54 protein-coding genes and 4 tRNA genes (1 of these 58 running past the window's edge) are annotated in these 56891 nt (G+C 70.1%); 11 read left to right on the top strand and 47 right to left on the bottom strand.

Annotation, left to right across the window (positions count from 1 at the left end; genetic code table 11):
- On the top strand, positions 1-2803 hold the 3' portion of the coding sequence (locus AB0H93_RS22270) for a CHAT domain-containing protein (RefSeq protein WP_358574935.1). The gene continues 335 nt to the left of window position 1, outside the view; 2803 of the gene's 3138 nt are visible here — the last part of the coding sequence; its start codon lies off the left edge, out of view; it ends in the stop codon at positions 2801-2803.
- 168 nt (positions 2804-2971) lie between these two features.
- Here the strand turns inward: AB0H93_RS22270 and AB0H93_RS22265 are convergent, their stop codons facing one another.
- Entirely contained in the window at positions 2972-4978 is a 2007-nt protein-coding gene (locus AB0H93_RS22265) for a sigma-70 family RNA polymerase sigma factor (protein WP_358574934.1), read from the bottom strand.
- Positions 4938-5267 (bottom strand): YciI family protein, encoded by a 330-nt coding sequence (locus AB0H93_RS22260; RefSeq protein WP_358574933.1) that lies wholly within the window; start codon positions 5265-5267, stop codon positions 4938-4940. Before AB0H93_RS22260 ends, AB0H93_RS22265 begins: the two co-directional genes overlap by 41 nt.
- A 144-nt stretch (positions 5268-5411) precedes the next feature.
- Here AB0H93_RS22260 and AB0H93_RS22255 point away from each other — a divergent pair, with 144 nt between their 5' ends.
- Complete coding sequence (locus AB0H93_RS22255; protein ID WP_358574932.1) at positions 5412-5780, top strand: DUF1801 domain-containing protein; 369 nt, start codon at positions 5412-5414, stop codon at positions 5778-5780.
- 92 nt (positions 5781-5872) lie between these two features.
- Here the strand turns inward: AB0H93_RS22255 and AB0H93_RS22250 are convergent, their stop codons facing one another.
- From AB0H93_RS22250 to rplJ, 13 genes are all read right to left on the bottom strand, one after another.
- Complete coding sequence (locus AB0H93_RS22250) at positions 5873-6841, bottom strand: hypothetical protein (RefSeq protein WP_358574931.1); 969 nt, start codon at positions 6839-6841, stop codon at positions 5873-5875.
- Positions 6842-6878: 37 nt separating this feature from the next.
- Positions 6879-7406, bottom strand: a complete 528-nt coding sequence (locus AB0H93_RS22245; protein ID WP_358574929.1) for a hypothetical protein — start codon at positions 7404-7406, stop codon at positions 6879-6881.
- 13 nt (positions 7407-7419) lie between these two features.
- A complete protein-coding gene (locus AB0H93_RS22240; protein ID WP_358574928.1) occupies positions 7420-8523 on the bottom strand; it encodes an MlaD family protein in 1104 nt (367 codons plus the stop codon).
- Entirely contained in the window at positions 8523-9653 is a 1131-nt protein-coding gene (locus tag AB0H93_RS22235; RefSeq protein WP_358574927.1) for an MCE family protein, read from the bottom strand. The genes AB0H93_RS22240 and AB0H93_RS22235 overlap by 1 nt, the downstream gene beginning before the upstream one ends.
- A 119-nt stretch (positions 9654-9772) precedes the next feature.
- The gene (locus AB0H93_RS22230) at positions 9773-10963 is read right to left on the bottom strand and encodes an MCE family protein (RefSeq protein WP_358574925.1); all 1191 of its coding nucleotides are present in this window, start codon (positions 10961-10963) and stop codon (positions 9773-9775) included.
- Positions 10960-11940 (bottom strand): MCE family protein, encoded by a 981-nt coding sequence (locus AB0H93_RS22225; RefSeq protein ID WP_358574924.1) that lies wholly within the window; start codon positions 11938-11940, stop codon positions 10960-10962. Before AB0H93_RS22225 ends, AB0H93_RS22230 begins: the two co-directional genes overlap by 4 nt.
- On the bottom strand, positions 11937-12962 hold the full coding sequence (locus tag AB0H93_RS22220; RefSeq protein ID WP_358574923.1) for an MCE family protein: 1026 nt from the start codon (positions 12960-12962) through the stop codon (positions 11937-11939). Before AB0H93_RS22220 ends, AB0H93_RS22225 begins: the two co-directional genes overlap by 4 nt.
- Complete coding sequence (locus AB0H93_RS22215; protein ID WP_358574921.1) at positions 12959-14308, bottom strand: MCE family protein; 1350 nt, start codon at positions 14306-14308, stop codon at positions 12959-12961. Before AB0H93_RS22215 ends, AB0H93_RS22220 begins: the two co-directional genes overlap by 4 nt.
- Positions 14305-15144 carry an ABC transporter permease gene (locus AB0H93_RS22210; RefSeq protein ID WP_132490288.1) on the bottom strand — a complete coding sequence of 280 codons (840 nt, stop codon included), beginning with the start codon at positions 15142-15144 and terminating at the stop codon, positions 14305-14307. The genes AB0H93_RS22215 and AB0H93_RS22210 overlap by 4 nt, the downstream gene beginning before the upstream one ends.
- Positions 15145-15151: 7 nt before the next feature.
- Entirely contained in the window at positions 15152-15943 is a 792-nt protein-coding gene (locus tag AB0H93_RS22205; protein ID WP_132490290.1) for an ABC transporter permease, read from the bottom strand.
- Positions 15940-17127, bottom strand: coding sequence for an ABC transporter ATP-binding protein (locus AB0H93_RS22200; RefSeq protein ID WP_358574920.1), 1188 nt, complete (start codon positions 17125-17127; stop codon positions 15940-15942). The genes AB0H93_RS22205 and AB0H93_RS22200 overlap by 4 nt, the downstream gene beginning before the upstream one ends.
- 256 nt (positions 17128-17383) lie before the next feature.
- The gene (rplL, locus tag AB0H93_RS22195; RefSeq protein ID WP_358574919.1) at positions 17384-17767 is read right to left on the bottom strand and encodes a 50S ribosomal protein L7/L12; all 384 of its coding nucleotides are present in this window, start codon (positions 17765-17767) and stop codon (positions 17384-17386) included.
- A gap of 85 nt (positions 17768-17852) precedes the next feature.
- The gene (gene rplJ / locus AB0H93_RS22190; RefSeq protein WP_132490296.1) at positions 17853-18380 is read right to left on the bottom strand and encodes a 50S ribosomal protein L10; all 528 of its coding nucleotides are present in this window, start codon (positions 18378-18380) and stop codon (positions 17853-17855) included.
- Between the two features lie 316 nt (positions 18381-18696).
- On the opposite strand from rplJ, the gene AB0H93_RS22185 reads away from it, so the two are divergent.
- Positions 18697-19536, top strand: coding sequence for a hypothetical protein (locus tag AB0H93_RS22185; protein ID WP_358575050.1), 840 nt, complete (start codon positions 18697-18699; stop codon positions 19534-19536).
- A gap of 141 nt (positions 19537-19677) precedes the next feature.
- Here the strand turns inward: AB0H93_RS22185 and rplA are convergent, their stop codons facing one another.
- The 5 genes from rplA to AB0H93_RS22160 all read right to left on the bottom strand — a co-directional run bounded on the left by rplA (position 19678) and on the right by AB0H93_RS22160 (position 22506).
- Positions 19678-20385, bottom strand: a complete 708-nt coding sequence (rplA, locus tag AB0H93_RS22180; RefSeq protein ID WP_132490298.1) for a 50S ribosomal protein L1 — start codon at positions 20383-20385, stop codon at positions 19678-19680.
- Between the two features lie 82 nt (positions 20386-20467).
- Positions 20468-20902, bottom strand: coding sequence for a 50S ribosomal protein L11 (rplK, locus tag AB0H93_RS22175; protein WP_010315507.1), 435 nt, complete (start codon positions 20900-20902; stop codon positions 20468-20470).
- Positions 20903-21058: 156 nt separating this feature from the next.
- On the bottom strand, positions 21059-21910 hold the full coding sequence (gene nusG / locus AB0H93_RS22170; RefSeq protein WP_358574918.1) for a transcription termination/antitermination protein NusG: 852 nt from the start codon (positions 21908-21910) through the stop codon (positions 21059-21061).
- Positions 21911-21992: 82 nt separating this feature from the next.
- On the bottom strand, positions 21993-22403 hold the full coding sequence (secE, locus tag AB0H93_RS22165; protein ID WP_358574917.1) for a preprotein translocase subunit SecE: 411 nt from the start codon (positions 22401-22403) through the stop codon (positions 21993-21995).
- 30 nt (positions 22404-22433) lie between these two features.
- Positions 22434-22506: transfer RNA gene (locus AB0H93_RS22160), tRNA-Trp, on the bottom strand.
- A gap of 207 nt (positions 22507-22713) precedes the next feature.
- Between AB0H93_RS22160 and AB0H93_RS22155 the strand changes: the two genes are divergently transcribed.
- Positions 22714-23943 (top strand): pyridoxal phosphate-dependent aminotransferase, encoded by a 1230-nt coding sequence (locus tag AB0H93_RS22155; protein WP_358574916.1) that lies wholly within the window; start codon positions 22714-22716, stop codon positions 23941-23943.
- 59 nt (positions 23944-24002) lie between these two features.
- On the opposite strand, the gene AB0H93_RS22150 is transcribed toward AB0H93_RS22155, so the two are convergent.
- From AB0H93_RS22150 to AB0H93_RS22120, 7 genes are all read right to left on the bottom strand, one after another.
- On the bottom strand, positions 24003-24428 hold the full coding sequence (locus AB0H93_RS22150; RefSeq protein WP_358574915.1) for a MaoC family dehydratase: 426 nt from the start codon (positions 24426-24428) through the stop codon (positions 24003-24005).
- A 136-nt stretch (positions 24429-24564) separates the two neighbouring features.
- Positions 24565-25029 carry a MaoC family dehydratase N-terminal domain-containing protein gene (locus AB0H93_RS22145; RefSeq protein ID WP_132490306.1) on the bottom strand — a complete coding sequence of 155 codons (465 nt, stop codon included), beginning with the start codon at positions 25027-25029 and terminating at the stop codon, positions 24565-24567.
- A gap of 98 nt (positions 25030-25127) precedes the next feature.
- Complete coding sequence (gene rpmG, locus AB0H93_RS22140; protein WP_010315521.1) at positions 25128-25292, bottom strand: 50S ribosomal protein L33; 165 nt, start codon at positions 25290-25292, stop codon at positions 25128-25130.
- Positions 25293-25359: 67 nt separating this feature from the next.
- Positions 25360-25435, bottom strand: a tRNA-Met gene (locus tag AB0H93_RS22135).
- A gap of 105 nt (positions 25436-25540) precedes the next feature.
- Positions 25541-25613: transfer RNA gene (locus AB0H93_RS22130), tRNA-Thr, on the bottom strand.
- Positions 25614-25746: 133 nt separating this feature from the next.
- Positions 25747-28380, bottom strand: coding sequence for an EAL domain-containing protein (locus tag AB0H93_RS22125; RefSeq protein WP_132490308.1), 2634 nt, complete (start codon positions 28378-28380; stop codon positions 25747-25749).
- Positions 28381-28693: 313 nt separating this feature from the next.
- The gene (locus AB0H93_RS22120) at positions 28694-29671 is read right to left on the bottom strand and encodes an alpha/beta fold hydrolase (RefSeq protein WP_358574913.1); all 978 of its coding nucleotides are present in this window, start codon (positions 29669-29671) and stop codon (positions 28694-28696) included.
- Positions 29672-29699: 28 nt separating this feature from the next.
- Here AB0H93_RS22120 and AB0H93_RS22115 point away from each other — a divergent pair, with 28 nt between their 5' ends.
- Complete coding sequence (locus AB0H93_RS22115; RefSeq protein WP_358574911.1) at positions 29700-30119, top strand: TIGR03668 family PPOX class F420-dependent oxidoreductase; 420 nt, start codon at positions 29700-29702, stop codon at positions 30117-30119.
- Between the two features lie 55 nt (positions 30120-30174).
- Here the strand turns inward: AB0H93_RS22115 and AB0H93_RS22110 are convergent, their stop codons facing one another.
- Positions 30175-30432 carry a hypothetical protein gene (locus AB0H93_RS22110; protein ID WP_358574910.1) on the bottom strand — a complete coding sequence of 86 codons (258 nt, stop codon included), beginning with the start codon at positions 30430-30432 and terminating at the stop codon, positions 30175-30177.
- 104 nt (positions 30433-30536) lie between these two features.
- On the opposite strand from AB0H93_RS22110, the gene AB0H93_RS22105 reads away from it, so the two are divergent.
- The 4 genes from AB0H93_RS22105 (at position 30537) to rfbA (ending at position 32583) form a co-directional block, all read left to right on the top strand.
- Positions 30537-30845: a hypothetical protein gene (locus AB0H93_RS22105; RefSeq protein ID WP_358574908.1), complete on the top strand. Its 309-nt coding sequence runs from the start codon at positions 30537-30539 to the stop codon at positions 30843-30845.
- 72 nt (positions 30846-30917) lie between these two features.
- A tRNA-Tyr gene (locus tag AB0H93_RS22100) sits at positions 30918-30999 on the top strand.
- A gap of 190 nt (positions 31000-31189) precedes the next feature.
- A complete protein-coding gene (locus AB0H93_RS22095; RefSeq protein WP_132490318.1) occupies positions 31190-31681 on the top strand; it encodes a YajQ family cyclic di-GMP-binding protein in 492 nt (163 codons plus the stop codon).
- A 20-nt stretch (positions 31682-31701) separates the two neighbouring features.
- On the top strand, positions 31702-32583 hold the full coding sequence (gene rfbA, locus AB0H93_RS22090; protein ID WP_358574907.1) for a glucose-1-phosphate thymidylyltransferase RfbA: 882 nt from the start codon (positions 31702-31704) through the stop codon (positions 32581-32583).
- Positions 32584-32769: 186 nt separating this feature from the next.
- Here the strand turns inward: rfbA and htpX are convergent, their stop codons facing one another.
- Positions 32770-33645 carry a zinc metalloprotease HtpX gene (htpX, locus tag AB0H93_RS22085; protein ID WP_358574906.1) on the bottom strand — a complete coding sequence of 292 codons (876 nt, stop codon included), beginning with the start codon at positions 33643-33645 and terminating at the stop codon, positions 32770-32772.
- Between the two features lie 254 nt (positions 33646-33899).
- Between htpX and AB0H93_RS22080 the strand changes: the two genes are divergently transcribed.
- Positions 33900-34811 carry a YceI family protein gene (locus tag AB0H93_RS22080; protein WP_358574905.1) on the top strand — a complete coding sequence of 304 codons (912 nt, stop codon included), beginning with the start codon at positions 33900-33902 and terminating at the stop codon, positions 34809-34811.
- A gap of 50 nt (positions 34812-34861) precedes the next feature.
- Here the strand turns inward: AB0H93_RS22080 and ddaH are convergent, their stop codons facing one another.
- Entirely contained in the window at positions 34862-35716 is an 855-nt protein-coding gene (gene ddaH / locus AB0H93_RS22075; RefSeq protein WP_358574904.1) for a dimethylargininase, read from the bottom strand.
- Between the two features lie 74 nt (positions 35717-35790).
- Here ddaH and AB0H93_RS22070 point away from each other — a divergent pair, with 74 nt between their 5' ends.
- Entirely contained in the window at positions 35791-36234 is a 444-nt protein-coding gene (locus AB0H93_RS22070) for an Lrp/AsnC family transcriptional regulator (RefSeq protein WP_358574903.1), read from the top strand.
- 37 nt (positions 36235-36271) lie between these two features.
- Here AB0H93_RS22070 and AB0H93_RS22065 read toward each other — a convergent pair whose 3' ends face one another.
- From AB0H93_RS22065 to AB0H93_RS21985, 17 genes are all read right to left on the bottom strand, one after another.
- The gene (locus AB0H93_RS22065) at positions 36272-37312 is read right to left on the bottom strand and encodes a hypothetical protein (protein ID WP_358574902.1); all 1041 of its coding nucleotides are present in this window, start codon (positions 37310-37312) and stop codon (positions 36272-36274) included.
- Between the two features lie 309 nt (positions 37313-37621).
- Positions 37622-38653, bottom strand: a complete 1032-nt coding sequence (locus AB0H93_RS22060) for a polyprenyl synthetase family protein (protein ID WP_358574901.1) — start codon at positions 38651-38653, stop codon at positions 37622-37624.
- 46 nt (positions 38654-38699) lie between these two features.
- Positions 38700-40271, bottom strand: coding sequence for an NADH-quinone oxidoreductase subunit NuoN (gene nuoN, locus AB0H93_RS22055; protein ID WP_358575049.1), 1572 nt, complete (start codon positions 40269-40271; stop codon positions 38700-38702).
- Positions 40272-40282: 11 nt separating this feature from the next.
- Positions 40283-41860: an NADH-quinone oxidoreductase subunit M gene (locus AB0H93_RS22050; protein ID WP_358574899.1), complete on the bottom strand. Its 1578-nt coding sequence runs from the start codon at positions 41858-41860 to the stop codon at positions 40283-40285.
- A 91-nt stretch (positions 41861-41951) separates the two neighbouring features.
- The gene (gene nuoL, locus AB0H93_RS22045; RefSeq protein WP_358575047.1) at positions 41952-43892 is read right to left on the bottom strand and encodes an NADH-quinone oxidoreductase subunit L; all 1941 of its coding nucleotides are present in this window, start codon (positions 43890-43892) and stop codon (positions 41952-41954) included.
- Positions 43893-43990: 98 nt separating this feature from the next.
- Positions 43991-44290, bottom strand: a complete 300-nt coding sequence (nuoK, locus tag AB0H93_RS22040) for an NADH-quinone oxidoreductase subunit NuoK (protein ID WP_093155324.1) — start codon at positions 44288-44290, stop codon at positions 43991-43993.
- Positions 44287-45228: an NADH-quinone oxidoreductase subunit J gene (locus AB0H93_RS22035; protein ID WP_358574898.1), complete on the bottom strand. Its 942-nt coding sequence runs from the start codon at positions 45226-45228 to the stop codon at positions 44287-44289. Before AB0H93_RS22035 ends, nuoK begins: the two co-directional genes overlap by 4 nt.
- Entirely contained in the window at positions 45225-45791 is a 567-nt protein-coding gene (gene nuoI / locus AB0H93_RS22030; RefSeq protein WP_093265735.1) for an NADH-quinone oxidoreductase subunit NuoI, read from the bottom strand. The genes AB0H93_RS22035 and nuoI overlap by 4 nt, the downstream gene beginning before the upstream one ends.
- Positions 45778-47091: an NADH-quinone oxidoreductase subunit NuoH gene (gene nuoH, locus AB0H93_RS22025; protein ID WP_358574897.1), complete on the bottom strand. Its 1314-nt coding sequence runs from the start codon at positions 47089-47091 to the stop codon at positions 45778-45780. Before nuoH ends, nuoI begins: the two co-directional genes overlap by 14 nt.
- Entirely contained in the window at positions 47088-49622 is a 2535-nt protein-coding gene (locus AB0H93_RS22020) for an NADH-quinone oxidoreductase subunit G (protein WP_358574896.1), read from the bottom strand. The genes nuoH and AB0H93_RS22020 overlap by 4 nt, the downstream gene beginning before the upstream one ends.
- Complete coding sequence (gene nuoF / locus AB0H93_RS22015; RefSeq protein WP_358574894.1) at positions 49619-50920, bottom strand: NADH-quinone oxidoreductase subunit NuoF; 1302 nt, start codon at positions 50918-50920, stop codon at positions 49619-49621. Before nuoF ends, AB0H93_RS22020 begins: the two co-directional genes overlap by 4 nt.
- An 8-nt stretch (positions 50921-50928) precedes the next feature.
- The gene (nuoE, locus tag AB0H93_RS22010; RefSeq protein WP_358574893.1) at positions 50929-51687 is read right to left on the bottom strand and encodes an NADH-quinone oxidoreductase subunit NuoE; all 759 of its coding nucleotides are present in this window, start codon (positions 51685-51687) and stop codon (positions 50929-50931) included.
- The gene (locus AB0H93_RS22005; RefSeq protein WP_358574892.1) at positions 51684-53039 is read right to left on the bottom strand and encodes an NADH-quinone oxidoreductase subunit D; all 1356 of its coding nucleotides are present in this window, start codon (positions 53037-53039) and stop codon (positions 51684-51686) included. The genes nuoE and AB0H93_RS22005 overlap by 4 nt, the downstream gene beginning before the upstream one ends.
- A 106-nt stretch (positions 53040-53145) precedes the next feature.
- Entirely contained in the window at positions 53146-53829 is a 684-nt protein-coding gene (locus AB0H93_RS22000; RefSeq protein ID WP_358575046.1) for an NADH-quinone oxidoreductase subunit C, read from the bottom strand.
- Between the two features lie 36 nt (positions 53830-53865).
- A complete protein-coding gene (locus AB0H93_RS21995) occupies positions 53866-54540 on the bottom strand; it encodes an NADH-quinone oxidoreductase subunit B family protein (RefSeq protein ID WP_358574890.1) in 675 nt (224 codons plus the stop codon).
- 70 nt (positions 54541-54610) lie between these two features.
- Positions 54611-55021 (bottom strand): NADH-quinone oxidoreductase subunit A, encoded by a 411-nt coding sequence (locus AB0H93_RS21990; protein WP_044577159.1) that lies wholly within the window; start codon positions 55019-55021, stop codon positions 54611-54613.
- Positions 55022-55134: 113 nt separating this feature from the next.
- On the bottom strand, positions 55135-56433 hold the full coding sequence (locus tag AB0H93_RS21985) for a geranylgeranyl reductase family protein (protein WP_358574888.1): 1299 nt from the start codon (positions 56431-56433) through the stop codon (positions 55135-55137).
- Positions 56434-56891: the final 458 nt, after the last annotated feature.

Below are 56891 nucleotides of genomic sequence, written 5' to 3'. Positions count from 1 at the left end.
GGGCAGCGCCGCGCAGCTGACGCACGTGCGCAGCGGCGCGCTTGCCGACCTGGAAGACGCGATCTCCTACTACCGGTCGGCGCGGGACTCGGCGCACAGCAGCGACCAGGACCGCGTCCTCTACCAGTGCAACCTCGCGCTGGCGCTCACCGATCTCGCGGGCAAGACCGACAGCGCCCCATCGGCGGCGGAGAGCGTGCAGGTCGCGCGGGAGACCGTCGAGCAGACGCCGCGCCGCGACCAGCGCCGCGCGATGGCGCTGATCCGGCTGGCCAACGCGTTGCGGCTGCACGCCCGGCTGGCCGACGCGCCGCAGTCCGACGACGAGTCGATCGACGTGTTCCGGGAGGCCGCCCGGATCTCGCCGGCCAACGACCCGGCCACCTCCGAGCTGCTGATCAACCTCGGCGCGGCGCTGCTGCGCCGGTTCGAGCGCGGCGGCTCGCCCGAGGACCTCGACGAGGGCATCAAGCACCTCGGGTCCGGCGCCGGCGCCCTCGCCGACGGCGAACCGCGGCGGGCCGCGCTGTGCCACCTGGCCAAGGCGCTGCGGCTGCGGTTCCAGCGCAACGGCGATCTGACCGATCTGAACTCGGCGATCAGCGAGCTGATCGGCGTGCTCGGGATGCTGGAAAGCGGAAATCCCTTGCTGGGCACGGCGATCTGGCACCTCGCCGCGGCGACCGTCGAGCACGTCGACGCCACCGGCGAAGCGAGCCAGCTGCGCCGCGTGCTGCGGCCGATCGCGCCTGCGGTGCGCGCGATGTCCGCCGACGACCAGAGCCGCTCCGTCGCCCTCACCGGTTACGCGACCTTGCTGCGCAGGCACTTCCTGCACGGCGGGGAGGCCAAGGTGCTGGACACCGCGGTCACCGCCGGCGAGGCCGCGGTGGAGGCGGCGAGCGCGGCGGACCGCGGCGCGATGCTGCACTCGCTGGTCACCACGTTGATCGGCCGCTTCGAGCACCACGGGGAGGTCACCGACCTGGACCGGGCGGCCGAGATCGCGCGCGAAGCCGCGAAGTTCGACGCCGCGTCGCAGCCCGCGGCGTGGGCGCAGCTCGGCATCGTCTCGGCGCACCGGTTCCGGTTGACCGCCAAGACGCGGGACATCGAGGCCGCCATCGAGCTGCTGGACCAGGCGCTCATCGCGATGCCGGCGACCGCGCCGAACCGCGCGGGCATCGCCGTCCACCTCGGTCGCGCCCTGCGCACGCTCTACCAGCGCAGCGGGCGGCGGCGGTACTACCGGTGGGCGCGCAAGGTGCTCATGGAGGCCGCCGAGCAGCCCAACGCCCCCGCCGACCAGCGGGTCCGGGCGGCGAGCCTGTCCGGTCAGATCTGCGCGCAGGCGCACCGGTGGGCGGAGGCGCTGGAGTCGTACGAGGTCGCGGTCGACCTGCTGCCGCTGGTCACGCGCGGCAAGCGAGTCGTCGCGTCGCCTGCCGCGCAGCAGCGGTGGGCGACGATCGCGGCCGATGCCGCGGCGTGCGCGTTGGAGAGCGGCGCGCCCGAGCGGGCCGTGGAACTGCTGGAGCACGGGCAGAACGCGGTCCTGGCGGACTTCCTGCCGACCGGCGGAGAGCTCGGCGCGCTGCACCGCACCCACCCGGACCTCGCGGACGAGGCGGTCCGGGTGCGGCGGCTGCTGGACCGGCCGGTGGACGAGCCGGTGCTCATCGGGTCCGACGACCGGATGCGGCTGGCGCGCACCTGGGACGAGCTGCTCGCGGAGATCCGCGAGGTGCAGCCTGGCCACCTGCTGCGCGCGCCGATCGAGCAGCTGTCGGCCGCGGTGCCGGACGGCTGCGCGGCGCTGGTCAACCTCAGCCGCTACCGGTCAGATGCGCTGGTGCTCATCGCCGGGCGAGTGCTGACCGTGCCGCTGCCGAACGCCGCGCCGGAGACCGCGGCCGACCGGGCGGGCGAGCTGCTGGCCGCCGCGCAGCAGGACGACCACGAGGCGCTGTCCGAGGCCCTCGACTGGACCTGGGACCGGATCGCGCGCCCGGTCATGGAGCGGATGGGCTACCTGCGCACGCCGGAGCCCGGCGCCCGGTGGCCGAGGATGTGGTGGAGCGCCCTCGGCGCGATGGCGTTCCTCCCGGTGCACGCGGCGACCTCGCGGACCGGTGAGTCCACATTGGACCGCGTGGTGTCGTCGTACACCCCGACGCTGGGCTGCCTGCTCCGGGCGACGCAGCGGCCGGTACCGACGGGCGGCCGGGCCCTGGTGGCGGCCGGATCGGCCGAGCAGGTCGGGCGGGAACTCCCGCCGCAGAACCAGGTCCTGGCGCAGTACTGGCCGTCGGCGGAGATCGCGGCGGTGGAGAGCACCAGCGCGACCGAGATGCTGCAGCTGCTGCCGGAACACCCGTGGTTGCACGTGTGCGAGCCGAGTTCGCAGTTCCCGGGGCAGCCCGCGGCGGCGCTGCTGCTGGACCGCGAGTCGCCGCACCGGCCGCTGGGCGTGGTCGAGCTGGGCCAGGCGCCGTTGGAGGAAGCGGAGTTCGGCTACCTCGGCCAGTGCGCGACGGCGGCCGACCCGCCGTGCGCGGCGGCGGTGTCCCTGCCCGGAGCGCTGGGCTTCGCGGGGTTCACGCACGTCATCGGCACCCTGTGGGAGATCGACCCGGAGAGCGCGGTGCAGGTGCACGCCGACGTCTACGCCGCGGTGTTCGGCGGCGAGGAGTTCGACACGGACCGCTCGTCCTACGCCCTGCACAACGCGGCCCGCCAGCTCCGGGCCCGCTATCCCGAGGAGCACTGCATCTGGGCGGCGCACGTCCACATCGGACCGTGACGCCATCCCGGGCAGAACCGGGGAACGTTCCCAATCCTCGGGGCTCGTTCCGGAATGGCACTCCCGAAGGTGCCCGGTGCCTGGCACCCGTGGCGCGCGACCCCAGGCCACGCGTGCCCGCGCACCGTTCTGGAACGCCCCCTTGGGCACGGCGGGTGGATTTCGCTTTCAGGGTCGGGGTTTCAGCCGGCGGAGGGTGCAGCCGTCGCCGGTCGGGTCCAGGGCCGCGGTGGCTCGCTTGAACAGGTACTCGGCTCGTTCGTAGGACAGGCGGCTGCGGCCCGTCTCCGGGCACAGGTCGCCGTCCCGGGGCGTCCGGGACGGCCCGGGCCTGCGATCGGTCAGGAACAGCGGGCCCCGGGTGCGGCCCGCCACCAGCTCGGGGAGCAGCGAGGCCGTGCCGGATCGCCAGCTCACCCAGGCGCCGGCCACCCGGGCGCGGCGGTCGTCCAGGTCCAGGTCCTCGACGTTCAGGGACAGGACCGCCGTCACCGCGGCCCCGGATTCGTGCAGCAGCCGCCACAAGGTGCGTTCCCGCAGCGGGATCCCGGGGCGGTTCCAGATCTCGTCGAGCTGCGCGGGGTCGATCGGCAGCGCCGGGGAGCGGGTTTCGGCGCGGCGGTCCAGGTCCGCCGCCAGATCGTCCAGGCCCGCCCAGGCGCCGAACGACCGGATCGCCGCGCGGTGCCGGTTCCACGTCTTCGCCGCCACCGAGCCCCATGCCGTCCCGAACACCCTCGCCACCTGCTCGGCGGTCAGGTCGGCCGGCGGTAACCGATCCCCCAGGGCCAGGCGGAGCCGTCGCAGGGTCTGCCCGTAGGAGCGGATCGTCGCGGCGTTCAGCTCGTCGCGCGCCAGGAATTCCTCGACCGCCTCCCCTAGCGTCGGGCCGGAATCGCCGCTGCCGGCGAGCTCTTCCGCGCGGCGGAGCAGGAAAGCGCGTTCCGCGCTGTTCTGGGTGAGCGCCGCGGCCCGCTCGAACTCCAGCTTCGCCTCTCCGCCGCGCCCGAGCCGCGCCAGGAGGTCGCCCCGGACGCTGGGCAGCAGGTGGTAGTTCTGCAGAACCGGATCGGCGCCCAGCGAATCGACCAGCGCGAGCCCGGCCTCCGGCCCGCGCGCCATGCCTACCGCCACAGCCTTGTTGAGCTGCACGATCGGCGTCGGCAACAGCCGGGACAACGCTTCGTAGAGCGCCGCGATCTGCGCCCAGTCGGTGTCCTCGGCGGTCCGCGCCCGCGCGTGGCACACGGCGATCGCGGCCTGCAGCACGTACGGCCCGGGCGTGCCGCCGATCTCCCTCGCTCGCAGCAGCGCGGCGAAACCTCGGCGGATGAGCAGCTGATCCCAGCGCCCCCGGTTCTGCTCGTGCAGCTGGACGGGCTCCCCCGACGGGCCGGTGCGCGCGGCCGATCGCGACTCCTGGATCTCCATCAGCGCGACCAGCCCGTGCACCTCGGCCTCGTGCGGCGCCAGCTCGGCGAGCAACCGCCCCAGCCGCAGGGCCTCCTGGCAGAGCCCGGGGCGCAGCAGGTCGTCGCCGGCGGTCGCCGAGTACCCCTCGTTGAAGATCAGGTAGACGACGCCGAGCACCGACGAGATGCGATCGGCCAGCTCCGGGCCGTCCGGGAGGTCGAACGGCACCTGCTCCTGGGCCAGGGTCCGCTTCGCCGCGGCGATCCGCCGGGCGATCTGCGGCTCGCTGACGAGGAACGCCCGGGCGATCTCCGCGGCCGTCAGGCCGCCGAGCAGCCGGAGCGTCAGCGCGACCCGCTCCCGCATCGGCAGCACCGGGTGGCAGGAGATGAACATCAGCCGCAGCACGTCGTCCTGTTCGAGGTCCTGCTGCTGTTCCTGCTCGTGCGCCAGCTGCTCGTGCTTCTCCTCCAGGCGGCGGGACCGCCGGATGTGGTCGATGGCGCGGCGCTTGGCGATCGCCATCAGCCAGGCGCCCGGGTTGTCCGGGATGCCCGCGGGCCATTGCTCCAGCGCGGCCACGAGCGCGTCCTGGGCCAGCTCCTCGGCCAGGCCGACGTCGTGCACCAGCCGCGTGAGCCCGGCGATGATCCGGGCCGATTCGAGCTTCCAGATCGCGTCGACGGTGCGCCGCCCCGGTCGGGGCGGCGCGGGCCGGGCGTCACGGGCCGAAGACCTGCTGGACCACGCTCTCGCCGTCACCGACGATCTTGCGGAACCGGCGGGCCAGCTCGATCGCCTCCTCCTTGGACCGGACCTCGACCAGCGCGAAGCCCGCTACCGACTCCTTCGCCTCGGCGAACGGCCCGTCCGTCACGGTGATCTCGCCGTCCGCGGAGGTCACCCGGACACCGCCGGGTTCGAGGCCGCCGGTGGCCAGCAGGATCCCGGCCGCGGTCAGCTCCTCGACGAACTTGCCCATCTCGACGTACAGGCTCTCGTCGGGAGCGGCATCGGAATCGGAGGCCTTGGTCATCATCAGGTAGCGCACGGCGCTGTCCCCTTCCTTCGCTGAGCTGTCTTCCGCATCAGCGTCGGACGAGCTTATGCGACGGGGAACGGGCGCATTCCCTGTCGCATCGCCGGTTCGACGTGTTGGCGAGAACCCGAGCACCGCAACAGGAAGGACGAAGTCATGGCCAAGTTCGCCACCGTGCAGGAGTACGTCGCCTCGCTCCCCGAAGCCCAGCGCGCGATCGCCGACGAGCTGCTCCCGCTCATCGACGAGGCGCTGCCCGGCGCGGGAGCGGTCTGGCACGGCCACCCGGTGTGGAGCCTCGGCCCGGCGCCCGGCAAGTCGCCGGTCTGCTTCATCAAGGCCTTCTCCGCCCACGTGTCCTTCGGCTTCTGGCGCGGCCAGGAGATCACCGACGCGTCCGGCCGCCTCGAACCCGGCTCACGCGCGATGGCGAGCGTCAAGCTCCGCACCCCGGCCGACATCGACGCAGAGCTGTTCACCGGCTGGCTGCGCGCGACCCGCGACCTGGAGACCGCAACCGACTGACCCCGAACCGGGGTGAGCAGGAGCCGTTCGGGAACGTGGTCCGTGCGCCGTTTTCGCGCGAGAACGGCGTCGCTGAAGGGTCGCGGCGTCGGTCAGCGCAGGGTGATCTGGGTGATCTTCCACTTGTCGCCCTGCTTCTCGGCGCTCACCGAGATCTGGGCCGGGCCGACGTTGCTCTCGCCGGTGTTGGCGCGCATCGCGTGCTGGTCGACGAACAGCAGGAGCTCGGCGCGGTCGCCCTGCAGCCTCGTCACCGCGCTGTTCTTCACCGTCGTGGTGACGATCAGCTGCTGCTGCGGGGCCTGCTCCCGGACCACCTTGAACAGGTCGTCGTACTTCTGCACCGCCGAGCCGACCAGCAGGTCCCGCGCGGCGGCCTCGGTCTTGCCCGTGTCGTTGAAGTCGTAGGAGAACACCTTCTCCACGGCATCGCTGATCTGGCCGTTGACCTCGCTGGTGGCCCCGGCCGAGACCAGCGCCTGGTTGGCCCCGGCCCCGGAGTAGCGCGCGTCGAACGCCTTGATGCCGAGGAACACCGCCGCCCCGATGAACAGGACCGCGAGGATCCAGATCGTCCATGCCAAGCCCGTCAACGACGTCTTGCCGGACGCTGCCGCGCCGGGCTGCGCCCCGGTCCACGCCTGCTGCGCGTCGTACGGGGCCGCGGCTACGCCGCTGGACCCCTCCGGCTCCGCACCAGCCGCTTCGCCGCCCTCCGCGACCGGCTTCGCCTCAACGGCTTCGCCGCGCTCCTCCGAAACGGCCTCGCCACGCTCCTCCGAGCCACGCTCCTCGGAGCTTCGCTCCGCCGCATCGGCTTCGCCGACCTCGACGGTCGGCTGCACCGAGCTGCGCTCCGGCGCGGCTTCGACGGAACCGTTGCGCGGGGTCTCGGCATCCGGCTCCCGCTTCGCGGTCCCGTTGGCAGCCTGCCGCTCCTCCGCGGTGCGCCGGGCTTCCCGGGCCTCCGCCTGGAGGGCGTCGCCGAGCAGGGTTTCGCGGTTGCGCAGGCCCGCCACCTTGGGACGGCGGGTGGGGGTCTTGCGGCGGTTGCTTGGCACTGACTGCACTCCTCGAATTGCTTGCGAGTGTCGCCGTTCAGCCGACCGGCACGGTGCCGAGCCCGCTGAGCTTCCAGGTCTCGCCTTCGCGGGTGAGCTCGGCCTGGTAGCGGTCCTGCTTGTTGGTCGGCTGCTGGCCCTCGATGGTGACCGTCACCTGCACGACGGCGATCATCCGGGCCTTGCCCGCGTTCTCGTCGAGCTCGACGATCCCGGCGTCGAGCACCCGGGCCGTGGTGCTGCTCTTGGCCTGGGTGATCTGGGTCGCGTAGTTCTGCCGGCCTTGCCGGATCTCGTCGCGCAGCGGGCCGGTCGAGTTGTCCTCCCAGCGCTTCAGGCCGCCGTCCACATCCCGGTAGTCGAGGCTGTTGAAGCTGATGATCGCGCTCGTCCCGTCGTGCAGCGCCGCGTCCCGCACCTCCGCGCGGGCGACCGAGTCGCTGTTGCCGGCCAGCGCCCAGGTGACGCCGAAGAACAGGCTGGCCACCACGCCGATCGCGAGCAGCGTCAGGCCCGTGATCAGGCCCAGGACCGGGCGCTTCCGCTCAGCGGTTCCGGTGGTCATGTCCGCCTCCTCCCTACTGTCCCGGTGCATTCTGCGCGCCGCGGACCGACGTGTCACTGCCCCGGGGCTCCGCGCAGTGCGCGTTGGGGTTCAGCGGCATCTCGCGGAAGTCGTCGCCCGCGCGGCGCTCGGTCGACTCGTAGCCCTTGGTGCAGGGCAGCGGGTCGAACACGTTGAGCACCAGGCCGAAGTGCGCGGTGCCGTCGCCGGGCACCACCGTGTTGCTGGCGGTGACGATCGCCGGGTACAGCGTCATGATCTGCTCGATGCCGTCGACGCGTTCGGCCATGACCCGCGAGGTGGTCGTCAGGTTCGCCAGCAGCGGTCCGAGCTGCTGGTTCTCCTGCAGGAGCGCGCTGACCTGGCGGGCCGCCGGCGGGGCGCGCTCGATCACCGCGCGCAGGTCGCCGTCGGAGTTCTTCACCGACTCCGACAGCAGCCGCAGGTCTTCACCGAACGACCTGATCGCCGAGCCCTGCTCGTTCTGGGTGGCCAGGACCGTCTTGCCGTCCTGGAGCAGCTGCACCGTCTGCGGCAGGTGCTCCTGCGCGGCGGCGGTGAACTCGCGGCTGGTGTCCAGGATGGTCTGCAGGTGGCCGCCGTTGTCGCGGAACGCGGTGCCGAGCTCGCTGACCACGGTGCGCAGCGACTCCTCCGGCACCGAGTTCGCGAACGCGTCCAGGTTCGTCATCAGGCTTTCCACCGGCAGCGGCGTGGTCGCGGATTCCTGCGCGATCACCGAGCCGTCCGCCAGGAACGGGCCGTCGTCGCTCTTGGGCCGCAGGTCGACGTACTGCTCGCCGACCGCGGACCGGTTGGTCACCACCGCCTGCACGTCGCGCGGGATCCGCGGCGCGCTGGACTCGATGTCCAGCGGCACCTCCACGCCGGTGCCGGTCAGCTTCAGGTCGCCGACCCGGCCGACCGGCACCCCGCGGTAGGTGACCTCGGCGTTGTTGAAGACGCCGCCGGTGTCGGCGAGTTGCAGCGTCACCACGTAGCCGCGCGGGCCGAACAGCCGGTCCAGGCCCGCGTAGCGGGCTCCGGCGTAGCTGACGCCGACCAGGGCGATCGCGACGAACGCGATGATCTGCAGGCGCACTCGACGGGTGAGCATCAGCGGCCACCTCCCAGCAACGAGCCCAGCAGGCCACCGGATTCCCGCTCCGGCTCGGCCGGCGGTTGCGCGGGCTGCTCCGGCGGCGCCTGCGACGTCAGCGGCAGCGGGATGGACTTCAGGGCGTCCGGCAGCGGGATCAGCGGCTGCCGGCTGCGACCGAGGTTCTCCAGCACGTGGGTGAGGTTCAGGTCCACGTTGGCGTAGAGGTTGGTGAAGTCGCTGTTGCCGATGCCGTCGACCGCGTTGTCCGGGAACGGGAACGAGACGAGAACCTCCAGCGACTTCGGCAGGCTGTCACCCGCCGCGGCCAGCTGGTTCAGGGCCGGCGCGAGCTGGTTGAGGTTGTGCACCAGGTCGTCGCGGGACCTGTTGACCACGTCCGTCCCGACGCCGGAGAGCTCGTCGAGCGACTGCAGCATGGTGACCAGCTGGGTGCGCTGCTCGTTGAGCACCCGAAGCCCGGGTTCCAGGTCGCGCAGCGCGGTGTCGATGCTCCCGCGCTGCTCGTTGAGCCGGGCGCTGAGCCGGTTGATGCTGTCCAGCGCCCGCGTGATGTCGTCGCGCTGCGCGTCCAGCCCGGCGACCAGTTCGTCCAAATTGGACAGCAGGCTGCGGACGTCGGACTCCCGGCCCTCCAGCGCGGCGTTGAGCTCCTTGGTGATGTTCTGCAGCTGCGCCACGCCACCGCCGTTGAGCAGCATGGACAGCGCGCCGAGCACCTCTTCCACCTCGGGGTTCCGGCCGGTGCGGTCGAGGCCGATCAGGGCGCCGTCGGCGAGGCGGCCGACGTCGGACTGCCCCTGCGGCGGGCCGGCGAGCTCGACGTACTTCTCGCCGAGCAGGCTGGACTGCCGCAGCCGGGCGGTCGCGTTGGCCGGCAGCTTGACGTCGCCGTTGACCTGCACCGTCACCTCGGCCTGCCAGGAGTCGGGGGCCAGGCCGATGGTCGACACCCGGCCGACCGGCACGTCGTTGACCCGCACCCCGGCGTTGGGCACCAGGTCCAGCACGTCGGCGAAGCGCACCTTGACCTCGTAGGGGTCGCTGCCGAGGTCGGCGCCGCCGGGCAGCGGCAGGTCGTAGACGCCCTGCGAACTGCACCCGCCGAGCACGACCAGCGCCAGCACGGCGGCCCCGACCTTCGGACCGCACCGCAACGACGACCGTGCCCGCCCCGAGCGGGTCCGCAATTTCCATTGAAATCGAAGGTTCGATTTCAATGGAAATTGCGTCAGAAACAGTCCCTTCACCGGGTGCCTCCCGCGGTTTGGGTGCCGCTCGCGTCGGAGAGCGGAAGCGGAAGCGGTGGGAGCTTGCCGTTCTGGATGGCGTTGAGGGTTTCCGCCGGGGTCGGCAGCTTCACCACGCCGTCGAGGATCGGCTGCAGCGACTTGCACGCGTCGCTGACGTCCTTCGGCAGGTCCGCCGGGCTGTGCTGCTGCAGCATCTTGCACACCGCCACCACCGGCGGCTGGTTCAGCTCGTTGAAGTTCGCGCGCACGTCCAGCGTTCCCGCCGCGCCGTTGTAGGCGTTGTTGAGGTTGCTCAGCGCCAGCGGCGCGTTGTTCAGCGATTCGCTGAGCGCTGCCTTCTGCTCCACCAGCACGTTCGCCACCGCGTTCAACTGGTCCACGTTGGACTTCACCAGGCCCCGGTTGTCCCGCACGAAGGACTCGACCTTGCCCAGCGCCACGGCCAACTCCGCCAGCGCCGCGCTCATGTCCTCGCGCTCGCCGGCCAGCAGCGAGCTGACCTGCTGCATCTGCGTGTTGAACCGGCGCACCTGGTCGTCGTTCTCGGCCAGCATCGTGGTGAACCGCTGCACGTTGTCGACGGTGGCGAACAGCTGATCGCTGTTGCCGGACAACGTGGTGCCGACCTCGCCGAGGTTGCGGATGGTCTCCGACAGCGCCTTCCCGTTGCCGTCGAGGTTCGCCGCGCTGGTGTTGAGCAGGTCGGTCAGCGCGCCGTCGGCGTTGGCGCCGTCGGGCCCCAGCGCGGTCGTGATGTCGTTGAGGCTGCGGTAGATCTGGTCCAGCTCCACCGGAGTCGCGGTGCGCTCCTTCGGGATCACCGCGCCGTCGGCCAGCTCCGGCCCACCCCGGTAGACGGGGGCGAGCTGCACGTACCGGTCGCTGACCACGCTCGGCGCGACCGCCACCGCGCCCGCGTCGGCGGGCACCTTCACGTCGCGGTCGACGCTCATCACGACGCGCACCACCTGGCCCTGCGGCACGACCTCGTCGACGGTGCCCACCGGAACCCCGAGGATCCGCACGTCACCGCCCGGGTAGATGCCCACGGCGGCGTGGAAGTACGCGGTGACCTTCCGCTCGGCGGCGCCGAAGAACAGCCACCACACCCCGACGGTCGCGGCGAGCACGACCACCACGGCGATCGACAGCATCCTGGTCGGCGACGGGCGTGCGCTGGTCATGGCTGGCAGCCCTTCTGGTTGATCGGACCGATGGCGGGCGGCAGCAGGCCGCAGATGTAGGTGTCGAACCAGCGGCCGTTGCCCAGCACGTTGGAGAAGTACCTGGTGAACGGGGCGAACATCTCGAGGCTGCGGTTCAGGTTGTCCTGGTTGCGCTGCAGCATCTTGGTGACCCGGTCCAGCTGCTGCAGCGCCGGGCCGATCTGCGCGTTGTTGTCGTCGACCAGCCCGCTGAGCTGCTGGGACAACGTGCGGGTGCCGTCCAGCAGGCCGCTGATCGAATCCCGCCGCGCCCGGATCTCCTGCAGCAGCAGGTTGCCGTCGGCCAGCAGCTTCTCGAAGTCGGCGTTGCGGTCGGCGATCGTCTTCGACACCTGCGAGGTGTTGTTCAGCAGGTGCTCCAGCTGCTCGTCGCGCGAGGAGATGGTCCGCGACAGCTGCGACAACCCGTCCAGCGCGCCGCTGACCTCGTCCGGCGTGCCCTTGAACGTGTCGGAGAGCGTGCGGAAGCTCTCCGCGAGCTGCCCGGTGTCGATCTTGTCCACAGTGGTCGAGAGGTCGCTGAAGGCCTCGATGACGTCGTAGGGCGACACGGTGCGCTGCAACGGGATCGGCTCGGACGGCGACATCTCCTCGCCGCCCTGCGGGTCCAGCGCCAGGTACTTCTGGCCGAGCAGCGTCTTGATCCGGATCGCGGCGGTGGTGTGGTCGCCCAGCCACGCGTCGCCGACCCGGAAGCTGACCAGCACGTGGTCGTCCTCGATCTCGACGTCCGAGACGGTGCCGACCTTCACCCCGGCGATGCGCACCTCGCTGTCCGGCCGCAGCCCCGCGGCCTCGGTGAACTGCGCGGTGTAGGTGGTGCCGCCGATGAACGGCAGGCGCTCGAAGTTCAGCGCGAGCAGGAACATCAGCACCAGCGCCAGGAGGCCGGCGATGCCGATCTTGAGCGGGTCACGCTGGGAGAATGCGGTCATCGCTGGCACCTCGGCTGCGTCACCGGCATCAGCGGCAGCGGCAGGTTCAGGTCGCCGACGCCCACCGTGCCGCTCATCTTGCACGAGTAGAAGTTGAACCAGGAGCCGTGGCTGGCCGTCCGGCCGATCGTTTCGAGCTTGCCGGGCATGTTCTGCAGCACCCGCTCGGTCAGCTGCTCGTGGTCGTTGAGGTTCTTCGACAGCTCACCGAGACCCGCGATGTCCTGCTGCAGCCCCGGTCGCGCCTCGGTCAGCAGGCCCGCGGTGCTGTTCGTCAGGCCGTCCATCGCGGTGATCGCGGAGCCGATCGAATCCCGGTCGGCGGACAGCCCGGACACCACCTGCTGCAGCTGGCCGATGAGCTCGGACAGCTGCTGGTCGCGGGCGTTGACGGTGTCCAGCACGCCGTTGAGGTTGTCGATGACCTGCCCGATCACCTGGTCGCGGGAGGCGATCGTGGAGGTCAGCGAGGCGGTGTGGGCCAGCAGGCTCTCCACCGTGCCGCCCTCGCCCTGCAGCACCTGGATGATCTCGTAGGACAGCTTGTTCACGTCCTCCGGGGAGAGCGCCTGGAACAGCGGCTTGAACCCGCCCAGCAGCACCGTCAGGTCCAGCGCCGGCTTGGTGCGCTCCAGCGGGATCTCGCCGCCCGGGGCCAGGACTCCGCTGGATTCGCCCGCGCCCTGCTCCAGCGCGATGTACCGCTGGCCCACCAGGTTCCGGTACTTGATGGTGGCGGTCACCGAGCTCGGCAGCCGCCGGTCCGACACGTTGAACCGCACCTCGGCGAACCGCCGGTCGACCACCTCGATGCTCTCCACCTGGCCGACCTTCACCCCGGAGATGCGCACCTCGTCGCCCTCGTTGAGGTTGGTGACGTCGGTGAACCGCGCGGTGTAGGACTCCGACGCGCGCAGGTCCCGGTTGGCGATGGTCAGCACCAGCAACCCGGTGGCCAGCACGGTGACCAGCACGAAGATCAGGAACTTCACCAGTGGCGCGACGATGCTGCGGCCGTTCACCGGTAGCTCACCTCCGCTCCGCGAAGCACGGGCCCGACCAGCAGCGAGCCCCAGTCCGGCACCTCGCTCGCCGGGCGGCCCACCGCGGGCGCCAGCAGCACCGCCACCATGTCCCGCTCGGCCGGGGAGTTCACCCAGGTCGCGGACTGCGGCGAGGTGCCGGCGGGCAGGTAGCCCTGGCCCATCGACGGCGGGTTCAGGCCGCCGTCAGCCGGCCGGGAAGCGGCCGGCGGAACCGAGCCGTCCTTGAACGGCCCGTCCGGCGGGTACTCCGGCACCGGATCCGGCAGCGGCATGAAGTTGTAGCAGCGGGGGCCGCGCTTGTCGGCGAACTCCGGCTCGTCCTGGTTCGGCCGGTACTTGCCACGGGTCGCGACGACCTCCAGGGTGATGTGCAGGCCCGGCTCGGCGGACCCCTCGCCCAGCACCTGCCGCATCCGCGGCACGAACTCCGCCATCTCCTGCAGGAAGCACGGGTACTCGGGCGCGTACTTGGCCAGCACGTCCAGCGTCGGCCGCTGCGCGTCGCCGAGCTGGATGATGTTCTGCCGGTTGTCCCGCAGGAAGCCGGTCAGATCACCGGAGCTGGTGGTCAGCTGCGAGGTGAGCGCGGTCAGGTTCTCCCGCTGCGCCACCAGTGTCCGGGCGGTGGTGCTGAAGTTGTCCAGCGCCTCCAGCACGTCCGGCGCGGCCTGCTCGTAGGTCTGCGCGACGCCGACGAGCTCCTGCAGGTTCTCCTTGAGGTCCGGCACCGACGGGTTGAGCCCGTCCAGGTAGGTGTTCAGCTGCGACAGCGTCTCGCCCAGCGGCTTGCCGCGCCCGGCCAACGCCTGGTCCAGCGCGTTCAGCGTCACGGCCAGGTCGTCCGGGTGGACCGCCTGCAGCACCGGCATCGTGTCGGACAGCACCTGCTCCAGCTCGATGCCCGCGCTGGTGCGGTCCTGCTCGATCACGTCACCGGAGGCCAGCGTCGTGGTCGACGCCTGCTCCGGCAGCTCCAGCGACACGTACCGCTCGCCGAAGAGCGTCCGCGGCAGCAGCCGCGCCGACACGTTCGACGGCAGCTGCTCGGCCCGCTCCGGGTCCAGCGCCAGCCGCAGCTCCGCACCGTCCCCTGTGGACGTCACGCTCACCACCCGGCCGACGACCATGCCGCGCACCTTCACGTCCGACTCGGGCAGCAGCTGGTTCCCGGTCGACGGCGCCTTCAGCACGACGTCCACGCTGGACGCGAAGGCCTTCTGGTAGATCGCCACGGTCAGCCCGATGAACAGCACCATGCTCATCAGCAACGCCAGGCCGAGGGTGCGGCGCCGGAGCGTCGTCAACGCGCTTCGCGTGCTCATCCCGTGATCCGAACCGTCGTCGTGGTGCCCCAGATCGCGAGGCTGAGGAAGAAGTCGAGCAGCGCGGTGGTCACGATCGCGGTCCGCACCGCGCGGCCCACCGCGATGCCGACACCGGCCGGGCCGCCGCTGGCGCGGTAGCCGTAGTAGCAGTGCGTCATGATCACCACCACGCTGAAGACGAGCACCTTCCCGAAGGACCACAACACGTCCTCGGGCGGCAGGAACAGGTTGAAGTAGTGGTCGTAGGTGCCCGCGGACTGGCCGTAGATGTAGATCGTGACCGCGCGGGCGGCGATGTACGACGTCAGCAGGCCCAGCACGTACAGCGGGATCACCGCGATGAACCCGGCGATCACGCGGGTCGTCACCAGGTACGGCAGGCTCGGCACGCCCATGACTTCCAGCGCGTCGATCTCGTCGGAGATCCGCATCGCGCCCAGCTGCGCGGTGAAGCCGGAGCCGACCGTCGCCGACAGCGCGAGCCCGGCGACCAGCGGCGCGATCTCGCGGGTGTTGAAGTACGCGGAGACGAAGCCGGCGAACGCCGAGGTGCCGAGCTGGTCCAGCGCCGCGAAGCCCTGCAGGCCGACCACGGTGCCGGTGAACAGCGTCAGGCCGATCATCACGCCGACCGTGCCGCCGATCACCGCCAACGCGCCGCTGCCGAAGCTGACCTCGGCCAGCAGCCGCAGCGTCTCCTTCGCGTAGCGGGCGATCGCCCGCGGAATCCACGCCAGCGAGCGCAGGTAGAACGACATCTGGTCGCCCAGGTCGTCCAGCATCACCAGCGGCCGCCGGGCCGCGCGCTTCGCGCGCTGCGAGATGGTCACCATGTCCCCGTCACATTCCCTTTGGCGGGACCAGTTGCAGGTAGAGCGTCGTCAGGACGAAGTTCACGGCGAACAGGAGCAGGAAGGTGATCACCACCGACTGGTTCACCGCGTCCCCGACGCCCTTCGGTCCCGGCGGCGGGTGCAGGCCGCGGTAGGCGGCCACCACGCCGGCCAGGAACCCGAAGATCACCGCCTTCAGCTCGCCGATCCACAGGTCGGACAGCTGCGCCAGCGCGTTGAAGCTCGCCATGTACGCGCCGGGCGTGCCGCCCTGCATGATCACGTTGAACGTGTAGCCGCCGAGCACGCCGACCACGCTGACCATGCCGTTGAGCAGCAGCGCCACCAGCATCGCGGCCAGCACCCGCGGCACCACCAGCCGCTGGATCGGCGAGATCCCCAGGACCTCCATCGCGTCGATCTCGTCGCGGATCTTCCGGGAGCCGAGGTCCGCGCAGATCGCCGAACCGCCGGCCCCCGCGATCAGCAGCGCGGTCACGATCGGGCTGGCCTGCTGGATGATCGCCAGCACGCTCGCCGCGCCGGTGAACGACTGGGCGCCGATCTGCCTGGTCAGCGAGCCGAGCTGGAGCGCGATCACCGCGCCGAACGGGATCGACACCAGCGCGGTCGGCAGGATCGTCACGCTGGCGATGAACCAGCACTGCTGGATGAACTCTCGGATCTGGAACGGGCGGCTGGGCATCGCCCGCACCACGTCGAGCGCCAGCGCGAACATGCGGCCGGTCTCACGAAGTCCGCCCGCACCAGGGAACCGCGCCTGGGACGGCGAACTCACGATTCACCCCGCTTGCGGCCGAACCAGCGCCGCCGCGACGACTCGGCCGGCTCCTCCACATCCCGCGGCGTCGCCTCCGGCTGCCGGAGGTGGGGCGTCGGGCGCACCTGCTGCGGCGGCACGTCGGCGACCGCCGCCGGCGGCAGCCGGTCCGGGGCCGGCGCCTGCACCGGCTCGGTCTGCTGCGGCCACGCGCCGGTCGCGGGCGTGGAAAAACCATAGAGCGCCAGCTCGTCCGGGGTCAGCGTCTTGATGATCTCCTGCTGCGCCGACGGATTCAGCGTCCGCAGCTGGCGCAGCACCCGGTCCTTGCGGCGGCGCACCGCGGTCCGCTCCGGCATCCCCGGCGAGACCTCCAGCTGCGCCATCATCGGCGGCACGGCGAGCTCGCTCAGCCGCGCCAGCTCGGACGGCCCGATGTCCTTCTCCTCGCTCATGCCGATCGGCCCGTCGGCGCGCCCGTTGAGGAACTGCACCACCACCGGCTCGGCCGAGGTCAGCAGCACCTCGCGCGGCCCGAACATCACCAGGTTCCGGCGGTAGAGCATGCCGATGTTGTCCGGCACGGTCCGGGCGGTGTTGATGTCGTGCGTGACGATCAGGATCGTGGCGTCGATCTGCGCGTTCAGGTCGACGATCAGCTGGTTCAGCAGCACGGTGCGGACGGGGTCCAGCCCGGAGTCGGGCTCGTCGACCAGGATGATCTCGGGGTCCAGCACCAGCGCGCGGGCCAGCCCGGCGCGCTTGCGCATGCCGCCGGAGATCTCGCCGGGCAGCTTCTCCTCGGCGCCGAGGAGACCGACCATCTCCATCTTCTCGAGCACCAGGTCGCGGATCTCGGACTCGCCCTTGCGGGTGTGCTCGCGGAGCGGGAACGCGATGTTGTCGTAGAGGTTCATCGACCCGAACAGCGCGCCGTCCTGGAACAGCACGCCGAACATCTTCCGGATCTCGTAGAGCTCGCGCTCCGAGCAGGTGCAGATGTCCGTGCCGTTGATGACCACCTTGCCCTGCTCCGGCTTCAACAAGCCGACCAGGGACTTCAGGAACACCGACTTCCCGGTCCCGGAAGGCCCGAGCAGCACGCTGATCTCGCCGGGAGGAAGCGTCAGGCTGACGTCCCGCCAGATGGTCTGCGCGCCGAAGGACTTCGACAGTCCGTCGACAACCACCTCGACGCCCATCCGCACCTCCGCGTTCCTCGAATTAACCGCATCGGGGGTAACCCCGGTGAGGCAGCCTGGCACATGTGACGCGCTTAACGAAGGTCGTCGGCGTCACACCTATGCAACGAGCCTGACGCGAACGGGTTACTCGCCAGTTCACTTCGATTCGGGAAACCACAGGATTTGTCCGGTAAAAGCGATTTCTTTCCCGGACAGCAAAAAAGGCGAGCACTCACAACCGCGAGTGCTCGCCTTTTTACCGTCAGTCAGATGCTCACTTGACGGAGACCGAAGCGCCGGCCTCTTCCAGCTTGGCCTTGACCTCTTCGGCCTTCTCCTTCTCGACCTTCTCCAGGATCGGCTTCGGAGCGCCCTCGACCAGCTCCTTGGCCTCCTTCAGGCCCAGGCCGGAGACGATCTCACGGACGACCTTGATGACCTGGATCTTCTTGTCGCCAGCACCCTCGAGGATGACGTCGAACTCGTCCTGCTCCTCGGCAGCCGGGGCAGCGGCGCCGGCCGGGCCCGCCACGACGGCGGCCGGGGCGGCGGCGGTGACGTCGAAGGTCTCCTCGAACTGCTTCACGAACCCCGACAGCTCCAGGAGGGTCATCTCCTTGAAGACGTCCAACAGCTCTTCGTTGCTCAGCTTCGCCACGGCGGCGTTCCTTTCAGTTCAGTGCCCGGGAACGGGAGTGCCCGGGTGGGGAGTTCTTGCAACCGACAACTGCGCCCGAAGGGACTCAGGCGTCGGCTTCGCCGCTCTTCTTCTCCTGCAGAGCGGCGGCCAACCGAGCCACCTGGGACGCCGGCGCGGCGAACAGCGCGGCGGCCTGGCCCATCTTGGCCTTCATGGCACCGGCCAGCTTGGCCAGGGTGACCTCGCGGGAGTCGAGGTCGGCAATGCCCTCGACCTCGGACACGGACAGCGCGCGGCCGTCCATGTAACCGCCCTTGATCACCAGGGCCTTGTTGTCCTTGGCGAATTCACGCAGAGCCTTGGCCGCGTCGACCGGCTCGCCCTCGACGAAGGCGATGGCGGTCGGGCCGACGAACAGGTCGTCGAGGCCCTCGACGCCGGACTGCTCGGCGGCACGCTTGACCAGCGTGTTCTTCGCGACACGGTACGAGGTGCCCGCACCGAGGGCACGACGCAGCTCAGACAGCTGCGCCATGGACAGCCCGCGGTACTCGGTCACGACCGCAGCGGTCGAGTTGCTGAACTTATCCGCGATCTCAGTGACCGCATCAACCTTGTCGGGCTTCGCCATGTCGCCTCCTCTCTATTTCCGACTGTGATCCGCATCCAGCCGGTCCTGAGACGACAAAACGCCCCGGCGCAGGGAAGCACGGGGCGTCAAGATCATGGGCGCGCAGCGCGCGCACGGATAGCCTCGTCCCTCCTGCGCGGGCCGCCCGCATCTCACGGGACCTTCGTTCTCCCCGCCCCTGGCGGGGCACGGAGAAGACCAGCGGTCTTGGGTGGAACCTCGACCAGGGTACGCGACCCGTCCCGGGGCCCACCAACCACCCCCTGCCGCTTTCCGGCGGTCACCGGTCGTGACCTCGACGCGGCGGCCGGGCATCATGTTGTGCGTGGCTGATCAGCACGAGTCGCCCCGCCCGGAGCCCGGCCGGAACCTGCCGGAGAAACCGCGCACCGCGGAGGTCGTCGAGGCCGAGGTGGTGGACAGCGAGGTCGTCGAGGCCGACGCACCGGCCCGCCCGCAGCAGCCGGCGGACGACGCGGAGTTCCGCCAGTACCAGCAGTTCCTGGAGTTCCAGAAGTTCCGCGAATGGCAGCGGTCCCAGGACGGCGAAGTAGCGGTCCCACCGCCCGCAGCACCTCCGGCGGCGAAGCCGGAAGCGCCGAAGAAGGCCTGGTGGAAACGGGCCCTGGGCCTGCTGCGCTACAAGATGGTCCGCCGCCTGATCTACCTGCTGCTGGCACTGCTGCTGCTCAACTACCTGTACAACAGCCTGATGACGTCCTGGTTCGGCAGCACCGGAGGCGGAAACGGCAGCACCAACACCGGCGCACCTCCCGATTCAGCGCCGATGAAGGCGAGGACCCCGGCGGACGCAGTGCTCGACGTCTACAACTTGCTGCGCGGGGACGATCCCACTGTTGCGTGCGCATATTTCGAAGCCTCGGCCAAGTCCGGCTTCGCCGCCGCCCACCAGGCCCCGGACTGCGCCACCGCGGCACGCCGGCTGCATGACCAGATCACCGTCCCCGGCACGTACGCCAACCCGTCGTTCGACGAGAACGCGGTCAGCATCGCCGGACCGGACGCCCAGGTCCTCGGCTGCCGAATGCAGGTCGCCGGCGGCCCGCGCCTCGGCAGCTTCAAGCTCACGCAACAGCCGGACGGCGGCTGGGCGATCAGCGCCTACGCCCTCCAAACGCCCAGCTGCGGCGACTGAGGAGCTCCGCCCGTGAACGTTTTGGGTGCTATGGCGCCCCAAAGCACTCACGGAACCTGACCAGCTAGAACGAAGCTTGGAATAGCGAAAGGGCGGGCCGCCCCTGGTGGGGTGGCCCGCCCTCTCAGCGGAACTCCGGGATCAGGCCGAGGCCGTGATCCGGGTCGCGTTCGGGTCGACCGGGATGCCCGGGCCCATCGTGGTGGTGAAGGTGACCTTCTTCAGGTACCGGCCCTTCGACGCCGACGGCTTCGCGCGCAGGATCTCGTCCAGCGCAGCCGCGTAGTTCTCCACCAGCTTCTCGGTGTCGAACGACGCCTTGCCGATGATGAAGTGCAGGTTGGCCTGCTTGTCGACGCGGAAGTTGATCTTACCGCCCTTGATCTCCGTGATCGCCTTGGTGACGTTCGGAGTGACGGTGCCGGTCTTCGGGTTCGGCATCAGGCCGCGCGGGCCGAGCACCCGAGCGATCTTGCCGACCTTGGCCATCTGGTCCGGGGTGGCGATCGCCGCGTCGAAATCGAGCCAGCCGCCCTGAATGCGCTCGATCAGGTCCTCGGAACCAACCGCGTCCGCACCGGCGGCCTCGGCCTCGGCGGCCTTGTCCCCGACGGCGAACACGATGACGCGGGCAGTCTTACCAGTGCCGTGCGGCAGGTTCACGGTGCCGCGGACCATCTGGTCTGCCTTGCGGGGGTCGACGCCCAGCCGCAGCGCCACCTCGACGGTGGCGTCGTACTTGACCTTGGCGGTCTTCTTGGCCAGCTCGGCGGCCTCCGTCGGCGCGTACAGCCGCGCGCGATCGATCAGCTCGGCCGCCTGCTGGTATGCCTTGCTGCGCTTTGCCATTTCTGTCCCTATCGCAGGTGGATCAGTTGTGGTTGGTCGGGCTGCGCTGGAGCCCTCCCACACTGCCAGCCGTCCGGCTGGGTCAGCCCTCGACCGTCAGGCCCATCGACCGGGCGGTGCCGGCGATGATCTTGGCGGCCTGGTCGATGTCGTTGGCGTTGAGGTCGGCCATCTTGGTCTGCGCGATCTCGCGGACCTGGTCCATGGAGACCTTGCCGACCTTGGTCTTGTGCGGCTCGCCGCTGCCCTTGGCCACGCCCGCCGCCTTGAGCAGCAGCTTGGCCGCCGGCGGGGTCTTCAGCGCGAAGCTGAAGGAGCGGTCTTCGAACACGGAGATCTCGACCGGCACGACGTTGCCACGCTGGTTCTCCGTGGCGGCGTTGTAGGCCTTGCAGAACTCCATGATGTTGACGCCGTGCTGACCCAGCGCCGGGCCGACCGGCGGGGCCGGGTTGGCCTGGCCGGCCTGGATCTGCAGCTTGATGATCGCTGCGAGCTTCTTCTTCTTGGGCGGCATGTTTGCTTCCTGTGTCTTCGCTATCCGGTTGCCCGGCCCCGCCTAGTGGCGGAGCCGAATCGGCGAGACCACGAAACGGTGGCTTCGCCCGGTTCTGCGCACGGGTCCTGCCAGATCCGCGCGCAGCCGCCGCACTCCCGCACCGCGGGAGAGCGGTCAGATCTTGGAAACCTGGCTGAACGAAAGCTCAACCGGCGTTTCGCGGCCGAAGATCGACACCAGCACCTTGAGCTTCTGGGCGTCCGGGTTGACCTCGTTGATCGTCGCGGGCAGGGTCGCGAACGGCCCGTCCATGACGGTGACGGACTCGCCGACCTCGAAGTCGACCTCGACCGAGGGCTTGGCCGCGGCCGACGCGGCGGCCTTCTTGCCCGGCTCGGCCTTCTTCTCCTCGACCTGCGGTGCCAGAAACTTCAGCACGTCGTCGATGGTCAGCGGCGACGGCTTGGAGGTGGCGCCGACGAAGCCGGTGACGCCCGGCGTGTTGCGCACCGCGCTCCAGGACGCGTCGTTGAGCTCCATCCGGACCAGGATGTAGCCGGGCAGCACCTTGCGCTGCACCAGCTTGCGCTGGCCGTTCTTGATCTCGGTGACCTCTTCGGTCGGCACCTCGACCTGGAAGATGAAGTCCTCGACGTCGAGCGTCTGGGCCCGCGTTTCGAGGTTGGTCTTGACCTTGTTCTCGTAGCCCGCGTAGGAGTGCACGACGTACCAGTCGCCGGGGGCGCGCCGCAGTGCCGCGCGCAGCTCCTCGACCGGGTCCGCTTCGGCGGCCACTTCTTCTTCGCCGGCCGCTTCCTCGCCGGTTTCGCCTTCCTCACCGGTTTCGTCGGCGTCCTCGGCCGACTCCTCGGCCTGGTCGGCCGAGTCGGTGTCCTCGCCGGAGTCGGCGCTGTCCGCGGATTCGACTGCGTCGACCGAGTCGGCGGTCGCCTCGGCCTCCGCGGCCTCGGGCTGCACCTGCTCGTCGGTGAGGCCGGTGGATTCCTGGCCCTCGTGGGAGGTCACAGTCGGTCTCGCTTCCTCTCGTGCGTTGCGTGCCGGGTCGTCGTTCCGCCGCCGGCACCACCTAGGGCGGGCCCGCAGCCGTTCAGCCGGAGCCGAACAGCCAGCCCACACCCTTGGCGAAGAGCACGTCCACGCCGGCGACGAACGCCACCATGATGCTGACGAAGACCAGCACCACGAGGGTGTAGGTCGCCAGCGCCTTGCGCGTCGGCCAGATGACCTTGCGCAGTTCGGCGACGACCTCGCGCAGGAAGCGTCCGATCTTCCGGAACAGCGAAACCCGACCCTGCCGGCCATCCCGCGACGGGGTCGGCCGACCCTTCGACTCAGTTGTGCTCGCCGAGTTCGCTCCGGCCGAACCCGACTCACCGGACCGGCCCTTGCGACCGGCCGGACGGGCGGAGGCACGGCGCTCGCGCCGCGCCGCGGCGCTGGACGGACGGGCTGCGTCTTCGCGCGCTCCGTCCTGCCCCTGCTCGCGGTCCTCGCTCACGCCCATCCTCCGCTCACCGTCGCATCGACGCAGGGGTGACAGGACTTGAACCTGCAACCTGCGGTTTTGGAGACCGCTGCTCTGCCAATTGAGCTACACCCCTTTGCGGCCCTGGAGCCCGACCGCACTTCGGGACGCCCGACACCGGCCATGGAACCGGAGTTCATGGTGTTCAGGCATCCCAGGTTCGAAAGTGTACGGCACGCCGACGACCTTGCTCCAACGGCACCCCCCTGAGGCGGGTCATGAACAACTCCGCCGCAGGTGGGGAGCGTGTTCGACGACACGCCGCGTCTGTCAGGATGCAAGCATGGCCGCACCTCAGACAGACCAAGAGACCAGGGCGCGGGTGTCCGCGCGGATCGGCGGGATCAGCGAGTCCGCCACGCTGGCCGTGGACGCCAAGGCGAAGGCGCTCAAGGCGGCCGGCCGGCCGGTGATCGGGTTCGGCGCCGGTGAGCCGGACTTCCCGACGCCGCAGCCGATCGTGGATGCCGCCATCGCCGCCTGCTCCGACCCGAAGAACCACCGCTACAGCCCGGCGGCCGGCCTGCCGGAGCTGCGCGAGGCCATCGCCGCGAAGACGCTGCGGGACTCCGCCTACACCGTGCAGGCCAGTCAGGTGCTGGTGACCAACGGCGGCAAGCAGGCCGTCTACCAGGCGTTCCAGACGCTGCTCGACCCGGGCGACGAGGTCCTGCTGCCCGCCCCGTACTGGACCACCTACCCGGAGGCGATCACCCTGCCGGGTGGAGTTCCGGTGGTGGTACCCGCCGACGAGTCGACCGGCTACCTGGTTTCCGTCGAGCAGCTGGAGGCCGCGCGGACGCCGCGCACCAAGGTGCTGCTGTTCAACTCGCCGTCCAACCCGACCGGTGCGATCTACCCGCCGGAGCAGGTCGAGGCGATCGGCCGCTGGGCGCTCGAGCACGGCATCTGGGTGGTCACCGACGAGATCTACGAGCACCTCGTCTACGGCGACGCCCGGCACGTGTCGATGCCCGCCGTGGTCCCGGAGCTCGCGGACACCTGCGTGGTGCTCAACGGGGTCGCCAAGACCTACGCCATGACCGGCTGGCGGGTGGGCTGGATGATCGGCCCGCAGGACGTCATCAAGGCGGCCGGGAACCTGCAGTCGCACCTGTCGTCCAACGTCGCCAACGTCTCGCAGCGGGCCGCGCTGGAGGCCGTCAGCGGCTCCCTGGACGCCGTCGCGGAGATGCGCTCGGCGTTCGACCGCCGCCGCCGCAAGATCGTCGAGCTGCTCTCGGCGATCCCCGGCGTCAGCTGCCCGGAGCCGCAGGGCGCGTTCTACGCGTACCCGTCGGTCAAGGGCCTGCTGGGCAAGGAGATCCGCGGCGTCCGCCCGGAGACCAGCGTGGAGCTGGCGAGCCTGGTCCTGGAGCAGGCGGAGGTCGCGGTGGTCCCGGGCGAGGCCTTCGGCACCCCGGGCTACTTCCGCCTGTCCTACGCCCTCGGCGACGAGGACCTCGTCACCGGCGTGACCCGGATGGCGGAACTCCTCGGCGAAGCCAAGTAGCCCCGAACGTGTGAAAGGCGCCCCCGGCCGAGCCGCCGGGGGCGCCTTTCGCGTTCTCGTTACTCCGGGAGGCGGACGGTGGCGCTGGCGCCGCCGAGGACGCCCTGGTCCGCGCTGCGGGCCGTGATGCTGACCTTCACCGTGCCGTCGTCGTTCTTCTTCGCGACCTTGCCGGACAGCTCGACCAGCGCCCCGGTTCCGTCGTCGGGGACCACCACCGGCCGGGTGAATCGCACGCCGTAGTGCACGATCGCGCCCGGGTCGCCCGTCCACTCGCTGACCAGGCGGCCGGCGACGGCCATCGTGAGCATGCCGTGGGCGATCACGTCGGGCAGGCCGACCTCGGTCGCGAACCGCTCGTTCCAGTGAATCGGGTTGAAGTCACCGGACGCCCCGGCGTAGCGGACCAGATCGGCACGGGTGAGCGGCACGCTCAGCACCGGCAGCTGGTCGCCGACGGCGACCTCGGACATCCGCACGCTCATGACAGTTCCGCCTCTCCGCGTTTCACAGTCGTGGTTGCGTCCGGCTCAATCCCGCGTTTCGCAGCTTCTCGTGGCTGGTTTGCGTCACGTTCCCCTGAGGTGCGGTTGGGGAGGACTCGGGTTGACACGGGGCTACTCATGCGCCCTCCCCCTCGTCGGCCGCGCCGCGGGCCACCAGCATCGACTTCGCGGTGCACACCGGCTCGCCGTCGACGGTGCCGATCTCGGCGCGCACCGTCAGGAAGTCGTTGCCCGCGCGGGCCTTGATGTCATCCACGTGCACCACGGTGACAAGGCGGTCGCCCGCCCGGATCGGCCGGTGGTGGGTGAAGTCCTGCTGGCCGTGCACCACGCGGCTGTAGTCCAGGCCGAGCTGCGGGTCCTCGACGATCGCGTCGTGGGCACCCATGGAGAGGATCACCGCGAACGTCGGCGGCGCGATCACGTCCGGGTATCCGGCGGCCTTGGCAGCGTCAACGTCGCGGTACAGCGGCGAGTCGTCCTTGATGGCCGCGGCGAACTCGCGGATCTTCTCCCGGCCCACCTCGTAGGCGGCCGTGGGCGGGTACTCACGCCCGATGAATGACTGGTCAAGCGGCACGCCCGCAGGCTACCCGGCACACCTGGGCACAATGACGAGAGCCCGCCCCCGGAATCCGGGGGCGGGCTCTCACTGAAGCTGGGGTCGGAACCGCTGGGTCAGCGGGTTTCCTTGTGCAGCTTGTGCGTACCGCAGTTCGGGCAGAACTTCTTCATCTCCAAGCGGTCCGGGTCGTTGCGCCGGTTCTTGTTGGTGATGTAGTTGCGGTGCTTGCACTCCTCGCACGCCAGCGTGATCTTGGGTCGGACGTCGGTGGCGGCCACGGGGGTGCCTTTCTCTCTCGGTCGTAAATCCGGAACGGTTCGCCGTAGATCCGTGCGAACCCGTGACTGGTAGCGGTGGCCGGACTTGAACCGGCGACACAGCGATTATGAGCCGCTTGCTCTACCGACTGAGCTACACCGCCATGCTGGGACCTTCGGTGCACGCACCTCGCGCCTCAGCCGACGCAGGATATCCCATGCAAAACAGCCACAGCACCCAGTTTACCGAGTACCGCAGCTGTCTTTCGAGCCCCAATACGGAATCGAACCGTAGACCTTCTCCTTACCATGGAGACGCTCTGCCGACTGAGCTATTGGGGCGTTTCCTTGCGGAACGTCTAGAACTTTACACACCACCCGGACCCCCTCGAAACAGGGGGGTACCTTTTTGCGAAAACGCAGGTCATGGCGGGGTTTTCGACCCACAGGCGGCGCATGGGGGCGAAAACCGGGCTCAGTGCAGGAGTGTGAGGACGGTCTCGGACCGGGCGCCCCGGCCGCGCTTGGTGCGGGCCTGCAGCCACGCCTCGAACCGCTCCTCGGAGAGCGGGCGCGAGATCAGGTAGCCCTGGGCGACGTCGCAGCCCATCTCCACCAGCTGATCGCGGGCGGCGTCGTCCTCCACGCCCTCGGCGACCACCGCGAGGTCCAGCGAGTGCCCGAGCTCGACGATGGAGCGCACCACCGCCATGTCACCGAGGTCGGTGCCCATGCCGAGCACGAAGCTCTTGTCGATCTTCACCTCGTCCACCGGCAGCTGCCGCAGGTAGGCCAGCGACGAGTAGCCGGTGCCGAAGTCGTCCACCGCCAGCACCACGCCCATCGCGTGCAGCCTCCGCAGCAGCGGCAGGGAGCGCTCGGGGTCGGCCATCACGCTGGACTCGGTCAGCTCGAAGGTGAGCAGCTCCGGCGGGATGTCGTGGCGCAGCAGCGCCTCGCCGACCCGGTCCGGGAAGGTCTCGTCGGCGAGGTTGCGCACCGACAGGTTCACCGCCACCGACATCCGCAGGCCGCGATCCATCCACTTCCGGATCTTGACCAGCGCGCACTCCATGACGAACGCGGTGAGCGCGTCGACCAGCCCGGTCGCCTCCACCAGCGGCACGAACTCGTCCGGGTCCAGCCGCCCGTACTCGGGGTGCGACCAGCGCACGAGGGCTTCGGCGCCCACCACCTGGCGTTCGGGCAGCGCGACCTTCGGCTGGTAGTGCACCTCGACCTGACCGGTGTCCAGCGCCTGCCGGAACTGGGTGACCAGCTGGAAGCGCCGCAGGAAGACCTGGCCCATCGCGGGGGCGTAGCCGCGCACCCCGTCCTCGCCGTTGCGGGCCGCCCGGACCGCGACGTCGGAGCGCTGCAGGAGGGTGTCGATGTCGGTCTCGCACTCGCCGTCGGCCGGCGCGGACGAGGCGTACCCGGCGACGCCCGCGGCCTCCACGACGATCCGGTCCAGCGGGTACGGCTTGCCGATCACCTCGCGCAGGTGCTGGGCGAACTCGTGCGCCTGGGCCTCGCTGTGGTCCAGCAGCAGCACCGCGAAGGAGTTCGCTTCGAGCCTGGCCAGCGGCGCCTCGCCGAGTTCGTCGCGCATCCGGCGCCCGGCGGCGACGATCATCCGGTCGCCCCAGGTGTAGCCGAGGGCCTCGCTGACGGTGGTGAGCACGTCGAGGTCCATCCGCAGCACGACCGCGGTGCGCCCGTTGCGCAGCTCCTCGGCGGCCATCTCGCGGAAGCCGGTCCGGTTGAGCAGGCCGGTCAGCGGATCGTGGTAGGCGTCGTGCCGCAGCCGCGCGAGCAGCCGGCGGTTGTCCATCGCGGTCGCGAGGTGGCTGGCCAGGGTGTGCAGCAGTCGCACGTCGGCCCGGCCGAAGCCGCGCCACCGGCTGACCCGGTCGTGCACCTCGACCGCCCCGAGCAGCTGGCTCGCACCGCGCAGCGGCACCACGAGCGCCTCATAAGCGCCGCGTTGGCGCAGCGCGCGCCGCACCTCTTCGGGGGCTTCGAGCGTCCGGAAGGAGCGCACGTGGCTACCCGGCAGCTGGAGCAGCGGATCGTCACGCAGCGCCGAGGGCGCGGCTTGCTGCGCCATCTCCGGCAGCGACTCCCCCGCGACCAGCGTGCTGACCTCGCCACTGGGGTCCAGCCGCAGCCTCAGCACAACGCGGGTCGCGTTCAGCTGCTCCCGGATCCGCTCCGCGACCGGCTCCCACTCGCTGACCGACACCTCCGGCTCGCCGGCCACGGCGTCCGAAGGGCCGTGCGCGGCGGTCTGCCCGGAGCGGGCCACGCTCAGGCTGACGTCGCTGAGCGCCTCCAGGTCGCGCTGCTCGCGCAGCAGGCCGGAGTAGGCGCGGTACAGGCCGATCACGGCCACCGCGACCAGCGCCACCAGCAGCCAGCCCCACGGCGTGCTGATCGAGACCTCGTAGCCGACCAGGCCGACCGAGGTGTTGAGCAGGCCCACGGCCAGCGTGTTCACCGCGAGCCGCACGCCGGCGGACACCCGCATCGCGCCGCCCAGCACGTGCAGCGCGGCGAGTGCGAAGGCGCAGCTGATCAGCGGCGACGTCAGGGTGCCGATGACCGGGCCGAACCAGGCCGGGGCCACGTCGACCAGCGCCAGGTTGACCGCGTTGGCCACCGCGAACGGCACCGCGATCTCCAGGCACAGCACGCCCGCGTTGTAGACGACGTGGGTGGCCGCGCGACGGCCGACCTGCGCACCGAGCCCGGCCAGCAGGTTGGCCGCGAGCACCACCTCGAACGGCACCGTCAGCAGCCCGAGGATCAGCGGGATCTCGGTGAACGAGATGGTCCAGCCGACCCGCTTCACGTCGACGTCGATGGTCAGCTGCTCGGCCAGCAGGAAGCCCATGGCCAGCAGCGGCCCGATGAACAGCAGGTCCGAGCGGTAGTGGAAGGGCAGCCAGGCCGAGGTCGCGGCGGACGCGAGGAGGCCGGCGGCGAGGACCACGAACGAGAACCCGGTGAACATCCGGCGCCGGACCGGATCCACCTCGGCGCGCACCGGTGGGCGGGCGGATTCAAGGCTGGATTGCGGACCGAGGGAGCGGTGACGCTCGATCATCCACGCTCCTCCCAAGCCGGCGGCGCGTGCGCACCACACGAATGCCGTGGCAAATCGTGACGCACGACCGCGCGGAAGGCCAGGGGCCAATGGTCCCCGTCGCATCTGCCGGACGCACGCATCTGCGTTGATGCGGGTGGTTCGCGGCGACATCCTTGCACAGCATCGGGAGTTGACCAGCAAAGATTTCACAACGACCGCCAGGCGCCGCGGTCCGGCGGGTGCGACGAGGCGCACCCCGAAGATTTGTGATGATCGCCGCAGCAACCGAACGGGCCGAATACCGTACGCGACCGGCGAGAACGGACGGTTACTACTGCAGCCCGAACTCGTCGAGGAAATCCCGGACCGCGCGGTCGAGATCCGCCAGCCCCGACTCCTCCACCGGGAGGTGGCCGGCGCCGCTGAGCGTCGCGAAGCGGGTGGGCCCGGCGATCCGGTCGAAGAACTGTCGGGACAGCAGCAGCGGCGTCCACCGGTCGTCGTCGGGGTGCGCCAGCAGCAGCGGCGGCCCAGCGTAGTCCTCGGGCGCCACCGCGGGCGGAGTGGCCAGGCAGCTGCGGGCGAAACCCAGCGCGAGCCAGCTGCCGCCGCCGATCTCGTCGGCCCACACCAGGTTGGCGAACTGGCCGTGGTTGGACGCCGCGGCGATGTTCGTCAGCCAGTGCACCGGCACCCGCGCCGCCGCGAGCGGCCTCGGGACCAGCGCCAGCAGCCCGGCCCACTGGGCCATCTCCGGCCGGGCCGCGAGCCGCCGCCGAACGTCGTCGCGCTGCGGGTCGGCCAGGCAGGTCGCGATCACACCGGCCACCGCGCCGCCGGCCTGCGCGGCGACGTCGTAGGCGAGCCGGCCGCCGGTGCTGACGCCGAGCAGCACGATCGGCCGCTCGTCGCGGGCCCGCTCGGCCTCGACCAGGTCGAGCACGCAGGAAACCCAGTCCCGGTAGGTGATCGCGCGCCGGGAGGCGCCGGTCAGGCCGAAGCCGGGCAGGTCGGGGGCGATGAATTCGAAGTCCGCCAGCGACGGCAGCCGCCCGTACGGGGCGAGCATGCGGCCGTAGGTGCCGACTCCGTGCAACGCGATCAGCTTGGTCGGGGCGCTCGGGCGCGCGACGCGGTCGAGGTGGACCGCCGTGCCGCGCCACGGCCACCACTGCTCGGCCGGGGCGTTCTCGGCGGTGACGCGGAGCGCACCGGGGAAGAAGTCCTGGTAGCGGAGCCAGTACTGCTGGTCGCGGTAGCCGGGGCCGACGACGGTGGCGGACCCTGGGGTGGATGGAGCCGAAGGCACACTCCGAACATACGGACCGGACCGGACGATGCGCATCAGCCAACAGCAGGCACGGAGCTGGTTCGCGCAGGCACGGGCGGCACGCCTGGCCAGCGCCGATGAGCTGGGACGACCGCACCTGGTGCCGATCACCTTCGCGATCCGCGGGGATGTGATCGTCACCGCAGTGGACCACAAGCCGAAGCGGACCACGAACCTCAGGCGGCTGCGCAACATCGCCGCGAATCCGCAGGTCGCGCTGCTCGCCGACCACTACGAGGACGACTGGTCCCGCCTGTGGTGGGCGCGCGCCGACGGCGAGGCGGAGCAGACCGGCAGCGCGGCGCGCCCGGACCTCGTCGCGGCGCTCGTGGAGAAGTACCCGCAGTACCGGGAGCACCCGCCGACGGGCACGTTGATCGTGATCCGGGTGACGCGGTGGAGCGCCTGGTCGGCCGAACAGCCGTGATCGACCGCCATTCCCGCTGGTCACGGGGCCGCCGCTCCAGAGGTGAGCGGGGTTCTTACCCGCTCTTCCGCTCCAGGTGGACGACGTCCGAGTCGAGATCGAGCGGGCCGCCCGCCTCCCGGTCGTCCTCCTTGACGACCTCCACCCAGGCGAGCTGTTCCAGCTGGTGCCTGGCCCCCGCGCTGAACAGGCCCTCGACGCCCAACGCCGCCGAGGCGGTCCGGCGCTGCTCCTCGGGCTGCGCCGGGGTGGGCGGCGCCGCGGCGCGCTGCTCCTGCCGCCGCTTCGCCCGACCTGCTCGATCTATGGCCATCCGCCCAGGTTAGCCCGGTCGCGGCAGCGTCGGCCGGTGCTGCCGAGAAGACGCCAACCCGCGCCCGGCGGCCGGCGGGCGCGGGTCAACTAGGCTGCGGATTCGTGCCCGATCCGTACTTTGTCCTGGTCAGCACGGCGGAACTCGCGGATCTGGCGAGCGCGCTGGACGTCGTCGACGACCGAGCCGAGCTCAACCACCGCTACCGCAAGCTGATCGCCGACTCCCGCCAGGTGCTGGCGGCCGAGGAGATCCGCCTCACCCAGGCCCGCGGGCTCGCGAAGCGGCTGATGGTGCTCGTCAAGGCGGCCGGCCCGGACTTCCGCGACGGGCTGCCGGAAACGGCCCGCGCGGCGCTCGACGCGGGCCTGGCCCAGGCCGATGCGCTGGTCTTCCACCCCGAGCCGGACTGAGCGGCCCCCCTGGAATACCGGTGGCGGCCGGTATGTATTATTTCCTCGCAAGCCAGCGCTGCTGGTGCGCACGCCAGGTTGCCCGAGCGGCCAAAGGGAGCTGACTGTAAATCAGCCGGCAATGCCTTCGGAGGTTCGAATCCTCCACCTGGCACTCAGCGAAGATGCCCCTGTGACCGGTCCGGTCACAGGGGCATCTTCGTTTGCGCTGTTCGTGGCCGGTGCCGGGGACGAGCGCGAATCGACTCCGGCTCGACCGGTCTCCGGTCTGCTGCGTTGGCCGGTAGCGTGTGGCGGCAGAACTTCGCAGCTCGCGCTGCTTCGGCTCAACAGGAGGTAGTCACGTGGCAAACCCGTCCTTCGACGTGGTGAGCAAGGTGGACCACCAAGAGGTGGACAACGCGCTGAACCAGGCGGCAAAGGAACTCGCCAACCGGTTCGACTTCCGCGGCACCGGCTCGAAGATCCAGTGGTCGGGCGAGAACGGCGTGGTGCTGGAGTCGGAGACGGAAGAGCGCTGCAAAGCCGCCATCGAGGTCTTCAAGGAGAAGCTGATCAAGCGCGGCATCTCGCTGAAGGCGCTGGACATGGGCGAGCCGGCCAGCTCCGGTCAGATCTTCCGGGCCACCGGCAAGGTCGTGCAGGGCATCTCGCAGGAGGTCGCGAAGAAGATCTCCAAGAAGATCCGCGACGAGGGCCCCAAGGGCGTCCAGGCCCAGATCCAGGGCGAGCAGCTGCGGGTGTCCGGCAAGAAGAAGGACGACCTGCAGGCCGTGATCCAGCTGCTGAAGTCCGGCGACTTCGACGCCCCGCTCCAGTTCGAGAATTTCCGGTAAACCACCGCTGGAGGACCCAGGTGAAGGGGATCGTGCTGGCGGGCGGCAACGGGACGCGCCTGCATCCGCTGACGCAGGCCGTGTCCAAGCAGCTGCTCCCGGTCTACGACAAACCGATGATCTACTACCCGCTGTCGGTGCTGATGCTGGCCGGCATCCGGGAAGTGCTGCTCATCTCGACCCCGGCCGACATGCCGCTGTTCCGGCGGCTGCTCGGGGACGGCTCCCAGTTCGGCATCCGCATCGAGTACGCCGAGCAGGCCCAGCCCAACGGGCTCGCCGAGGCGTTCGTGATCGGGGCGGACTTCATCGGCGATGACCCGGTGGCGCTGGTGCTCGGCGACAACATCTTCTACGGGCAGGGCTTCTCCCGGGTTCTCCAGCAGTGCGTTCGCGATCTCGACGGCTGCACCCTGTTCGGCTACCCGGTCCGCGACCCGCAGCGCTACGGCGTCGGCGAGGTGGGCGAGGACGGCCGGCTGGTGTCGATCGTGGAGAAGCCGACGGAGCCGAAGTCCAACATGGCCATCACCGGCCTGTACTTCTACGACAACGACGTGGTGGGCATCGCCAAGGGGCTGACGCCGTCGGCCCGCGGCGAGCTGGAGATCACCGACGTCAACCTCGCCTACCTGCGGGAGGGCCGGGCGCGGCTGACGCAGCTCGGCCGCGGCTTCGCCTGGCTGGACACCGGCACCCACGACTCGCTGGTGGAGGCCGCGCAGTTCGTGCAGGTGCTGGAGCACCGCCAGGGCGTGCGGATCGCCTGCCTGGAGGAGATCGCCCTGCGCATGGGCTACATCTCGGCGGACGAGTGCTTCGAGCTCGGCGCCAAGCTGGCCAAGTCGGGCTACGGCGAGTACGTCATGGACGTCGCCCGCCGCTCCGGCGCCACGGGCTGACCCGTCCGCTCCTCCCACCTACCGCAATTTCAATGGAAATCGAAGGTCCGATTTCCATTGAAATTGCGGAAGTTGTCCACAGGGACCCGAGGTTGTCCACAGGTTGCGGTGTGTCGGGGCGCGACACACCGTTACGGCTCCGCAATTTCCATTGAAATCGAAGGTCCGATTTCCATTGAAATTGCGTCACCAGGCCGGGGGGAGCTGGTGGCCGGCCATGCCTTCCAGGCGGCGGATGCGGTCGGCCATCGGCGGGTGCGTGGAGAACAGCCGCGCCAGCCGCTCGCCAGGGCGGAACGGGTTCGCGATCATCAGGTGCGACTGGGACACCAGCTGGGGTTCCGGTGACAGCGGCGCCAGCTGGGTACCGCGCTCCAGCTTGCGCAGCGCCGACGCCAGCGCCAGCGGATCCCCGGTCAGCTGCGCCCCGGACGCGTCGGCCTGGTACTCGCGGGAGCGGCTGACGGCCATCTGCACCACGGCGGCCGCGATCGGGCCCAGCAGCGCCACCAGCAGCATCGCGAACGGGTTGGGCCGGTTCTCGTCGTTGCCGCCGAACATGCCGAAGAACATCCCGAAGTTGGCCAGGAACGTCACCACGCTGGCGAGCGCCCCGGCGACGCTGGAGATCAGGATGTCGCGGTTGTAGACGTGCGAGAGCTCGTGGCCGAGCACCGCGCGCAGCTCGCGCTCGTTGAGCAGTTCGAGGATTCCCGACGTGCAGCACACCGCGGCGTTGCGCGGGTTGCGGCCGGTGGCGAAGGCGTTGGGCGCTCGCGTCGGGCTGATGTACAGCGCGGGCATCGGCTGCCGCGCCGAGGTCGCCAGCTCGCGCACGATCCGGTACATGGCCGGCTGCTCGGCCTCCGACACCGGCCGGGCGCGCATCGCGCGCAGGGCCAGGTTGGCCGAGTTGAAGTACGCGTAGCCGTTCATGCCCAGCGCCACGAAGAACGCGATGACCAGGCCGGTCCGGCCGAAGATCGACCCGACCAACAGGACCAGCGCGCTCATGCCGCCGAGCAGCAGAGCGGTCTTCAAACCGTTGACGTGACTGTGCACCGTGCCTGCCTCCGCCCGAGGGCCAGCCCCGGTTCCCCGACCGGGATGGATGGCCTCCCAGAACACCTTTCCACGTAATCCGAAGGTCACCCAGAAAACGACTCGGCGCGAGTCGTAGTTCCGCTGGGCGGATGTGCTGAAGCCAACGTCGCCGGAGGGCTGGACCACCGGGCTCGCGGCCGTACCATGGTCAGTTAGTTGAAATCACAACCTTTATCCGGTTCGGGGACCGGAGGACCAGAAGAGGGCACCGAATGATCTTCGCCAGGCTGCGTCGCCGGCACTCGACCAGCAAGGGCACGCCGGCGCGAACCGGCATCTCCGGCGGCTTCCTCCCCCCGACGCCGCTCGACAGCGGCCTGCTGACCTGCCAGGTGCACGACGAGAGCGGCTCGCTGCTGCCCGGCGCGACCGTGACGCTGCTGGACCGGCTGAACCAGCGGTCCGCGCACGGCACCACCGACAGCTACGGCTGCTTCGTCACCTCGATCGCGCCCGGCACCCACAAGATGTCGATCAGCGCGGGCGGCTACCGCCGGTACACCACCCGCGTCGAGGTGCGGGTCAACCAGCACTGCTCGCTCGGCGGCATCCGCCTGGAGCCGGACGCCTCGCTGGAACTGCCGAGCCCGGGCCGCTACCGGTTCGACCCGTACCACACCGAGATCCGGTTCATCGCCCAGCACATCGGCATGTCCAAGATCCACGGGATGTTCAAGAACTACGACGGCGTGGTGGAGGTGGCGCCGCGGTTCGAGGACTCGCGGATCCAGGTGGCCATCGACGCGGCCAGCATCGAGACCGGCGTGAAGATGCGCGACGACCACCTGCGGTCGGCGGACTTCTTCGACGTGGCCAACCACCCGCGGATCACCTTCACCGGCGACCGGTTCACGCACCTGCGCGCCGATCGCTGGATGATCAGCGGCCGCCTGGCGCTGCGCGGCACCAGCAGCCCGGTGCAGCTGGAGACCACCTACCTGGGCCAGCGGAAGTGGCAGGGGCCGGGCTTCGACGGCGACCTGCGGGTCGCCTGCCACGCGACCGGGACGCTGCGCCGCGAGGACTACTCGGTGAACTGGCAGGCCACCCTGGCGAAGGGCATCGCCGTGGTCGGCCCCACGATCAGCATCGAGCTAGGCGTGCAGGCCGTCCTGGAGCAGTGACGAAGAAGGGCGTCGTCGCAGGTCGACGACGCCCTTCGCACCCCGCCCCCTCAGGCGTGGAGTTCCATCGTGCAGCACTTCGGGCCGCCGCCGGACTTCCGGAGCTCGGAGATGTCCAGCAGGACCGGCTCGTAGCCGCGGGCGGCCAGCTGCGCGGCGAGCCCGGTCGCCTCCGCCGGCAGCACCACGTGCCGCCCGTCGGAAACCCCGTTCAGGCCGAGGCAGGCGGCGTCGGTGGCGTCGGCGATCACGGCGTCCGGGAACATCCGCTCCAGCACGCGGCGCGACCCGGGCGAGAAGGCATCCGGGAAGTAGGCGATCTGCGCCCGCTCGCCGCGCTCCAGCACGAACAGCGCGGTGTCCAGGTGGTAGTAGCGCGGGTCGACCAGGCGCAGCGAGACCACGGGCACCCCGAGCACCTCCTGGGCCTCCGCGTGCGCTTCCGGATCGGTGCGGAACCCGCTGCCCGCCAGCAGCACCCGGCCGGTCCAGGCGAAGTCGCCCTCCGCCTCGTTGATCCGGGACGGCATCACCAGGTTCCGGTAGCCGCGGGTGACGAACCAGCGCCGGAAGTGCTCGGCCTCGGCGGCCCGCTGCGGCGCGCGGAACCGGGCGCCCAGCACCCGGTCGTCGATCACGGTCGCCGAATTGGCCGCGAACACCATGTCGGGCAGGCCCGGCTGCGGCTCGACCAGCTCGACGACGTGCCCGAGCCGCTCGTAGGCGCGCTTCAGCTCCGTCCACTGGACCATCGCCAGGTCGGTGTCCACCGGCTTGCCCGGGTCCATCCACGGGTTGATCGAGTACTCGACGGTGAAGTACTTGGGCGCGCACATCACGTAGTGGCGCGTGGTGGCCTGGGGCGGCGCGAGGGCCTCGAGAGCCGAACCGGCGGTAACCGTCATGAATCGAAATCTAAGTGTTCTCCTGACCACCCATCAATAACGCTACGTTCGTTTTTTACGGCAGAATGTTGCGTATGGACGCCTTGGACCAACGAATCATTTCGCGCCTGGTGGCCGACGCCCGGGCGAGCTACGCGGAGATCGGCGCGGAGGTGGGCCTGTCGGCGCCCGCGGTGAAGCGCCGGGTGGACAAGCTGCTGGACCAGGGCGTGCTGCAGGGGTTCACGGCCGTCGTGGACCCGGAGGCGCTGGGCTGGGGCACGGAGGCGTTCGTGGAGGTGCACTGCGAGGGAAACGTCCCGGCGCACCGGATCCGCAACGGCCTGGAACCGCTGCCGGAAGTGGTCGCGGCCTACACGGTGTCGGGGCAGGCGGACGCGATCGTGCACCTGCGGGCGGCGAACATCCACCACCTCGAAGAGGCGATGGAGCGCCTGCGGTCGGTCCAGTTCGTGAGCCGGACGGTGTCCACCGTGGTGCTCTCCCGGCTCCTGGAACGCCAGCCCCAACCGGAGTGAGGAAAGGCCTGGCCGAACGTCCGGCCAGGCGGAGCGCTCAGGTGGTGCGCTGGCCGTTCCAGGGCTCGAAACCGGCGATCTCCGCGTCGGCCGGGGTGCGGAACCACACGTCGGCGACGATCTTGTCGTAGGCCGGCGATTCGGGGCTGTGGTACTGCCTCGACGCGGAGTGCCCCTTGATCATCGGCCCCGAGCCGCCCTCCCGACCGGGCCGCGGGCCGGCGCCGGGCGTCCGCCGCGGCAGCGGCGGCGGCTCCGCCGACCCCACCGCGCTGTCCGCGCTGTCCGCGCTCTCCGGTCCTCGGTCTGCGACCTTCGGGATCACCTGCGTCGCATCCGCTCCGACCGGTGGCACGTACGGCGTCTCGGCCGCTGCGCCGCTGCGCGGCTCCACGTTCTCGAACAGCGACCGCAGCTGCCCGGACAACCGCGACTCCGTCGCGTCGTCCGCGTCTTCGAGCCGCCCGGAGGTCCGCGACTCCTCGGGCTCGGCCTCCGGCCACGCCGAGATGTCGGTCGCGGGCTCCTCCGCCTTCCGCTCCGCGGCCGGCGGTTCCACCGGCGCTTCCGCGGGCGGCTGCACCGGCTTCACCGACTCCGTCGGCTCGTCCGCATCCGGCTCCTCGGACTTCGGGAACTCGGGCTTCGGAGCCACCGGCTTCGGGGCCTCAGCCGCCGGTGGCACTCGCGGCTGCACCGCGGTCACGGCGGCGTCGGCCTGGTCGACCCCGTTCACGCGTTCGTCCCACTGGCGGAACCACTCGCTGTCCGAGTCGGACCGCTCGGGATTGGCCTTCTCCGGCGCCACCCAGGCACGCGGGGCCCGGCCCCAGTCGCCGACCTCGGGGTCGTCCGGCCGCTCCCAGCGCGGCGGCGCGGGTTGCAGCAGGTCCAGCGGGGCTCCGGCGACGGCCGACTCGTCCTGCTCGTACAGGTACTCGCCCTCCGGGTAGCCAGCGGTGAGTTCGGCCAGTTGCCTGCGCAGCGGGCGGACGAAGAGCAGCCAGGTGATCAGCGCACCCAATGCGAACGCGGCGAGGCTCCACAGCCACACCTGGGTGAACAGCCAGGTGATCACGAGAGATGTCCCTCCTCAGGGCTCCAGCAGCGCCGCCAGTTCTCCGGGGATACCTATCACGCGGCACCCCGGCCGCGGACCAGCTTGACCGGCTCGTGACACACGTGGGTGGTGCTTGCACAACTTTCCGGGCACGTGTGCTTCTTCTTCGAAGCGGCGCAGCCGCTTGGCCCACCCAAGCAACTCACACCGCTGCGGGTTCACGGCGCCCACCGGGGATCCCACAGCGAGAAGGCCGCATCAACTCCGCAGGGGGCCGCCACCCGCACCGCCACGCAGAACAAGCCTGGAAACAGGTTCAGCCGGCGATCAGCGGGTGCGCGCCACCACGTAGTCGACCAGCATCGACAGCGCTTCGCGGGCCGGGACGTCCGGCAGCGAGGCGAGTTCCTTGCGGGCGTCGTCGGCGTACTCGTCCAGGGTGGCGCGGGTCCGCGCGAGCCCGCTGGACCCGCGCAGCAGCTCCAGCGCCTCGTCGACCTCGGCGTCCTCGCTCAGCGGCCGGGACAGCAGGTCGCGCAGCCGCGGGGAGGTCGCCGGGTCCGCCAGCGCGTACAGCATCGGCAGCGTCCGGACGCCCTCGCGGAGGTCGGTACCCGGGGTCTTGCCCGATTCCTTGGCCGGCGAAGCGATGTCGATGATGTCGTCGGAGATCTGGAAACCGGTGCCGATGATCCGGCCGATCCGCTCCAGGGCGTCGATCGTCGCCTCGTCCGCGCCGGAGAACCAGGCGCCGAACCGCCCGGCGGTGGCGATCAGCGATCCGGTCTTCTCGAAGATCACTTTCAGGTAGAACTCGACCGCGTCCTCGTCCTCGCCGACCCCGACGGTCTCCCGCATCTGCCCGGTGACCAGCGCCTCGAAGGTGCCCGCCATCTCCCGGACCGCGGCGCCGCCCAGATCGGCGATCAGCCGGGACGCCTGGGCGAACAGGAAGTCACCGGTCAGGATCGCCACCGAGTTGTCCCAGCGGGCGTTGGCGCTGGTCGCGCCGCGCCGCATGGTCGCCTCGTCCATCACGTCGTCGTGGTACAGCGTGGCGAGGTGGATCATCTCGATCACCGCGGCGGACTTGATCACCTCGTCCGCGGCGGGGTTGCCGAACTGCGCGGCCAGCAGCGTGAACAGCGGCCGGAACCGCTTGCCGCCCGCGTCCACCAGGTGCAGCGAGGTGCGGGTGGCGAACTCGAGGTCGCTGCGCACGGATTCGCGCAGGAGCCGCTCCACCCGGTCCATGCCCTGCCGCACCGAGTCGGCCAACGCCTCGTCGGCGATGTCGACGAACCCGCCCAATCCACCCGCGGACAGGTCGTTGATCGGGTCACCCGCTGGCTTGCTCACGTCACCGTCGCCTTCGCTCCCCCGGTTCGCCCTACGGGCGAGCACTCTACGACACGAAGCCGCCGACGTTCGCCCAGTCCAGCGCCAAAGTCGGCAGCACGCCCAGCAACAGCGTGACGACCACACCGAGCGTGATCGCCGCTGTCGTGAACGCACCCGGCACGCTGACGGTGGGGCCGTCCTCGGCGGGTTCGCTGAAGTACATCAGCACGATGACACGAAGGTAGAAGAAGGCGGCAACCGCACTGGCCACCAGGGCCACCACCACCAGCGGCGCCATGCCGTCGGCCAGCGCCGCCTCGAACACCACGAACTTCCCGACGAAACCGCTAGTCAGCGGGATGCCGGCGAGGGCGAACAACAGGAAGGTGAACACCCCTGCGACCAGCGGAGAACGCTTCGCCAGCCCCGCCCAGTCCGAAAGGTGAGTTGCCTCACCATCGGCGCGTCGCACCAGGCTGATCACCCCGAACACGGCGATCGTCGTGAACCCGTAGGCCAGCAGGTAGAACAGCGTGGCGGACAGGCCGCGACCGGTCAGCGCCAGCGAGCCGATCAGCATGAACCCGGCGTGCGCGACGGACGAGTAGGCGATCATCCGCTTGATGTCGCGCTGCGTCAGGCCGAGCACCACGCCGATGACCATCGAGGCGATCGCGACGGCCCACAGCACGCCGCGCCACTCCCAGCTGGAGGCCTGGAACGCGACCTGCAGCACCCGCAGGATCCCGCCGAACGCGGCGACCTTGGTGCAGGCGGCCATGAAGCCGGTGACCGCGGTCGGGGCGCCCTGGTAGACGTCCGGGGTCCAGGTGTGGAACGGGCCGACCGAGGCCTTGAACAGCAGGCCCACCAGCAGCAGGCCGAGCCCGGCGAACAGCAGCGTGTCCGAGCGGTCCGAACCGGCGGTGGCGTCCGCGATCGCCTGCAGCTTCACCGAACCCGCGTAGCCGTAGAGCAGGGCCAGGCCGTACAGGAAGAACGCCGAGGCGAACGCGCCGAGCAGGAAGTACTTGACCGCCGACTCCTGCGACAGCAGCCGCCGGCGCTTGGCCAGCCCGCACATCAGGTACAGCGGCAGGCTCAGCACCTCGAGCGCGATGAACATCGTCAGCAGGTCGTTCGCCGCGCAGAACACCATCATCCCGCCGAGCGAGAACAGGGCGAGCGGGAAGACCTCGGTGCGCATCCCCGCGACCCCGGCGGCCGCGCGGGTCATCGCGCCCGGCCCGTCGGTCGCCCGCGACTCGGAGACGAACGCGCCGCCCGGCTCCACCGAGCGGTCCGCGATCAGCAGGATCGCGCCCAGGCCGAGCGCGAGGAGCGTGCCCCAGAGGAACAGCGTGGGCGGGTCGATCGCGAGGGTGTCGGACAGCGTGGTCACGCCGGTGCTGCCGGAGCGGGCGTACACCGCCAGCGCCACCCCGGCGACGACGATCGCCACCAGGCTCAGCCCGACCTGGACCGACCAGCGCTGGTGCCGCGGCAGGAACGCCTCGACGAGGATCGCCAGGCAGGCCGCGCCGAGGATCACCAGGACCGGCGCGATGGCCGCGTAGTCGATCGGCGGGATCTCCACGGGCGGGAGCTGCGCGAAGGCAGCCGGCCCCTGCGTCAAAGCACCCACTGTCAGTTACCTCCCTGCGAGGTCACGGGGTCGGTGACGCCGACCTCGCTCATGGTTGCCGCGACCGACGGGTTGATCACGTCCAACACCGGCTTCGGGTAGAAGCCCAACGCGAGCACCAGCACGATCAGCGGGGTCAGCACCGCGATCTCGCGGGCGCCGAGGTCGGCCACCCGCAGCCGGTGCGCGCCCGGCTTGTTCGGGTCGGTCACCGCACCCGGGCCACCGGCGGTGCCCAGCAGCGCGTCGCCGCGCACCGGGCCCTGCATCGTCCGCTGGTACAGCCAGAGCACGTAGACGGCGGCCAGCACCATGCCGATGGTGGCGAGCACCGTGTAGACCGGCTGCGTCTGGAACGCGCCGACCAGCACCAGGAATTCGCTGATGAACGAGTTCGTGCCCGGCAGCGACAGGGTGCTCAGCCCGGCGATCAGCAGCGTGCCGGCCAGCAGCGGCGCCACCTTCGCCATGCCGCCGTAGTCGGCGATCCGGGTGGAGCCGCCGCGCGCGATCACCATGCCGATCACCAGGATCAGCATGCCGGTCGCGATGCTGTGGTTGATCATGTACGACACCGCGCCCACCTGCGCCTGCGAGGTGAACGCGAAGATGCCCAGCGCGATGAAGCCGAAGTGCGCGATCGACACGTAGGCGATGAAGCGCTTGAGGTCGGTCTGGCCGAAGGCCTGCAGCGAGCCGTAGAGCACGCCGATCACCGCGAGCACCAGCACCAGCGGGGCGAGCAGCTTCGACGCCTCCGGCGTGAGCGGCAGGCTGTAGCGCAGGAAGCCGAAGGTGCCGACCTTGTCGAGCACGCCGACGACGATCACGGCCACGCCGATCGGCGCCTGCTGCGCCGCGTCCGGCAGCCAGGTGTGGAACGGGATCAGCGGGGCCTTGATGGCGAACGCGGTGAAGAACCCGAGGAACAGCCACACCTGCACGCTGGTCGGTGCTTCCGAGAGCACTGGCACCAGCGTCGCCCAGTCGAAGGTGCCGGTGCCGGTGACCTCTGCGCTGTAGACGTACGCGCCGATCGCCGAGGCCAGCATGATCAGGCCGCCGAGGAAGGAGTACAGGAAGAACTTCACCGCGGCGTAGGTGCGCTTCTCGCCGCCGTAGCCGCCGATGAGGAAGTACATCGGGATCAGCATGATCTCGAAGAGCACGTAGAACAGGAACAGATCGGTCGCGGCGAACACCGCCACCGTCAGGGCCTGCTCCAGCAGCAGCAACGAGAAGAAACCGCCGTGGGTGCGCCCGGCGGGCAGCCGCTCGCCCCAGCTGTAGCCGAGCACCAGCGGGGTGAGCAGCGCGATCACCGCGATCATCACCAGCGCGATGCCGTCCACGCCGAACGAGAGCCGGATGTCGAACGCCGGGATCCACTCCACCGAGCTGGTGAGCTGCAGCCGCGGACCCGCCGGGTCGTAGGCGGCCCACGCGGCGAGCGCGATCACCAGCTCCACCAAGGAGAACCCGAGCGCGGTCCACTTGGCCACCGGCGCGTTGCCGCGCAGCAGCGCCACCACCACCGACCCGACGATCGGCAGCAGGATCAGTGCGAGGAGCAGGGTCATCGGATCTCCTCCCGGAGCTCACTCGGCCAACCGAGTCCACAGTGGACGTGCAGTTTCAATTGAAACTGCGGTCCGGGGCGCAGCCAGGTCGTCATGTCGGGATCCCCACTGCCATCAGGGCGGCGATCACCAGGATTCCGCCGAAGAGCATGGACAGGGCGTAGGACCGGACGAAACCGGTCTGCAGCCGGCGCAGGCGGCCGGAGCTGAAGCCGAGGAATCCGGCGATGCCGTTGACCGCGCCGTCGACGCCCTTGCGGTCCACGGTGACCAGTCCGCGCGCCAGGCCGAACGTCGGCCGCACCGCCAAGGCGTTGTTCAGGGCGTTGCCGCCCAGGTCCGCGCGGGCCGCGCGGACGATCGGCGAAACCCGCTCCGGGCGCTCCACCGGCACCGGCCTGCGCCCGACCACCAGCCAGGCGATCAGCGCGCCCAGCGCGGACAGCGCGACGGTCAGCACCGGGATCAGCGCGTGCGGGATCGCGGTGTGCTCGGCCTCGTGCAGCTCACCCAGCGACGGCGCCAGGAACCCGACCAGCCGGTCGCCGCCGGCAAGGAACATGCCCGCCGCGACCGAACCGATGGCCAGCACGATCATCGGCGCGGTCATCACCGCGGGCGACTCGTGCGGGTGGAAGTCCTTGCCGTTGCTCGCCTTCAGGTTCTCCCAGCGCTTCTCGCCGAAGAACGTCATCAGCACCAGGCGGGTCATGTAGAACGCGGTGATCGCCGCGCCCAGCATCGCCGCGCCGCCGAACACCCAGCCGCGCCAGCCCTCCTGGCCGAACGCCGCCTCGATGATCGCGTCCTTCGAGTAGTACCCGGACAGGAACGGGAAGCCGATCAGCGCCAGGTAGCCGAGCCCGAAGGTGGCGAAGGTGATCGGCATGAACCGGTAGAGGCCGCCGAACTTGCGCATGTCGACCTCGTCGTTCATGCCGTGCATCACCGAACCGGCGCCGAGGAACAGCCCGGCCTTGAAGAAGCCGTGGGTGAGCAGGTGCATGATGCCCAGCGCGTACCCGGCCGGCCCGAGCCCGACGGCCAGCATCATGTAGCCGATCTGGCTGACCGTGGAGTACGCCAGGACCTTCTTGATGTCGTCGTAGGCGCAGCCGATGATGCAGCCGACCAGCAGCGTCACCGCACCGACGATGGTGACGGCCAGCTGCCCGCCGGGCGAGAGCGTGAACAGCGGGTTGGACCGCGCGATCAGGTACACGCCCGCGGTGACCATCGTCGCCGCGTGGATGAGCGCGGACACCGGGGTCGGGCCCTCCATGGCGTCCGGCAACCACGCCTGCAGCGGCACCTGGCCGGACTTGCCGCAGGCGCCCAGCAGCAGCAACAGCGTGATGGCCAGCAGCACGCCCGGCGTGAGCTCACCGGCGCGGGCGAAGACCTCGGTGTACTGCGTGGTGCCGAGGTTGGCGAACAGCAGGAAGATCGCCAGCGCCAGCCCGACGTCGCCGACGCGGTTCATCACGAACGCCTTGGTCGCCGCCGCGGCCGCCGACGGCCGGCCCTGCCAGAAGCCGATCAGCAGGTACGACGCGAGACCGACGCCCTCCCAGCCGAGGTACAGGGTCACGAAGCTGTTGCCCAGCACCAGGACCAGCATCGCCGCGACGAACAGGTTGAGGTAGGCGAAGAACCGGCGGCGCTCGGTGTTGTCCCGCCCGGTGCGGCCTTCCTGGTCGTGCGACATGTAGCCGATCGAGTAGACGTGGATCAGCGAGCCGACGCCGGTGATCAGCAGCACGAACACCATCGACAGCGGGTCGATCCGGAGCCCGAAGTCGACCTGCAGCGCGTTCACCGGGATCCACGAGAACATGTGCAGTTCCCGCACCTGGCCGCTCTCCGGCATCCCGGCGATGGAGCTGAACAGCAGCAACCCGTACACGAACGACGCGATCACGGTGGCGCAGCCGAGGATGTGGCCCCAGCCGTTGGCCCGGCGCCCGGCGACGAGCAGGATCAACGCGCCCAGCGCCGGGAACCCGACCAGCAGCCAGGCGTTCTGCTGGATCGCGCCGGCCGCGCTGACCACGTCCGGGTTGGTCCCGGTCAGGAAGGCCCCGGAATTCATCGCCGCGGTAATCGTATTTGCCGTCACCACGCGCCCTCTCAGTACTTCAGCAGGTTTGCGTCATCGACCGAGGCCGAGCGACGCGTCCGGAAGATCGACATGATGATGGCCAGGCCGACCACCACCTCGGCCGCGGCGACGACCATCACGAAGAAGGCCATGACCTGCCCGTGCACCGAACCCTCGATGCGCGCGAAGGTCACCAGCGTCAGGTTGACCGCGTTGAGCATCAGCTCGATGCACATGAACACCACGATCGCGTTGCGCCGCACCAGCACCCCGACGGCGCCGATGGTGAACAGCAACGCCGACAGCAGCAGGTAGTAGGTGGGGGTCACTGCCGGACCTCCTCGGAGGAGACGTGCTCGGACTCGTGGCCGTTGTTCTGGTGGGCCCCGTTCCCGTTGGTGTGCGGCGGCTTCTGCTCTGGCACCGGGGGCGTCTCCTCGTGGTGCCCGCCGGTCAACGCGTGCGGGTCGGGCGCCGGCTGCTGGCCTGCGACCGCGCGCCGCTCGTCGCCGAGCCGGTCCGCGGGCAGGTTCTCCAGCAGCTCGGACAGCGACTCCGGCGCCACCGAGCCGTCGGGCAGCAGCGCCGGGACGGCGACCGAGTTGGCCGTCGCGTACACGCCGGGCCCGGGCAGCGGCGACGGGCGGGAGCCGCGGAACCGGGCCTCGGCCCGCTCCTTCTGGCTCAGCCGCGGGCCGCGGCCCTTGCCGCCGTAGGCCAGCACCATCGCGCCCACCGCGGCGGTGATCAGCAGCGCCGAGGTCAGCTCGAACGGGAACAGGTAGTCGGTGAAGATCAACCGGCCGAGGCCGCCGGCGCCGCCGCCGGTCGGCGTCCAGGGGTCCAGCGGCGCGGCGGGCGTCACCTCGACCAGCGCCCGCGCCAGGCCGGACACCAGCAGGGCCGCCAGGCCGATGCCGCCGATCCCGGCCCACAACCGCTGCCCGCGCAGGACCTCGACCACCGAGTCGGACGAGTCGCGGCCGACCATCATCAGCACGAACAGGAACAGCATCATGATCGCGCCGGTGTAGACGATGATCTGCGTGAACCCGAGGAACGGTGCGCTCTGCGCCATGTAGAGCACGCCCAGGCACAGCATCGTCAGCACCAGCCACAGCGCGGAGTGCACCGCGTTGCGGGCGAACACCATGCCCAGCGCGCCGACCAGCGCCAGCGGTCCGAGCACCCAGAAGGCCACCGTCTCGCCGGTGCCCACCACGCCGCTGGGGGCCTGCGCGAGGAACTGCACCGCTTCGATGGTCATCTCCCGGCCTCCTCGTGCCCGGACTCGACCGTCTGCTCCGCCGGAACCCCACGCTGCTTGGCCAGTTCCGGCCCGCGCACGTAGTAGTCCTGCTCGTCGTTGCCGAGCCGCATCGGGTGCGGCGGCTGCTCCATGCCTGGCAGCAGCGGCGCCAGCATGTCCGCCTTGGTGTAGATCAGGTCCTGGCGGTTGTCGTCGGCGGTCTCGTACTCGTTTGTCATCGTCAGCGCGCGCGTCGGGCAGGCCTCGATGCACAACCCGCAGCCGATGCAGCGCAGGTAGTTGATCTGGTAGTCCTTGCCGTAGCGCTCACCGGGCGAGTACCGGGCCTCTTCGGTGTTGTCGCCGCCCTCCACGAAGATCGCGTCGGCCGGGCACGCCCACGCGCACAGCTCGCAGCCGACGCACTTCTCCAGCCCGTCCGGGTGCCGGTTGAGCTGGTGGCGGCCGTGGAACCGGGGCGCCGGGATCTTCTTGACCTCGGGGTACTCCTCGGTGACGACCTTCTTGAACATGGTCGAGAAGGTGACGCCGAAGCCCTTGATCGGATCAAACATTCCCATGAGGCGCCTCCTCGCCTTCCGGACCCGCGACCTCGCCCGCAGTGCGGTCGGCACCGCTGTGCACCGGGGTGCGGCGCGGCGGGGTCTCGGGGACTTGCAGGTCCAGCGGCGGAACGGGGTATCCGCTGCCGGCCAGCGGGATCTCGTCGGCGTCCTTGGCCGGTTTGCGGTCCGGGATCAGGAACGTCGCCGCCAGCAGGATCGCGATCACGATGCCGCCGCCGATGAGGAACTGCTGCGAGCTGACCGCTTCCTCGTTGCGCAGCGCCCGGATCACGGTGACCGCGATGATCCACAGCAGGCTGAGCGGGACCAGGAACTTCCAGCCCAGGTTCATGAACTGGTCGTAGCGCAGGCGGGGCAGCGTGCCGCGCAGCCAGATGAAGAAGAACAGGAACGCCACCGTCTTGCCGAGGAACCACAGCACCGGCCACCAACCGGTGTTGAGCACCCCGTCGCCGATCAGCGACAGCGGCCACGGCGCGTGCCAGCCGCCGAGGAACAGCGTGGTCGCCAGCGCCGAGACGGTGACCATGTTGATGTACTCGGCGAGGAAGAACAGCGCGAACTTCAGCGACGAGTACTCGGTGTGGAACCCGCCGACCAGCTCCGACTCCGCCTCCGGCAGGTCGAACGGGGCGCGGTTGGTCTCGCCGACCATGGACACCACGTAGACCAAGAAGCTGAACGGCAGCAGCAGGAAGAACCAGCCGTCCTTCTGCGCCTCGACGATGCCCGAGGTGGACAGCGTGCCCGCGTACATGATCACCGCGACGAACGACAGGCCCATCGCGATCTCGTAGGAGATCACCTGCGCCGCCGAGCGCAGCGAGCCCAGCAGCGGGTACGGCGAGCCGGAGGCCCAGCCGGCCAGCACGATGCCGTAGACGCCGATGGAGGCGCAGGCCAGCACTACCAGCAGGCCGACCGGCAGGTCCACCAGCTGCAACGCGGTGGGCTCGCCGAAGATGGTGACCTCGGGGCCGATCGGGATCACCGAGAACGACACCAGCGCGGGCGTCGCGGAGATCACCGGGGCCAGGAAGTACACCCACTTGTCGGCCAGCACCGGCCGGATGTCTTCCTTGAAGGCCAGCTTCAGGCCGTCCGCCAGCGATTGCAGAATCCCGAACGGGCCCGCCCGGTTGGGGCCGGGCCGGTGCTGCATCCGCCCGATCACCCGGCGCTCCGCCCAGATCGTCAACAGCGTCATGACGACCAGGAAGACGAAGATCACGAGGACCTTCAGCAGGATCAGCCAGAGCGGATCGTCGGCGAGCAGTTCCGCGGTTCTGGTCATGCTCTCCCCCCGTCGAGGTGGGTCGTGCCGCCGTGGCCGTTTCCGGCGGCGGGAGACATCGCCGTGGTGGCGGCGATGTCGACGACCGCGCCGTGGCCGACGCCCAGCGTCCGGTGCACCTTCGAGGCACCGGAGTCGGCTGGCAGCCACACCACGTCGTCGGGCATTTCGGCGAGCTCCGCCGCGAGCACGATCGCGCCCTTGGCAGTGCTGATCTCGATGCGCTGCCCGGCGCCGAGCCCGATCCGCTGCGCGGTGCGCGGCGAGAGCACCGCGACGGTGCGCCGCGCGGTGCCGGCCAGGTTCGGCTCGTCGGACTGCATCGATCCGTTGTCCAGCAGCTGCCGCCAGGTCGCCAGCACCGCCTGCCCCGCGCCGGGGCTCGGCGCCGCCGCGGGCGGCTCGTCCGGTGCGGGCAGCCCCGCACCGAGGTGCGGCCCGACGCGTTCGAGCTCGGCGAGCGCGGCGGCCGGGGTCTGCGTGAACAGGTCCACGTCCATCTCCACCGCGAGGGTGTCCAGCACCCGGCAGTCCGGCAGCGCGCCGGTGCCGTCGATGGTGGTGCGGAACTCGCGGTGGCGGCCTTCCCAGTTCAGGTAGCTGCCGGCCTTCTCGGTGCTCGGCGCGATCGGCAGCACCACGTCGGCGTGCTCGGTGACCGCGCTCGGCCGCAGTTCCAGGCTGACCACGAAGCCCGCGCGGCGCAGCGCCTTCTCGGCGAGCGCCGGGTCTGGCAGGTCGTTGGGGTCGACGCCACCGACGACCAGCCCGGAGAGGTCTCCGGCGGCCGCCGCGGCGAGGATTCCGGTGACGTCGCGGCCGGCGCGGGCGGGCAGGGCGGCCGGGGCGAGGCCCCAGTGCCGCTCCAGCTCGGCGCGGGCTTCGGCGTCGGCCACCGGGCGCCCGCCCGGCAGCAGCGTCGGCAGGACGCCGACCTCGATCGCACCGCGCTCGCCGGCGCGGCGGGGGATCCAAGCGACGCTCACGCCGGTCCGCTGCGCGGTGCGCAGGATCTCCGAGTACAGCCCGGGTACCTCTGCGGCGCGCTCGCCGACGAGGAGTACCGCTCCCGGCTGCCGCAGCGCCTCGTCCACATCGGACGGGAGCTCGCGCAGCGCCGCCGCTTCGCCGCCCGGCACGCACGGCACCAGCGCCCCGGTGCGCACCGGCCCGCCGTCGTGCACGATGACCGTCGTCTTCTCCACGCCCGGCGAGACCCACGGCGCCACGTGGAACACCTTGGCACCGCGCTTGCGGGCCGCCTTGCGCAGCCGCAGGAAGACGATCGGCGATTCCTCTTCCGGCTCGAACGCCACGCACAGCACCGCGGGCGCGGACTCCAGATCCCGGTAGGTGACGCCGTTGCCCGGGCTGGTGCCGACCACAGTGGACTCCAGGAACCGCAGCTCCTCGTCGGAGTGCGGCCGGGCCCGGTAGTCGATGTCGTTGGTGCGCAACGCGATCCGCGCGAACTTCGCGTAGGCGTAGGCGTCCTCGACGGTCAGCCGCCCGCCGGGCAGCACCCCGACGCCCTCGGCGTCACGCGCCTCGGCGAGCCCCTTCGCGGCCGCCTGCAGCGCCTCGGTCCAGGACGCGGGCCGCAGCTCGCCGTTCTCCCGGATCAGCGGCCGGGTGATCCGGTCGTTGGCGGTGGCGTAGCGGAAGGCGAAGCGGCCCTTGTCGCAGATCCACTCCTCGTTGACCTCCGGGTCGTCGCCCGCCAGCCGCCGCATCACCTTGCCGCGCCGCCAGTCGTTGCGGATCTCGCAGCCGGACGCGCAGTGCTCGCACTGGCCGGGCGTCGACACCAGGTCGAACGGCCGGGACCGGAACCGGTAGGCCGCGCTGGTCAGCGCCCCGACCGGGCAGATCTGGATGGTGTTGCCGGAGAAGTAGCTCTGGAACGGCTGCTGCTCGCCGATGCCGATCTGCTGCAGCGCCCCGCGCTCCAGCAGCTCGATGAACGGATCGCCCGCCACCTGCTTCGAGAACCGGGTGCAGCGCTGGCAGAGCACGCAGCGCTCCCGGTCCAGCAGCACCTGCGAGGAGATCGGCACCGGCTTGGCGAAGGTCCGCTTGGTGTCGTGGAAGCGGGACTCCGCCCGGCCGTGCTTCAACGCCTGGTTCTGCAGCGGGCACTCGCCGCCCTTGTCGCAGACCGGGCAGTCCAGCGGGTGGTTGATCAGCAGCAGCTCCATCACGCCCTGCTGCGCCTTGTCCGCCACCGGCGAGGTCTGCTGCGTCTTGACCACCATGCCGTCGGCGACGGTCATGGTGCAGGACGCCTGCGGCTTCGGCATCGGCCGCCCGCCCATCTCGACCTCGACCAGGCACTGGCGGCAGGCCCCGGCCGGGTCGAGCAGCGGGTGGTCGCAGAACCGCGGGATGGTGATGCCCATCCGCTCCGCGGTCCGGATCAGCAGCTCGCCCTTGGGCGCCACGACCTCGATGCCATCGATGGTCAGGCGGACGTAACCCGGAGGCAGCGGACGGGTTTCCGCAGCGTCGTTCGAGCTTGGTGCCACGGTCATCGGGCCGCTCCTACCAGTGCGGGCTCGCCGGTCTTGTTCTTCTCACACAGCGCGAGGAACTCCTCGCGGAAGTACTTGATGCCGCTGACGATCGGGCTGACCGCGCCGTCGCCGAGGGCGCAGAACGAGCGGCCGAAGATGTTGTCGCAGACGTCCAGGAGGGTTTCGATGTCCTCCTCGGTGCCGTGCCCGTCGACCATCCGCTCCAGCACCTGCGCCAGCCAGTAGGTGCCCTCCCGGCACGGCGTGCACTTGCCGCAGGACTCGTGCTCGTAGAACTGGGTCCACTTCATCACGGCCCACGGCACCGAAACCGTCTCGTTGAACACCATCACCGCGGTGGTGCCCAGCATCGACCCGGCCTCGGCCGCGCCCTCGAAGTCCAGCGGCACGTCCAGGTGCTCGGCGGTGAACATCGGGGTCGACGAGCCGCCCGGCGTCCAGAACTTCAGCGGGATGCCGTCCTTCATGCCGCCCGCCAGCTCCAGCAGCTCGCGGAGCGTGGTGCCCAGCGGAGCCTCGTACTGGCCGGGCCGCTCGACGTGCCCGGAGATCGAGTAGATCTTCGGGCCGGGCGACTTCTCGGTGCCCATCTTGCGGAACCACTCGGCGCCGCCGTTGACGATGAAGGGCACCGAGGCGATCGTCTCGACGTTGTTCACCGTGGTCGGGCAGGCGTAGAGCCCGGCGGCGGCCGGGAACGGCGGCTTCAGCCGCGGCTGCCCGCGCTTGCCCTCCAGCGAGTCGAGCAGCGCGGTCTCCTCGCCGCAGATGTAGGCGCCCGCGCCGGCGTGCACCACGATGTCCAGGTCGAAGCCCGAGTCCAGGATGTTCTTGCCGAGGTACCTGGCCTGGTAGGCCTCGCGGACCGCGTTGTTCAGCCGCCGGATCGGGTGCAGCGCCTCGCCGCGCACGTAGATCATGCAGTGGTTGGCGCGCATCGCGTAGCTGGCGATGATGCAGCCCTCGATCAGCGAGTGCGGGTCGGCCATCATCAGCGGGATGTCCTTGCAGGTGCCCGGCTCGCCCTCGTCGGCGTTGATGACGAGGTAGTGCGGCTTGACCGGGTCCTTGGGCATGAAGCTCCACTTGACCCCGGCCGGGAACCCGGCGCCGCCGCGGCCGCGCAGCCCGGCGCCCTTGACCAGCTCGATCAGCTGGTCGGGGTGCGCCTTCAGGGCCTTGCGCAGCGCGGTGTAGCCCTCCAGCTGCTCGTAGGTGCGCAGCGTCCAGGAGGTCGGCGACAGCCACCGCTTCGTCAGTACCGGGGTCACCGGGCTGGTGCTGGGTTCGGTCATGGCCACCCTCACTTCTTCTCCGGCAGCGGCGGGAGTTCCGCGTCGTCGGGCATGCTCGGCGCGGTCCAGCCGCGCTCGTTGGCCAGCTGCGCGCCGCGCATCGTCTCGACCGCCGCCGACGGCCCCGCCACAGTGGACTCGAGGTCGTCGAAGAAGCCCGCCAGCTGGCGCTCCGCGCCGCGGAAGTCGGAGAGCGCGGGACCGCGCGTCGGCGCCGGCTTCTCCCCTCGCTGCAAGGCCTTCACGAGCTCCAGCGCCTGCTCCGGCGTCTGGTTGTCGAAGTACTCGTAGTTGACCTGCAGCACCGGGGCCAGGTCGCACGCGGCGAGGCACTCGGCGTGCTCCAGGGTGATCGAGCCCTCTTCGCCCGGCGTGCCGGCGGTTTCGTTGTGCCCGACACCGAGGTGCTCGCCGACCTTCCGGTAGATCTCGTCGCCCCCGAGCGCCGCGCACATGGTGTTGGTGCAGATGCTCACCAGGTGCTGGCCGCAGGGCTTGCGCTTGTACATGGTGTAGAACGTCGCGACGGCGCTGACCTCCGCAGTGGACAGTGCCAGCTGCTCCGCGCAGAACTGGATTCCCGCGGCGCTGACGTGCCCCTGCACCGACTGCACCAGGTGCAGCATCGGCAGCAGCGCCGACCGGGACTCCGGGTAGCGCGCGATGATCTGCTTCGCGTCGGCCCGCACGTCCTCGCCGAACACCGACGTGTCGGCGGTTTCGTGGACCGCCTCTTCCGTCGTGGTGAACTCGAACTGCTCGGTCATCGATCCACCCCGCCCATCACCGGGTCGATGGAGGCGACCGCCGCGATCACGTCGGCCACCAGTCCGCCTTCGCACATCGCGGGCATCGCCTGCAGGTTCACGAAGCTGGGTTCACGCACGTGCACCCGCATCGGCCGGGTACCGCCGTCGGAGACCACGTGGTAGCCGAGCTCGCCGCGCGGCGACTCGATCGGCACGTACACCTGGCCCGGCGGCACGTCGAAGCCCTCGGTCACCAGCTTGAAGTGGTGGATCAGCGACTCCATCGACTGACCCATGATCTTGCGGACGTGCTCCAGCGAGTTGCCCATGCCGTCCGGGCCGATGCTCAGCTTCGCCGGCCAGGCGATCTTCGCGTCCTCCACCATGTGCGGACCGGGCTCGAACTTGTCCACGCACTGCCGGATGATCTTCAGCGATTGGTGGATCTCCTCCAGCCGCAGCAGGTACCGGGCGTAGCAGTCGGCGTCGGTGCTGGTGGGCACCTCGAAGTCGTACTCCTCGTAGCCGCAGTACGGCTGGATCTTGCGCAGGTCCCAGGCGAGCCCGGCGGAGCGCAGCAGCGGGCCGGTGACGCCGAGCTGCATGCAGCCGTCCAGCGGCAGGTACCCGACGTCCTTCAGGCGCTGCTTCCAGATCGGCTGGCCGGTGAACAGCTTGTCGTAGTCCGGCAGCCGCTTGTCCATCACCTGGACGAAGTTCAGGATCTTCTCCCGGTAGTCCACCGGGAGGTCCTGGGCGACGCCGCCGGGCCGGATGAACGCGTGGTTCATCCGCAGGCCGGTCAGGTACTCCAGCAGGTGCAGGACCTCTTCGCGCTCGCGGAAGCCGTAGGTCATGCCGGTGGTCGCGCCCAGCTCCATCGCGCCGGTGGCCAGGAACACCAGGTGCGAGGAGATCCGGTTGAGCTCCATCAGCAGCACCCGGAACACCTGCGCCCGCCGCGGCGCCTCGATGCCCAGCAGCTTCTCCACCGCCATGCAGTAGGCGGCCTCGTTGTGCAGCGGCGCCAGGTAGTCCATCCGAGTCACGAACGTGACACCCTGCGTCCAGGTGCGGTACTCGGTGTTCTTCTCGATGCCGGTGTGCAGGTAGCCGATCACCGAACGGGCCTTGGTGACCGTCTCGCCCTCGAGCTCCAGCACCAGCCGCAGCACGCCGTGGGTGGACGGGTGCTGCGGGCCGAGGTTGATGACGACCCGCTCCTCGCCGGCCGTCTCGTCGATGAACTCGTCCCAGTCGCCGCCGGTGACGGTGTAGACCCGGCCCTCGGTGGTCTCCCGCGACTCCGCCTCGCCCGGATGGGCGTGCGGGTCGCCGAGGCCGGTGTCGGCCAGTGGTTCGGTAGTCATCTCCAGCACCTCTCCGCGGTGTGCTGCGGTCCTCGGACCGCGATTTCAATGGAAATCGAAGGTCCGATTTCCATTGAAATCGCGGAAAACCCCCGCCGCCCGGCCATCACGAGTACGCCCTGCGCTGGTCCGGCGGTGGGATCTCGGCGCCCTTGTACTCCACCGGGATCCCGCCTAGCGGGTAGTCCTTGCGCTGCGGGTGGCCGTCCCAGTCGTCCGGCATCAGGATCCGGGTCAGCGCCGGGTGTCCGTCGTAGACGATGCCGAACATGTCCCAGGTCTCGCGTTCCTGGAAGTCGGCGGTCGGGTACACCGGCACGACGGAAGGAACGTGCGGGTCGTCGATCTCCAGCGCGACGTCCAGCCTGATCCGCCGCCGGTAGGTCATCGACGTCAGGTGGTACACCGAGTGCAGCCGCTGCGGCACCTCCGGGCCGTAGTCCACACCGGACACCGAGCTGCACAGCTCGAAGCGCAGCGCCGGGTCGTCCCGCAGCGTCCGGCAGACCTCCAGCAGGTGGTCCCGCTGCACGTAGAAGGTGATCTCGCCACGATCGACGGTCACCTGCTGCACGGTGTCCGCGGGCAGGCCCTGCTCGTTCAGCGCGGCGAAGAAGTTGTCGGCGAACTCGTCGAACCAGCCGCCGAACGGGCGCTCCGCTGCCGGCGGCACGTAGGCCGGCAGCCGCAGGCCGCCGTAGCCGGAGGTGTCCCCGGTGCCGCGAACCCCGAACATGCCCTGCCGGGCGTGACCGGAGACCGGCGCGGAACCCTGCCGGGCCGGCTCCATCGCCCAGGACGGGGATTCATTGTCTGCCAACCGAACTCACCTGCCCGCTTTGAGCTCGCGGGGGCGCTTCGGCGCTGGGTCCAGCGCCCCCAACGACGGATCGGAACCCAACTCCTGGCGCTGCTTGGCCTGCTGCCGCTCGGCCCGGCGCCGCTGCGCCCAGTTCTTCGGCGCGTACCGCTCGGAGGACGGGATCATCGGGGTGCGCTCGCCGCTCTCCAGCCTCAGCTGTGCCCGCTTCGCGTTGATCGGCTCGTCCATGATCTTGGCGTGCAGCTTGAGGATCGCGTCCAGCAGCATCTCCGGCCGCGGCGGGCATCCCGGCAGGTACATGTCCACCGGCACTACGTGGTCCACGCCCTGCACGACCGCGTAGTTGTTGAACATGCCGCCGCTGGAGGCGCACACGCCCATCGCCAGCACCCAGCGCGGTTCCGGCATCTGGTCGTAGATCTGCCGCAGCACCGGCGCCATCTTGTTGGTCACCCGGCCCGCGACGATCATCAGGTCGGCCTGCCGGGGGGTCGCGGAGAACCGCTCCATGCCGAAGCGCGCGATGTCGTAGCGGGAACCGCCGACGGTCATCATCTCGATCGCGCAGCAGGCCAGCCCGAACGTCGCCGGCCACATCGACGTCTTCCGCGTCCAGTTGACGAGCTTTTCCACGTTGGCCAACAGGATGCCGTTGGGCAGCTGCTCTTCGAGCCCCATCTCCGGCACTCCTTCCCGCGTCGCTGCGGCTAGTCCTTTGAGAGTCGTGCGGTCGTCTTGCTTGGCGGTGCTAGTTCCAGTCGAGGCCGCCGCGGCGCCACACGTAGACGTAGGCGAAACCGACGGTGGCGATGAAGAGCACGATCTCGACCACGCCGAACAGGCCCAGGGCGTCGGCGGAGACCGCGAACGGGTAGAGGAAGACCATCTCGATGTCGAACAGGATGAACAACATCGCGGTCAGGTAGTAGGCGACCGGCATCCGGCCGCCGCCGATGACCGGCTGCGGCGACGGTTCGATGCCGCACTCGTAAGCGTCGAGCTTCGCCTTGTTGTAACGGCGGGGACCGACCAGCGGCGCGATCGCGACGGAAAACACCGCGAACGCGAGTGCCAGTGCGAACAACAACACCAGCGGGACGTAGGGATCGAGCACTCCGCTGCCCTCCTTCGGCGGCCCCCGCCGAGACGCAGAACACATCTACGGCTTCGGTGCGCACTCTATGCGGTCGACCGTATCGACTCCGTAGTGAGGCGAACCTAACTTTGAGACGTCCGGCACACTGCTCGGGACATCTGACCAGACTCCTGCGCTCAAGCGCTAGGGGTCAGCCGAGTAGTGGTGCTGATCACACGATCCATGGCGTCGCCGCCCTTCTCGTCGTACAGATTTGCCAACAGTTTCAACACGAAACGCATCAGCGTCGCCCTCGGTAGACCATGCTTGGTGGCCACCTTCATGACGGTGGGATTGCCAATCAACTTGCTGAAGATGTTGCCCATCCGGAAGTAGCCGCCGAGCGCCTGCTGCACCACCGTCGGGTACCTCCGCAGCGCCTGCTCCCGCGAGAAACCAGCCGGCCGGGCGAGCGCGTGGACCACGCATTCCGCCGCCAGCGCGGCAGATTCCATCGCATAGGCGATGCCTTCGCCGTTGAACGGGTTGACCATCCCGCCGGCGTCGCCGACCAGCAGCAGCCCGTTCCGGTAGTGCGGCGTCCGGTTGAAGCCCATCGGAAGCGCCGCGCCGCCGATCCGGCCGGTGGCGTTCTCCTCCCGGAAACCCCACTCCTCCGGGGTTCCGTCCAACCAGGAACGCATCAGCTGGCGGTAGTCCGTCTTGCCGTAGGCCTTGGAGGTCGACAGGATCCCGAGTCCGACGTTGACGGTGCCGTCGCCCATCCCGAAGATCCAGCCGTACCCCGGCAGCAGCTTCGGCTCGTCGGAGTTCGAGCGGTCCCACAGCTCCAGGTGCGACTCCAGGTAGTCGTCCTTGGTGCGCGGGCTCGTATAGTACCGGCGCACCGCGACGCCCATCGGCCGGTCGTCGCGCTTCTCGATGCCCGCCGACAGCGCCAACCGGGCCGAAACCCCGTCGCAGGCCAGCACCAACGGCGCGCGGTAGGTGACCGGGGTCCGGTCCGGGCCGGCCTTCGCCTCGACGCCGACGATCCGGCCCGTCCGCTCGTCGGTGATCGCGCCGGTCACCGTGGTCTGCTGCAGCAGCCGGGCCCCGGCGCGCTGGGCGTTGCGGGCGAGCAGGTCGTCGAAGTCGTTGCGGGGGCGGACCACGCCGTAGGGCGGGAAGGCGGCCAGGCTCGGCCAGTCCAGTTCCATCCGCACGCCGCCGCCGACGACCCGCAGACCCCGGTTGTGCAGCCAGCCCGCTTCCTCGCGGGTGTCGATGCCCAGGTCGATGAGCTGCTTGACGCCCCTCGGGGTGATGCCGTCGCCGCAGACCTTCTCCCGCGGGAACACGCTCTTCTCGAGAAGCAGGACGTCCAGGCCGGCGCGGGCCAGGTACGTCGCAGCCGTCGATCCGGCCGGTCCTGCTCCGACGACGATCACCTCGGCGTCCTCGTCCGGTCGGCGGCGGCTGGTGGCGCTGGTCATGACACTCCTTGATCCGGTGCAATGCGCGGCGCGGCCCGCTCGTCCCGGTGGACCGCCCCGGGAACCCGCTTGTGAACGAGTTCACTAACTCCCGAGTCTAAGCCGGACGAACCTCGCGATCGAGCCCCCGAACTACGCCACCCGAGTGAGCATCGCCCCAGTTAGAGCGCCCGAAGTAGGCCGACCAGGTACCTCCGCGCGCCTGCGGAGGGCGCGGCCGGCGCACCCGAGGCGCCCGCGGCGGCCGCCGCGTTGCCACCGCGGGTGCGGGCGAGTGATTTTTCCCAGAGGAGGCACTTTTTGCCGGTTCGCGTGAACCGTGCGGGAACAAAAAAGGGTCCCTTCTCTTCCGTTAACCGGAAGAGAAGGGACCCTTCTCAAATAATGTGTCGGCGGTGTCTTACTCTCCCACACCCTGTCGAGTGCAGTACCATCAGCGCTGGGGAGCTTAGCTACCG

The sequence above is a fragment of the Saccharopolyspora sp. NPDC050642 genome, from assembly GCF_040654735.1.
In the GTDB taxonomy this organism is placed as follows: domain Bacteria; phylum Actinomycetota; class Actinomycetes; order Mycobacteriales; family Pseudonocardiaceae; genus Saccharopolyspora; species Saccharopolyspora elongata.
The sequence above is the reverse complement of the archived record's forward strand: the minus strand, read 5'-3'. Positions and strand labels throughout refer to the sequence as shown.

Coding starts and splice junctions, on each gene's coding strand:
- AB0H93_RS22185 (WP_358575050.1), top strand. CDS start 18,697: ATGTTGTGCGTGGCTGATCAGCACGAGTCGCCCCGCCCGGAGCCCGGC.
- AB0H93_RS22225 (WP_358574924.1), bottom strand. CDS start 11,940: ATGACCGCATTCTCCCAGCGTGACCCGCTCAAGATCGGCATCGCCGGC.
- AB0H93_RS22200 (WP_358574920.1), bottom strand. CDS start 17,127: ATGGGCGTCGAGGTGGTTGTCGACGGACTGTCGAAGTCCTTCGGCGCG.
- rplK (WP_010315507.1), bottom strand. CDS start 20,902: ATGCCGCCCAAGAAGAAGAAGCTCGCAGCGATCATCAAGCTGCAGATC.
- nuoI (WP_093265735.1), bottom strand. CDS start 45,791: ATGGGAATGTTTGATCCGATCAAGGGCTTCGGCGTCACCTTCTCGACC.
- AB0H93_RS22005 (WP_358574892.1), bottom strand. CDS start 53,039: ATGACTACCGAACCACTGGCCGACACCGGCCTCGGCGACCCGCACGCC.
- AB0H93_RS22110 (WP_358574910.1), bottom strand. CDS start 30,432: ATGGCCATAGATCGAGCAGGTCGGGCGAAGCGGCGGCAGGAGCAGCGC.
- AB0H93_RS22050 (WP_358574899.1), bottom strand. CDS start 41,860: ATGACCCTGCTCCTCGCACTGATCCTGCTGCCGATCGTCGGGTCGGTG.
- AB0H93_RS21985 (WP_358574888.1), bottom strand. CDS start 56,433: ATGACCAGCGCCACCAGCCGCCGCCGACCGGACGAGGACGCCGAGGTG.
- nuoE (WP_358574893.1), bottom strand. CDS start 51,687: ATGACCGAGCAGTTCGAGTTCACCACGACGGAAGAGGCGGTCCACGAA.
- AB0H93_RS22245 (WP_358574929.1), bottom strand. CDS start 7,406: ATGACCACCGGAACCGCTGAGCGGAAGCGCCCGGTCCTGGGCCTGATC.
- AB0H93_RS22020 (WP_358574896.1), bottom strand. CDS start 49,622: ATGACCGTGGCACCAAGCTCGAACGACGCTGCGGAAACCCGTCCGCTG.
- AB0H93_RS22125 (WP_132490308.1), bottom strand. CDS start 28,380: ATGATCGAGCGTCACCGCTCCCTCGGTCCGCAATCCAGCCTTGAATCC.
- AB0H93_RS22000 (WP_358575046.1), bottom strand. CDS start 53,829: ATGGAGCCGGCCCGGCAGGGTTCCGCGCCGGTCTCCGGTCACGCCCGG.
- AB0H93_RS22155 (WP_358574916.1), top strand. CDS start 22,714: ATGGCCGCACCTCAGACAGACCAAGAGACCAGGGCGCGGGTGTCCGCG.
- AB0H93_RS22230 (WP_358574925.1), bottom strand. CDS start 10,963: ATGACCAGCGCACGCCCGTCGCCGACCAGGATGCTGTCGATCGCCGTG.
- AB0H93_RS22240 (WP_358574928.1), bottom strand. CDS start 8,523: ATGCTCACCCGTCGAGTGCGCCTGCAGATCATCGCGTTCGTCGCGATC.
- AB0H93_RS21990 (WP_044577159.1), bottom strand. CDS start 55,021: ATGTGTTCTGCGTCTCGGCGGGGGCCGCCGAAGGAGGGCAGCGGAGTG.
- AB0H93_RS21995 (WP_358574890.1), bottom strand. CDS start 54,540: ATGGGGCTCGAAGAGCAGCTGCCCAACGGCATCCTGTTGGCCAACGTG.
- AB0H93_RS22150 (WP_358574915.1), bottom strand. CDS start 24,428: ATGAGCGTGCGGATGTCCGAGGTCGCCGTCGGCGACCAGCTGCCGGTG.
- AB0H93_RS22215 (WP_358574921.1), bottom strand. CDS start 14,308: ATGAGCACGCGAAGCGCGTTGACGACGCTCCGGCGCCGCACCCTCGGC.
- AB0H93_RS22070 (WP_358574903.1), top strand. CDS start 35,791: ATGGACGCCTTGGACCAACGAATCATTTCGCGCCTGGTGGCCGACGCC.
- nuoH (WP_358574897.1), bottom strand. CDS start 47,091: ATGACCAGAACCGCGGAACTGCTCGCCGACGATCCGCTCTGGCTGATC.
- AB0H93_RS22255 (WP_358574932.1), top strand. CDS start 5,412: ATGGCCAAGTTCGCCACCGTGCAGGAGTACGTCGCCTCGCTCCCCGAA.
- rplJ (WP_132490296.1), bottom strand. CDS start 18,380: ATGGCGAAGCCCGACAAGGTTGATGCGGTCACTGAGATCGCGGATAAG.
- AB0H93_RS22115 (WP_358574911.1), top strand. CDS start 29,700: ATGCGCATCAGCCAACAGCAGGCACGGAGCTGGTTCGCGCAGGCACGG.
- rplA (WP_132490298.1), bottom strand. CDS start 20,385: ATGGCAAAGCGCAGCAAGGCATACCAGCAGGCGGCCGAGCTGATCGAT.
- ddaH (WP_358574904.1), bottom strand. CDS start 35,716: ATGACGGTTACCGCCGGTTCGGCTCTCGAGGCCCTCGCGCCGCCCCAG.
- AB0H93_RS22080 (WP_358574905.1), top strand. CDS start 33,900: ATGATCTTCGCCAGGCTGCGTCGCCGGCACTCGACCAGCAAGGGCACG.
- nuoF (WP_358574894.1), bottom strand. CDS start 50,920: ATGACCGAACCCAGCACCAGCCCGGTGACCCCGGTACTGACGAAGCGG.
- AB0H93_RS22210 (WP_132490288.1), bottom strand. CDS start 15,144: ATGGTGACCATCTCGCAGCGCGCGAAGCGCGCGGCCCGGCGGCCGCTG.
- AB0H93_RS22035 (WP_358574898.1), bottom strand. CDS start 45,228: ATGACCATCGAAGCGGTGCAGTTCCTCGCGCAGGCCCCCAGCGGCGTG.